This is a genomic window from Streptomyces apricus, assembly GCF_008369065.1.
GTDB lineage: Bacteria > Actinomycetota > Actinomycetes > Streptomycetales > Streptomycetaceae > Streptomyces > Streptomyces apricus.
This window is the reverse complement of the sequence record NZ_VDFC01000075.1, coordinates 2874-44468: the sequence shown is the minus strand read 5'-3', so window position 1 is coordinate 44468 and position 41595 is coordinate 2874. Positions and strand designations below refer to the sequence as shown.

Here is a 41595-nt window from a genome sequence, read left to right as displayed (position 1 = left end):
CGCCCAGGCGGCCCCGGCCGCCTTCGCGCACCCCGGGGTCACCGTCTCCCGCGGCCAGCTGGACTTCGCCCGGCAGCAGGTCAACGCCGGTGTCCAGCCCTGGAAGGGCGCGTACGACCAGATGCTGTCGAGCAAGTACGGCTCGCTCACCCGCACCGCCAAGCCACGCGCGGTCGTGGAGTGCGGCTCGTACTCGAACCCCAACAACGGCTGCACCGACGAGCGCGAGGACGCCATCGCCGCGTACACCCAGGCGCTCGCCTGGTACGTCACGCGCGACGCCCGGTACGCGAAGAAAGCGATCGAGCTGATGGACGCCTGGTCCGCGACCATCCGCGACCACACCAACAGCAACGCGCCGCTGCAGACCGGCTGGGCCGGCTCCTCCTGGCCCAAGGCCGCCGAGATCATCAAGTACACGTACGACGGCGGCTGGGCCAACTCCGGCCGCTTCGCGACGATGCTGCGCGACGTCTACCTGCCCGAGGTCATCAACGGCTCGAACTCCAACGGCAACTGGGAGCTGTCGATGATGGAGGCCGCCGTCGGCATCTCCGTCTTCCTGGAGGACAAGGCCTCCTACGACAAGGCGATGGCGAAGTTCCGCACCCGCACGGCCGCCTACGTCTACCTCTCCTCCGACGGCGCCCTGCCGAGGACCGTGCCGAGCCAGAACCTCGACACCACGCAGAAGATCGTCAACTACTGGCAGGGCCAGTCCACCTTCGTCAACGGACTCACCCAGGAGACCTGCCGCGACTTCACCCACACCGGGTACGGCATCTCGGCGATCTCGCACATCGCCGAGACCAGCCGCATCCAGGGCCAGGACCTGTACGGCACCGACGTCGGCGAGCGGCTGCGGCACGCGCTCGGCTTCCAGGCGAAGTACGAACTCGGCGAGGCGGCCCCGGGCTGGCTGTGCGGCGGCTCGCTGCACCTGGGGCTCGGGCCCGTCACCGAGGTCGGCCACAACGCCCTGCACAACCGGCTCGGGCACGCCATGACCAACACCGAGGCGCTGACGGCGCGCAACCGTCCGGCGGGGAGCAACAACCTCTTCGTCGCCTGGGAGACGCTCACGCACGGCGACAACCCGAGCTGACCGGCCGGGGGCGGACCGTTGCAGGCCCGGGCGCCGGACGGTGATACTGGCGCCCGGTCCACGGGGAGGGGCATGAGCACGCGGATCGGCACGGACACGGTCGGCACCGACCCCATGGTGCGGGTGGAGGACGTCCACCGCTCCTACGGCAGCGGCGCCACCGCCGTGCACGCCCTGCGCGGGGTGTCCTTCGCCGTCCCGCGCGGTGAACTCGTCGCCCTCAAGGGGCGGTCGGGGTCCGGCAAGACCACCCTGCTGAACCTCGTCGGCGGACTCGACGAGCCGGACGCCGGGCGCGTCACCGTCGACGGGGTCGACCTCTCCGGGCTCGGGGAGAACGGGCTGCTGGAACTGCGCCGGGACCGCATCGGCTTCGTCTTCCAGTCCTTCGGGCTCATCCCCGTCCTGACGGCCGCCGAGAACGTGGGCGTGCCCCTGCGGCTGCGCCGGACGGACCCGCGCGCCCGCGAGGAGCGCGTCGAGCTGCTGCTCTCCCTGGTCGGGCTCGCCGGCCACGCCGCCCAGCGCCCCGGCGAGCTCTCCGGCGGCCAGCAGCAGCGCGTCGCCATCGCCCGCGCCCTCGCCAACGAGCCGGCGCTCCTCATCGCCGACGAACCCACCGGGCAGCTCGACGCCGAGACCGGCCTCGGGGTCATGGAGCTGCTGCGGGCGGTCGTCCGCGGCCAGCGGGTCACCGCCCTCGTCGCCACCCACGACGCGGCCCTGCTGGACCTGGCCGACCGGGTCCTGGAACTCGGCGACGGCGAACTCGTCGAGAGCTGACGCCACCGCTCCCGTCCCGGCACCGGCCCCGACACCTGCCGCGGGCCGTGGGTCGCGGCGTCAGGGTTGCGTCAAGGACGTCCGCGCCCGGGCCTCCCGTCCCTTTCGCCCCGATCGCAGGCCGTAAGGTCGGATCGGCGTACGCGGGGTGTTCGGGAAGACAATGAGGCCATGGGACGCGGCAGACTTCGGATCTACCTCGGTGCGGCACCGGGCGTCGGCAAGACGTACGCGATGCTGGCCGAGGCGCACCGCCGCGTCGAGCGGGGCGCGGACTGCGTGGTGGCCTTCGTCGAGCACCACGGCCGGCCGCGCACGGAGGTGATGCTGCACGGCCTGGAGCAGGTCCCGCGCAAGGAGCTGGCCCACCGGGACGCCGTCTTCACCGAGATGGACGTCGACGCCGTCCTGGCCCGCGACCCGGCCGTCGCCCTGGTGGACGAACTGGCGCACAGCAATGTGCCCGGCTCGCGCAACGCCAAGCGCTGGCAGGACGTCGAGGAGCTGCTGGCGGCCGGCATCGACGTCGTCTCCACCGTCAACATCCAGCATCTCGAATCGCTCGGCGACGTCGTCGAGTCGATAACGGGCGTGCGCCAGCGCGAGACCGTCCCCGACGAGGTGGTGCGGCGGGCCGACCAGATAGAGCTGGTCGACATGTCGCCCCAGGCGCTGCGCCGCCGGATGGCGCACGGCAACATCTACCAGCCCGACAAGGTCGACGCGGCCCTGTCCAACTACTTCCGCCCCGGCAACCTCACCGCCCTGCGCGAGCTGGCCCTGCTGTGGGTCGCCGACCGCGTCGACGAGTACCTACGCCAGTACCGGGGCGAGCACGGCATCAGCTCCACCTGGCAGGCCCGCGAACGCATCGTCGTCGGCCTCACCGGCGGTCCCGAGGGCCGTACGCTGATCCGCCGCGCCGCCCGCCTCGCGGAGAAGGGCGCCGGCGGCGAGGTGCTCGCCGTCTACATCGCCCGCAGCGACGGGCTGACCTCCGCCTCGCCCAAGGAGCTGGCCGTCCAGCGGACCCTCGCCGAGGACCTCGGCGGCACCTTCCACCACGTCGTGGGCGACGACGTGCCGTCCGCGCTGCTGGAGTTCGCCCGCGGGGTCAACGCCACCCAGATCGTGCTCGGCTCCTCGCGCCGCAAGGCCTGGCAGTACGTGTTCGGCCCCGGCGTCGGCGCCACGGTCGCCCGCGAGTCGGGGCCCGACCTGGACGTGCACATCGTCACCCACGACGAGGCGGGCAAGGGGCGCGGCCTCCCCGTCGCGCGCGGCGCCCGCCTGGGCCGCTCCCGGATCGTCGCGGGCTGGCTGGTGGGCGTCGTCGGCCCGGCGCTCCTCGCGCTGCTGCTGATCAACGCCGACGCCGACCTCGGGCTCGCCAACGACATGCTGCTGTTCCTGACGCTCACCGTGGCGGCAGCCCTGCTCGGCGGACTGCTCCCGGCGCTCGCCTCGGCGGCCTTCGGCTCCCTGCTCCTCAACTGGTTCTTCKCCCCGCCGCTGCACCGGCTGACCATCGCCGACCCCAAGAACTTCGTCGCCATCGCCATCTTCATCGGCGTGGCCATCTCGGTCGCCTCCGTGGTGGACCTGGCGGCCCGCCGCACCCACCAGGCGGCCCGGCTGCGCGCCGAGTCCGAGATCCTCTCCTTCCTGGCGGGCAGCGTCCTGCGCGGCGAGACCAGCCTCGACGCCCTGCTGGAGCGGGTCCGCGAGACCTTCGGCATGGAGTCCGTGGCGCTCCTCGAACGGGCCGGCGACGTCGACCCGTGGACCTGCGCCGGCAGCGTCGGCCCGCACCCGCCGGCGCTCCCCGAGGCCGCCGACGTCGACATGCCGGTCGGCGACCACACCGCGCTCGCCCTCTCCGGCCGGGTGCTGCCCGCCGAGGACCGCCGGGTGCTCGCCGCCTTCGCCGCCCAGGCCGTCGTCGTCCTGGACCGCAAACGGCTGCAGAAGGAGGCCGAGCGGGCCCGTGCGCTCGCCGAGGGCAACCGCATCCGCACCGCACTGCTGGCCGCCGTCAGCCACGACCTGCGTACGCCGCTGGCCGCCATCAAGGCCGCCGTGTCCTCCCTCAGGTCGGACGACGTGGCCTGGTCCGAGGAGGACGAGGCGGAGCTCCTGGAGGGCATCGAGGCGGGCGCCGACCGGCTCGACCACCTGGTGGGGAACCTGCTCGACATGTCCCGCCTGCAGACCGGCACCGTCACCCCGCTGATCCGCGAGATCGACCTCGACGAGGTGGTCCCGATGGCGCTGGGCGGCGTACCGGAGCACAGCGTCGAGCTGGAGATCCCCGAGACGCTGCCCATGGTCGCGGTCGACCCGGGCCTGCTGGAGCGCTCGGTCGCCAACATCGTCGAGAACGCCGTCAAGTACAGCCCCGCGGGCGAACGCGTCCTCGTCGCCGCCAGCACGCTCGGCGACCGGGTGGAGGTACGGGTCGTGGACCGCGGCCGGGGCGTACCCGACGAGGCGAAGGACCGTATCTTCGCCCCCTTCCAGCGCTACGGCGACGCCCCGCGCGGCGCCGGGGTGGGCCTGGGCCTCGCGGTCGCCCGCGGCTTCGCCGAGGCCATGGGCGGCACCCTCAACGCCGAGGACACCCCGGGCGGCGGCCTCACCATGGTCCTCACCCTCGCGGCGCGCCCCTCCCGCCCCGAGGCCCTCGCGGCGGCGGAACCCGTACAACCGGAGGAACCCGCACAACCGGAAAGGCAGGCCTCATGACGCGCGTCCTCGTGGTCGACGACGAGCCGCAGATCACCCGAGCCCTCGTGATCAACCTCAAGGCACGCAAGTACGAGGTCGACGCGGCCCCCGACGGCGCCACCGCGCTGCAGCTCGCGGCCGCCCGCCACCCCGACGTGGTCGTGCTCGACCTCGGCCTGCCCGACATGGACGGCGTCGAGGTGATCAGGGGACTGCGCGGCTGGACGCGCGTACCGATCCTCGTCCTGTCCGCCCGGCACTCCTCCGACGAGAAGGTCGAGGCGCTCGACGCGGGCGCCGACGACTACGTCACCAAACCCTTCGGCATGGACGAGCTGCTCGCCCGGCTGCGGGCGGCCGTGCGCCGGGCCGAGCCCACCGGCGGCGGCGAGGACGACGTGATCGTCACGACCGAGGACTTCACCGTCGACCTGGCCGCCAAGAAGGTCAACCGGGACGGCCGCGACGTGCGCCTGACCCCGACCGAGTGGCACCTCCTGGAGGTGCTGGTGCGCAACACGGGCCGCCTGGTCGGCCAGAAACAGCTGCTCCAGGAGGTCTGGGGCCCCTCCTACGGCACCGAGACGAACTACCTGCGCGTCTACATGGCCCAGCTGCGCCGGAAACTGGAGGCGGACCCGTCGCATCCCCGGCACTTCGTCACCGAGCCGGGCATGGGGTACCGGTTCGAGCGCTAGTACGACGGGTACGTAGCTTGCAGCGCCCCCCGGTACGCTTTGGTACATGAGTGCTGTCCCTCGATCCGAAAAGCCGGCGGGCCGGTTCCGGCGCATGATCGACCGGCTCTCCTCCTCCCAGGAGGACCTGGAGTCGGAGGAGCTGCGGGAGGACGCCGAGACCGCGGGATGCACACGGATCGGTGACTGCCGCGACCGGCAGGTGGTGACGGTTACTGGTACCTTGCGCACGGTCACCCTGCGCCCGAGGGCCGGTGTCCCGGCCCTGGAGGCCGAGCTGTTCGACGGTTCGGCCGCCCTGGACGTGGTGTGGCTCGGCAGACGTTCCATCGTGGGCATAGAACCGGGGCGCAAGCTGATGGCGTCGGGCCGGATCTCGATGAGCCGGGGCCGCCGCGTGCTGTTCAATCCCAAATACGAACTCAGACCCCTCGGACGGGAGTAGCCGGTGACGTCGCTCGACAAGCCGACCGAAGACGCCCAGCGGGATGCGCAGGACGCGCAGGACTCGCGGGCGGTGACCGAGGCGGCCCTCTTCGAGGCGTTCGGCGGTCTGCGGGGCATGATCGAGACGGTCCTGCCCGGCCTGCTCTTCGTCACGATCTTCACGATCAACAAGGACCTGCACTCGGCGGCCATCGCGGCCCTCGGCGTGTCGATCCTGCTCGTCGTGGTCCGCCTGGTCATGAAGGACACCGTCAAGCACGCGTTCAGCGGGGTCTTCGGTGTCGCCTTCGGCGTCGTCTTCGCGATGATGACGGGCAACGCGAAGGACTTCTACCTGCCGGGCATGCTGTACACGCTCGGCCTCGCCCTCGCCTACATCGTCACCACGCTCGCCGGGGTCCCCCTGATCGGCCTGATCCTGGGCCCGGTCTTCAAGGAGAACCTCTCCTGGCGCACCCGCAACCCGGGCCGCAAGAAGGCGTACGCGAAGGCCAGTTACGCGTGGGGCCTGATCCTGCTCGCCAAGTGCGCGATCCTCTTCCCGCTGTACTGGTGGGCCGACACCACCCAGTTCGGCTGGGTCCTGATCGCCCTGAAGATCCCGCCCTTCCTGCTCGCGGTCTGGCTGACGTGGGTCTTCCTCGCGAAGGCTCCGCCGCCGATCGACGTCTTCGCCGAGATGGAGGCCGAGGAGAAGGCGGAGAAGGAGCGGCGCGCCGCCGCCCGGTCCGCCGACTAGGGCCGACCGCCGACCAGCAGGCCCGCACCACCGAGCAGGGGGCGCCCGGATTCTTCCGGGCGCCCCCTGCTCGTGTCTGCGCGTGCGTCAGCCCGTCGCGTCCTCGCGGCGTACCGACAGCAGGTCCTCCAGCTGCTCCTCACGGGCCTGGGCCGCCACGAACAGGAGCTCGTCGCCCGCCTCCAGCGAGTCCTCGCGGGTCGGGGTGAGCACCCGGGTGCCGCGGATGATGGTGACCAGGGAGGTGTCCTCGGGCCAGGCCACGTCCCCGACCTGGGTGCCCGCCAGGGCGGACTCCGGCGGCAGGGTCAGCTCGACGAGGTTGGCGTCGCCGTGGCTGAAGCGCAGCAGCCGGACCAGGTCGCCGACGCTCACCGCCTCCTCGACCAGGGCCGACATCAGACGGGGGGTCGAGACGGCGACGTCCACGCCCCACGACTCGTTGAACAGCCACTCGTTCTTCGGGTTGTTGACGCGGGCGACGACCCGCGGGACGCCGTACTCGGTCTTCGCGAGCAGCGAGACGACGAGGTTGACCTTGTCGTCGCCGGTGGCCGCGATGACCACGTTGCAGCGCTGGAGCGCCGCCTCGTCCAGGGACGTGATCTCGCAGGCGTCGGCCAGCAGCCACTCCGCCATCGGGACGCGCTCGACCGAGATGGCGGTCGGCGCCTTGTCGATCAGCAGGATCTCGTGCCCGTTCTCCAGGAGCTCGCCCGCGATCGAGCGGCCCACGGCGCCGGCACCGGCAATGGCGACCCTCATCAGTGACCGCTCTCCTCTTCGGGGCCCTCGGCGAACGACGCCTCGACCTTCTCGACGGCGTCCGTACGCATCATCACGTGCACCAGGTCGCCCTCCTGCAGCACCGTCTGCGAGCTGGGCAGCACCGCCTCGCCCAGCCGGGTGAGGAAGGCCACGCGCACCCCCGTCTCCTCCTGGAGCCGGCTGATCCGCTGGCCGACCCACGCCGTCGAGGCGTGCACCTCGGCGAGCTGCACCCCGCCGGTGGGGTCGCGCCACAGCGGCTCGGCGCCCGACGGCAGCAGCCGGCGCAGCATCTGGTCGGCCGTCCAGCGGACGGTGGCGACGGTGGGGATGCCCAGGCGCTGGTACACCTCGGCGCGGCGCGGGTCGTAGATGCGCGCCGCCACGTTCTCGATGCCGAACATCTCGCGGGCCACCCGGGCGGCGATGATGTTCGAGTTGTCGCCGCTGGAGACGGCGGCGAAGGCGCCGGCCTCCTCGATGCCCGCCTCGCGCAGGGTGTCCTGGTCGAAGCCGACGCCGGTCACACGACGGCCACCGAATCCGGAGCCCAGTCGTCGGAAGGCGGTGGGGTCACGGTCGATCACGGCGACCGTGTGCCCCTGTTGCTCCAGGGTCTGGGCGAGGGCGGAACCCACTCTGCCGCAGCCCATGATGACGATGTGCACGACCGTCCTTCCGGTGTGAAAAGTTACAGCTCAGGCTGAAACAGGGTCTCAGACCGACGCCCAAGCTACACACGCGCGGTCCGTCCGCGGCACCCCTGTGCACATCCGCCCGTGCCGCGACGGCGATCAGTGACGGCGATCACCGGCGGCGATCGGTGACGGCGATCAGCGGCGGCTGATGCTGCGCACGCTGACAAGGGTGAGGATGCCGAGTCCGACGAGTCCGGCCGCGGCACCGATGAGTTCAGCGGTGGCACCGATGAATTCGGCCGTGGCGTGCATGGAACCTCCATGAATCGGCAAAGCGAGGCAAAGTTTTGGCCTTTTTCATATAGGCACGGAGATTCACCCTGTCGGCGATTGCATCGGCGAGTGCGCAGGGGATTTCACTCGTAGGGCAGATCGCGGTCGCGGATCCCGCGGATCGGGCGCTCCGGCGGGGGGTGGGTGGGCGGCGGCCTGTTCGAGCGCTTACGATCCTCACCGTGTCCAAACTGACCGACGTGCCCAAACGGATCCTGATCGGGCGCGCACTGCGCAGTGACCGGCTCGGAGAGACACTCCTGCCGAAGCGCATCGCACTCCCCGTCTTCGCTTCCGACCCGCTCTCCTCCGTGGCGTACGCGCCGGGAGAAGTGCTGCTCGTCCTGTCCATCGCGGGCGTGTCGGCCTATCACTTCAGCCCCTGGATCGCCGTCGCGGTCGTCGTGCTGATGTTCACCGTCGTGGCCTCCTACCGGCAGAACGTGCACGCCTACCCCAGCGGGGGCGGCGACTACGAGGTCGCCAACACCAACCTCGGCCCCAAGGCCGGCCTCACCGTCGCCAGCGCGCTGCTCGTGGACTACGTCCTCACCGTGGCCGTGTCGATCGCCTCGGGCATCGAGAACCTCGGCTCGGCCGTCCCGTTCGTCGTCGAGCACAAGGTGCTGTGCGCGATCGCCGTGATCGTGCTGCTCACCCTCATGAACCTGCGCGGGGTCAAGGAGTCGGGCAAGCTCTTCGCCATCCCGACGTACGTGTTCGTGACGGGCGTCTTCCTGATGATCGCCTGGGGCGCGTTCCGCGGGATCGTCCTCGGCGACACCATGAAGGCGCCGACCGCCGACTACGAGATCAAGCCCGAGCACCAGGGGCTCGCGGGCTTCGCCCTGGTCTTCCTGTTGCTGCGCGCCTTCTCCTCCGGCTGTGCCGCGCTCACCGGCGTCGAGGCGATCAGCAACGGCGTCCCGGCCTTCCGCAAGCCCAAGTCGAAGAACGCGGCCACCACCCTCGCGATGATGGGCCTGCTCGCCGTCACCATGTTCTGCGGCATCATCGCCCTGGCCATGGAGACCAAGGTCCGCATGGCCGAGAACCCGGCGCACGACCTGTTCGAGAACGGTGTCGCGGTCGGCTCCGACTACGTCCAGAACCCGGTGATCTCCCAGGTCGCCGAAGCCGTGTTCGGCGACGGCAGCTTCCTGTTCATCGTGCTCGCCGCGGCCACCGCGCTCGTGCTCTTCCTGGCCGCGAACACGGCGTACAACGGCTTCCCGCTGCTCGGCTCGATCCTCGCCCAGGACCGCTACCTGCCGCGCCAGCTGCACACCCGGGGCGACCGGCTCGCCTTCTCCAACGGCATCGTGCTGCTCGCGGGAGCCGCCATCCTGCTGGTCTGGATCTACGGAGCCGACTCGACCCGCCTGATCCAGCTCTACATCGTCGGCGTGTTCGTGTCCTTCACGCTGAGCCAGACCGGCATGGTCCGGCACTGGAACCGCCACCTGGCCACCGAGAAGGACCCGGCCAAGCGCCGCCACATGGTCCGCTCCCGCGCCATCAACGCGTTCGGCGCCTTCTTCACCGGCCTGGTCCTGGTCGTCGTCCTCGGCACCAAATTCACCCACGGCGCCTGGGTCGCCCTGCTCGGCATGGTGATCTTCTACGCGACGATGTCCGCCATCCGCAAGCACTACGACCGGGTGGCCGAGGAGATCGCCGCGCCCGAGGGCCCGTCCGACGACAGCCTGCGCCCCTCCCGGGTCCACTCCGTCGTCCTGATCTCCAAGATCCACCGGCCGGCGCTGCGCGCCCTCGCCTACGCCAAGTTGATGCGCTCCGACACCCTGGAGGCGCTCAGCGTCAACGTCGACCCGGTCGAGACCAAGGCCCTGCGCGACGAGTGGGAGCGGCGCGGCTTCACCGTGCCGCTGAAGGTCCTGGACTCGCCGTACCGCGAGATCACCCGGCCGGTCATCGAGTACGTGAAGGGGCTGCGCCGCGAGTCCCCGCGCGACGTGGTGTCGGTGATCATCCCCGAGTACGTCGTCGGGCACTGGTACGAGCACCTGCTGCACAACCAGAGCGCGCTGCGGCTCAAGGGACGCCTGCTGTTCACGCCGGGCGTGATGGTGACCTCCGTGCCCTACCAGCTGGAGTCCTCCGAGGTGGCCAAGAAGCGGGCCCGCAGGCGCTCGGAGTGGAACGCCCCGGGCTCGGTACGGCGCGGCCCGGCGGAACACCGCCCGAAGGAGCCGTCGACACCGAAGCGGTGAGGACCGTCCGGGCTCCGGCCGGTCGGTCGGCCGGCCGGTGGACTGGCGGGCTGATGGGCTGGTGGTGAGCGGCCGGACAGTGTGGGGTGCGGGCGGTGCGGAGGGTGCCGGTGGGCTCGTGGTGAGCGGCCGGGCGGGGCCGACGTAGACTGGTGGGCTGTTGTCCGCCCGTACCGGTGTCCGGCCGCCCGGCGGTTCAGCCGTCCCGGCCGTCCGTCCCCTTTTCCCCTCTCTTTCCCTTCTCTCTTCCCCTTCCCTCCCCTTTCGCCTTTGGAGTCACCCCGTAATGCAGGCAGAACCGAAGAAAACGCCGGCGGGGTCGCTCGTGGGGCAGGAGTACGAGGTCGAGGTCGGCCCCGTGGCGCACGGCGGCCACTGCATCTCCCGCACCGACGCCGGCCAGGTCCTCTTCGTACGGCACGCGCTGCCCGGCGAGCGGGTCGTGGCGCGCGTGACCGAGGGCGAGGAGGGCGCGCGCTTCCTGCGCGCCGACGCGGTCGAGGTCCTGGAGGCGTCCAAGGACCGCATCGAGGCCCCGTGCCCCTACGCCCGTCCCGGGCGCTGCGGCGGCTGCGACTGGCAGCACGCCAAGCCGGGCGCGCAGCGGCGCCTCAAGGGCGAGGTCATCACCGAGCAGCTCAAGCGGCTCGCGGGCCTCACCCCGGAGGAGGCCGGCTGGGACGGCACGGTGATGCCGGCCGAGGGCGACAAGCTGCCCGCGGGCGAGGTGCCGTCCTGGCGCACGCGCGTGCAGTACGCGGTCGACGAGGACGGCAACGCCGGTCTGCGCCGCCACCGCTCGCACGAGGTCGAGCCGATCGAGCACTGCATGATCGCCGCGGACGGCATCTCGGAGCTGGGCATCGAGCAGCGCGACTGGTCCGGCATGGCCTCGGTCGAGGCGATCGCCGCGACGGGCTCGCAGGACCGCATGGTCATCCTCGAACCGAAGCCGGGTGCGCGGCTGCCGCTGGTCGAGCTCGACAAGCCGGTCTCCGTGATGCGCGTCGAGGAGCACGACGGCGGCATCCACCGGGTGCACGGGCGCGCCTTCGTCCGCGAGCGCGCCGACGGCCGGACGCACCGGGTCGGCAGCGGCGGCTTCTGGCAGGTCCACCCGATGGCGGCCGACACCCTGGTCAAGGCGGTCATGCAGGGCCTGCTGCCGCGCAAGGGCGACATGGCGCTCGACCTCTACTGCGGCGTGGGCCTCTTCGCGGGCGCGCTCGCCGACCGCCTGGGCGACAAGGGTGCGGTCCTGGGCATCGAGTCGGGCAAACGCGCGGTGGAGGACGCCCGGCACAACCTGGCGGCGTTCGACCGCGTCCGCATCGAGCAGGGCAAGGTCGAGACGGTCCTGCCGCGGACCGGCATCACCGAGGTCGACCTGATCGTCCTGGACCCGCCGCGCGCGGGCGCGGGAAAGAAGACGGTCCAGCACCTGTCGGGCCTGGGCGCCCGCAAGATCGCCTACGTGGCCTGCGACCCGGCGGCCCTGGCCCGCGACCTGGCGTACTTCAGGGAGGGCGGATACCGCGTACGGACGCTACGAGCGTTCGACCTGTTCCCGATGACGCACCATGTGGAGTGCGTGGCGATCCTCGAACCGGTCGCAAAGGGCACCTGACCTGCGGGTTTGCGCGTGCGCGTTATGTGCGGTGTGGGCGTTACGGGCGATATCTTGACGCCGAAATGACGCTCGTGACGCTCATTTGACGCTCGTTCTGATGGGGTGTCAGGTGGCTTGCTGGGCAGGTCAGGTCCTCGGAAGGGTGGCGTGTGCCGGTTGCCAAATGATGCATGGTCCTTGCCGCGATCGGTTGCCTGTCCATGAACTGAGGACACAGTCAGCGTCGGATAAGGGTGACAGGACCGTCCGTGGCAAAGCCCTTCACGGCTCCTTCTCACTCAGTAGGATCACCGACGGAGCGGGGTGGGAGAGGCGCGGGGGAGCGGCGGTATGGGAGCCGGAGGCCGTCGGTCGTCATCGGAGCGCGTGCATTCACGCAGGCGGGCTGCAGTGCGTAAGCGCGTCCGTGATCAGGCGCTCGTTGAGGTTCGGGGCTGTCTGCGGGACTGGGACGATGGCCGAGAAGCGGCTCGCGAGGCCAAGGCCGTGGCCGAGACGATCATCTCGCCCGAGTACGACGGCCGGGTGCTCATCGAGCTGCTGCAGAACGCGCACGACGCTCACCCAGCGCGCAGCGCTGACGGGCGCATCGAGATCCTTTTCGACGAGGACGAGGGAGAGCACGGCACTCTCTATGTGGCCAACGGCGGCAAACCGTTCGGCGGAAGGGACTTCAAGGCGCTCTGCAGCATCGCCCTGTCCAGCAAGCGCGCCGATTCCGGGATCGGTCACAAAGGCGTCGGCTTCAAGAGCGTGTTGCACCTGTCTGACGCCCCCGAGGTCTACAGCGTGGCACGGGAGGGGTCCCGGATCCTCGACGGCTTCACCTTCCGTTTCGCCCGGCTCGACGACTTTGACGCGCTCGCCCGGGAGGTGGCGCCCGAACGCACCGGTTTTGCGGCCCACTTGAGGGAGAACCTGCTCACGCTGAAGGTGCCGGTTTTCCTGGAGGACGCGCCGCCAGCCGCCCAGCGCCTCGCGCGCCGGGGCTTCGTCACCGTCGTACGCCTGCCGCTGAAGTCGGCTGACGCGTGCTCGGCCGCCAGGGGCCAACTGCGGGAACTCATGGATGACACGGCCCCGTTCGAACTGTTCCTTGACCGCCTAGAACGCGTGCGGCTGGAGTGGCGGGCGGCGGGGGAGACCCGGCGCAGGACGTACGACCGTCAGGTGGAGATGTTGTACCACTCCCGCGGCCTGAAGGTGCAGCAGGTCACGCTGCGCCGGCGGATTCGACTGATCGTCGTGTGCGGGAAGGCAGACGCGGACCTGGCCCGGGACGCGATCGCCGCGTCGATGGAGAAGAGCGGGATGCGGCGCGACTGGGCGGCCTGGGAGAAGAAGGCCGAGGTACGCGTGGCCGTCCCGGCCGGCGATCCCCTGGGGGCCGGGCGGCTCTACACCTTCCTGCCGATGGGCGAGCAGATGCTCGCGCCCGTCCGGGGGTACATCCATGCACCGTTCTTCGCGGAGATGAACCGCCGTTCGTTCAACGAGGCAGTGCCGTGGAACGACCTGCTGCTCGACACCGTGGCCGAGCTGTGCGCCCGCGCGGTGCTCGCTGCGGCGGACGGGCGGGCACCGATTCCGCCCGGCGCGCTCGTCGACCTGATGTGCTGGGAGCCCGAGAAGCTGGGGCGGCTGACCTCTGCCTTCCAACGACTGGACCAGGGCATCGCCCAGGTGCCGTTCGTCCCAGTGATCGGGACGTCACCCGGGGCGTTGACCTCCCTGCACCGTGCTTTCCTGTGGGAAGGGAAGCCCGGATCCACGGTCTTCACTCCGCAGGAGGTCGCCGCTGTCGGGGTCACGCATCTCGTCGACCCGAAGCTGCACCCCACCCGGCTGCGACGGCTTGCGCCCCTCGCCAGGGCCGTGGGCCGGGGCCTTGCTCCCCCCATCGAGCGGCTCGCGTCCTGGGCGGAACGGCTCGCCAAGACTGCCGTACGCGATCCGTTCGATCCTGACTGGTGGGCGGACTTCTATTACGACCTCTCCCAGGCATTCCCCGACGGGTCGGCCCTGGTCGGCAAGCGAATCGTCATCAGTTCCCGGTCGACGACGGAACCGGCTGGCGGGGAAGGCGTCTTCTTCGACCGCGATACCCCGCAGGCAGGCTCCCTGCCGCCCCTGCCCGACGGGGTGTCTGACCGCCTTCACTTCGTGCACGAGGGCATCGCCTGGTCCGGCAAGGGCCGCAAGCGCAGAGTCCAGGGCCGCAAGTGGCTCAGGACCACGAATCTCGTCCACGACTATGGGGCCGACCGGGTGCTTGAGGTCGTCGCCGCCGCATTGAGCGCCAACGGTGTGGATGACGGCGTACGCCTCGCATGTCTGCGCTATGCCTGCGCGGTATCCCACGCACTGGAGAGCGGTGGCCGCAGGGCACTCCGTCTGAAGAATCTCCGCGTGCCGACCCGGGCGGGCTGGTTCGACGCGGGACGGGCCATGTTCGGGCCGGGCTGGCCCGGAGAGCACTCCTCCGTCGACAACACACTGACTCGGTTCCTGCAAAGCGTCCGGGGATTGTCGTCCGTGCTCACCGAGACGGAAGGTCGGCTCCTCCTCCGCCCCGAGGAACTGTGCGGTGACACGGTCCCTGTGGCGGCGATGATGCGCTTCCTCGAAAGGCACCAGGTCGCGCATGGACTCCGTACCCGCTACGAGACCTTCAGTACCAAGATCAGGGGAGACGACCTCAATCGGCCCGCCCGGTTCTGGGCCCCGGGTCTGCGGAGCCGGCTGCCGCAGTGGAGGATTACCGCTGAGCGCTGGCCGAGCCGCCGTCAGGTCGGCTACATCAGCGTCGATTACCACGAACGCAACCTGTCCGCAGCCGTGCTGCCCGGTCAGGACGACTACGCGGCCTTCTCCGAGGAGGACCGCAGACTTTACGCGGAGCTGATCGTGCACGGCCTCGCCGTCGCCTGGCCCGACGCCGCGCTGGAGATGCAGTTCGTGCGCCACAGCGACCCCGCCGGAACGCCCTGGCCCACTCCGCTAGCCGCCTTCCTCGCCCACGCGCCGTGGATCCCGCAGACGGTCGCACTGGGTGCCACCTCCGAGGGGGGCACGTTCGCCACAGCCGACACGGCCTGGTGGTGGCATGGTGTTCAGCCCCCGCCCCAGTTCCTCGGCGTGGTGCCGGCGACCTTGCGCAGCAGACGGTCCGCCAAGCTCGCGGCACGGCTCGGCCTGCTCCGCGTCCGCTCTTGGGACGATTCCGAAACCGCGCTCGACCGGCTCTGTTACCTTCCCGATCTCGTGCAGGCCGACGCCCACCTCCGGGATGGCAGACTTGCCCACGAGATCGGGCAGGAGTACGAGAAGGCGTGGGCGCAGTTGCTTCCGGCGGGGGCAGGGACGCGCACCGCTGACGACGGGCGTCTCATGCCACCGCGCCAGCTGCTGATCACCCGGGCTGGTGTCCTCGAACCGCTGAACCCGGCGGAGGCGGACGAGACGGTTTTCGTCCCGGATCCGGATGGGGTCCAGAACGGGGCCCTCCTGGGCCGTGTCCCCGTGCCCGTGATCCCGATCCGGGACAAGGCACTGGGCGGTCGGGTCCACACCTTCCTCGACCGGAGGACGACGTTCGACGTCCAGCGGTGCAGCGACGCCGAGCACGACATCCAGGCCGACCGGCTGCCCGTCAGTGACGCACCGCGCCTCCCGTTGACGGAGTACGCGGGAGCTTGGCTGTGCACCCTGGTCGCGGCACTGGTGGAGTTCGATGAAGAACGCGCTTCCCGTCCGGCGCCCGTTGCAGTGGTTGACGTGGACAGCCTGCTGCGCCGCTGCGACGTGACTGTGGCCGACGAGGCGGTCGTCTGGATCGCCGGCCATCGCCTCACCGAGAACGGAGCGGACCGTGCCCTGCTGCACCCGCACCCCGACCGGCCCCGTGTCGTCGTGGTGCACAGTGGGCCGCGCTCCGGTTGGCGGGTTCTCCGCACCGCCGCCCCTGCCGTGGCCGCCCTCATTGGCGCGCCCTATCTCGCGGGCGGCCTGTGGACCGCGCTGACGAAACTCGAGGAGCGCGGCCTGAAGACCGACCGCGTCCCCGACGAAGACCTCTCGGTAGTCCTGGACCTGCGGCCGAACCAGCTGCGGGCCGTCCTCGCCGAGCGTGCCTCGCAGCGCTCCGGCAGCGTGCGGCTCGTCCCCCTCCTCGCCTGCCTCGATCTCGACCTTGCAGAGGAACTCCGGCAACGCGCCGAGGACTTCTCCGACCGCGCCGCCCTCCTGGATTGGCTCACCGGCCGGATCGGCTCACCGGACGCGGAACTGCTCATGCGGCTGCTGGAGGACGACGACCGGGAACGGCAACTGAGTGCCCTCTCCGTGCCCCTTGCCGATGCCAACCGAGCATGGCGTGAGCTGGGCCTCCCGGAGATCGACAACAAGGACCGGCACGAACGGCAGTTCGCAACCTGGCTCCAGCGGAACCGTCCCGCGCTCGCCGCACGGATACGGGACGCCTACGCGGACGTCCACCGGTCCGGACGCTCCCTGTCCGGGTACGTGAAGCTGCGCGACCTCTCCCCACTCGTGCCGGACCCGGCGTGGCACACGACACTGTGGAACCTCGCCGATGAACTCCTCCAGGCTCACGCGGACGCATGGTTGGCGAGACGGCTCCCCGCACCTTCGTCGACGTCCCGCCCGCTGCGGCCGCTCGCCGAGGTGCGCGAGGCATCCAATATGGCGGTCCACAAGCAGGTGCCACGACTGCGGCAACTGATCGAGGAGTGGCAGCGGCTCCACTCCGCAAGCCGCTCCGCAGTACTGCCGCCCGCCCAGGACGTCCTGCGGGAACTGGACGACGACGGACTGCTGGACTTCGAGGTCCTGTCTGTGAAGGCGTTGATCGCCTGGCTTCGGACCCGCGGTTACTGGCCCGAGGACATGCCGCTGTCAGACCGGCGCGCGGATCTCGGGCTGACCGCGACCCGTTCGTCGGAGCCCACCGGGGACGGCAAGGTCACGGGCAGAGGTCGGCCCGGAGGGTCTGCACCCGGCCCCCATGTCATGCTGAACGGCAAGCCCGTGTCGGCACGGCTCGACGATCTGGCGGCTCTCGCCCGCGATGTGGCCGCCGACCTCACGCCGGAGCAGCGGGCCACCTCGGCCACGACTGCTACGGCGCTCGCACCCCGGATTCCGCAGCCACGCAGCGCGTCCTCGTCCGGTGCGAGGTCGCACGGCGGTTCGTACCAGGCCCCCGTGACTGACCAGGACCGGACCCTGGCGGTGGGCCTCGCGGGCGAGGCGGCGGTGGCGGCGTGGCTGCACGAGCAGTTCGGGGTCGAACCACAGGACTCGTGGAAGTCCGGCCTGCGGGTCCATGGGCTCGCAGGCGGGCAGCCGGGGGACGACCGGCTTGGTTACGACTTCCTCATCCACGACGGCGACGCGACCTACCTCTACGAGGTCAAGGCATCCACCGGCAACAGCGGCGAAATCGTCCTCGGCGAGTCCGAGGTGCGACGCGCATCCCGTCTGAAGCCGGATGAGACGTACTTCATCGTGTACGTCTCCCATGTCCTCGATCGCGACCTCCGCGCGATCGCTGTCCTGCCCAACCCATTCGGCGCCCCGGACCTCGCCGGCTACGAACTGGTCAGCACCCAGCTGAGGCTCCGGTTCAACCGTGGCTAAACCACCTGTTCGTGCACGGTTGGCCGTGGGACGACGGAGGCGACTCGCCCCACTCGGCTTCCCAAGCCCTCGCCGTCCGCCATGACGAGTCGTTGGCTGGCCAGCGTTGGGACCGGCGGATCAGTGGTTGCCGGACCAGACGACCCGATTGGTGAAACTGCCCCGCTCCCGCGCTTTCGCCAGGCGGATTCCTTCCAGTCCTCCCGAGTCCACGCCTAGGTCCTCGGCAAGCGCGTACACAACCTCTAGCACGTCAGCGAGCTCATCCACTGCCGTCGCCTCATCCGCCGCAAGGAACTCAGCGACTTCCTCGCTCAGCTTGTCTCGCAGCCTGCTGCGGTATTCCTCAGGCCCGGCGATGTAAGTGATCGGCTTGGCTCCGGCAGCCCGAATAATCTCAGGGACCCGGTCCCTGACCAACTTGCTGTAACTGTCCAACTGCTCCCGCTCCTCGCCTCGCCCCACGGGTGCAACAGTGCTGCCCGCATGCTGCCGCAGCGTACGTTTCATCGAGAGGTTAAGACGATGTCTTGATTGGCGGTATCCGTAGGCTGTGCCCATGGAGGGCAGGGTTGAGACGGTGTGCCGGATCTGTGGGCTGGACGCCGGGGAGGTGCGGTTCGACGAGGACGGCTTGTCGTTGTTCGTGGTGTGCGCGTGCTGCGGCTGCGAGTCCGGGGTCGAAGACGGCACCGCGACTGCGGTCCGTCGGCATCGCGAATCTTGGATCGGCGACGGGGCCCCGTGGTTCGAGCCCAAGGCCAAGCAGGCTGACTGGGACCTGGAACGGCAGTTGGCCAGCATTCCCCCAGAGTGGCGATAATGTCTATCGGGGGTTGGATGGTTACCCGGTGATGCGGCGGTAGCAGATGAGGACTGCGGCGATGCCGGCAAAGGCGAGGAAGTACTCGGCCTTGCGTTCGTAGCGGCGATGCAGGCGTCGACATCCGTTCAGCCACGACATGGTCCGCTCCACGACCCAGCGGTGTCGCCCCAGACGGCTGGAGTTCTCGACGCCGCGGCGGGCGATTCGAAGCACGATCTGTCGGCGGCGTAGCCAGCTGCGCAGGTGGTCGAAGTCGTAGCCCTTGTCCGCGTGCAGCTTGGCCGGGCGGCGGCGCCTTGGCCCGTAGCGGGAGCGGATCGGCGGGATGCCGCGCATCAGCGGGATCAGGGCCTGACTGTCGTGCAGGTTGGCGCCGGAGATACCCACCGAGAGCGGAAGCCCGTTACGGTCGCAGATGACGTGGATCTTTGACCCGAGCTTGCCACGATCGGTCGGATTCGGTCCGGTCAAGGGCCCCCTTTGACGGCGCGGATGCTGACCGAGTCGATCGCGCACCGGGACCAGTCGAGCTCGCCGTTCGCGCCGAGCCGGTCGAGGACGACGCGGTGCAGCTTGGCCCACACCCGAGCCCTGGACCAGTCGGTGAAGCGTCGGTGCACGGTCTGCCAGGACGCGCCGAAGACCGGCGGTAGCTGTCGCCAGGMGCAGCCAGAGGTGGCAACGAAGACGATCGCTGCGAGCACCGCCCGGTCATCACATCGCCGCCGTCCCCCCGCCCTGCGCACGCACCGGCTGCTCCGGCGCCACCTGCTGAAAAATCTCCCACAATCCCTCAAGCACCAACCGCTCAACTATGGCCATGCCAGAACAACGAGCCACTGCCAATCAAGACATCGTCTAAGACGTGCGGACTCGCAATCAGTTGGCGGATTCGGGCACAGGCGGGGTACCTGCAGCGGCCGTGAGCTGTCGGAAGGCGCAGCGTCGATAAACGGATCTCGGAGTCGTCCCAGCGTAAGGTGCGGTGATGTCGCGTGCTGGCCGGTCCGTTGTATAAGGGGACACCGATGACACAGCAGCTCTGGAGCAGCCAGAGGCATCAGACCGCAATCGGCCGTGTCGGACTCTCACTCCCGGCTCGTCGTGCACTTGGCGACCTCCGGCTGGAGCCTGGGAGAAAAGTCCTTGACTACGGGTGTGGGCGCGGTGGCGATGTGCGTGTACTTCGACAACTCGGTCTCGACGTCGCGGGTTGGGACCCAGTTCACTTCCCCGAGGGATTGCTCAGGCCGGCCGACGTCGTCCTCCTCACCTATGTCCTGAACGTCATTGAAGACCCTGCCGAACGGCGTCAGACACTCCTGCGAGCGTGGGAACTCGCCAGCTCCGTGCTCGTGGTGTCTGCACGGCTGCGGTGGGAGCGCAACCAGATCAAAGGGACAGAGCACGGTGACGGCATCCTGACTCAGCGCCGCACCTTCCAGCATCTCTACGCTGCCGGAGAACTGCGCGACTACGTAGAGGAAGCAACGGGCGTCCGCTGCGTGTCGGCGGCGCCGGGCATCGTCTACGCCTTCAAAGACGACGAGGCCCGCCTCAGCTACATCGCCCGCCAGATCGTGCCCGATGGCGAATGGCTGGCGTCCGAGGACACCGCCTCGGCGATCGCTTCCGTCGTCGATCACCTCGAACAGCGCGGCCGGATGCCTCAGCTGGAGGAAATGCCGCAGCCGATCATCGGCCTCCTAGGTCACCTGCGCCCTGTCGAACTGAAGCGCCTGGCCGAGCAGGCGGCAGACCCCGTGAAGGTGGAACGCAGCGCGGAGCGCGGTGCCCTCGACACGCTGCAGTTCCTCGCCCTAGAGCTGTTTCATGGCCGAGGTTCTGTAACCAGTCTGCCGCTCCCCATTCAGCTGGATATTCGCGCCTTCTTCCCCTCGTACACCGAGGCGTGTCAGCGAGCAGATCGGCTGTTGTTCAAGCTGCGCGACGACGCATACATCCGCCGAGCGATGAGCGGATCGATCGCTGGCAAGTTCACCGCGACCGCCCTGTACGTTCACCGTCGGGCGCTTCACCGGGTGCCGACTGTGCTGCGACTGTATGAGCAGTGCGCGAGTATCGCTGCCGGCCGACCCGGTGAGTGGTCCGTCGTCAAGCTCCGGCACCAGGGGCGTGGCGTCAGCTGGCTCGACTACCCGGAGTTCGATACAGACCCCCACCCACGTCTCGCTGCTTCGTACGCCGTCGACCTGAAGAGCCTCAAGTCCTCCTTCACCTCGTACGCAGACTCGACCAACCGCCCCCTACTGCACCGCAAACACGAATTCCTCGCGGGGGACGATCCCGATGCGTCCAAGTACCGGCGGCTCACCGACGCCGAAGTACGCGCCGGCCTCTACGAGAGCCCACACCTGATCGGTACGGAAGACGGCTGGGAACGTGAACTCGTCCGCTGCGAACGAGAATTGCGAGGCCACCGGCTCGTGCGGCGAACCACCAACACATGAGCCTTCGACCAGCCTTCGATCCCGGTGTGATTGTCAGTGGTCCGTGAGACGCTCCCTCCATGACGACCACCCGAGCTGGCGGCTCCTGCCTGCCCTCTTACCGAGCGCAGTCAACCCTCGCGCTGTCCGACCCCGAGGACCACGTCCGCGAACTCACCGACTGGGTCGAGCACGCCTCCGAGGTCACCGGTGTGCCGGGGGCGCAGGAGGTCTGGGACAACGCCTACAAGTGGCTGCGCCTCGCCCAGGGGCTGCGCACGATGACCTTCGACATGTCCTACGACGACGGCGGCATGTGCTCGGTAGGCGGCGACTTCGACGCCGTCTGGACAGAGATGATGGAGGAATGGCAGCTGCACCAGGTCCGGCTCGGCTACCTGCGTGCAGCACTCGAAGGGTTCGTCCGGCTGCTGCACCCCGACGCTGCACAGCCCTGGCTCGCCATCGAGGCGGCTGAGCGGCAGCTGCAGCACCACGCCGAAGCACTGCCCGTGCACGCACGAGCGGTCGCCGAACATCTGGGGACACACTGCCCGGACCATGCGGGTAGCAGCGATGCACCGGTCGCGACAGGAGTGGCGCAGGCGGTTGCCCTGCACGAGAAGGCGGTACACGGCCGTGCGGGCATTCCCGAGCCGAGCAACGACGCGGATATGAAGATCTTCGCCGCTGGGCACGCTGAGGTCTGCACCGGCAGGGAAGCCTCCACGGTGCTTCTGCTGGGGCTCCAGGTGCTGATGACGGCAGCGGTGAAGGAGGACCGCGTCGCGGCCTTCGACGACAAGTACCTCCTCGATGGAATGTGGATTCCTGACGCCTCCGGTGACAGTCGGTGGGTGGACGAAGAGATGCCCTACGGCGAGTATCTGGCCGTTCTCCACCTTGCCCCCGGTGAGCCGCCCGAGCTCTGAGCCCACCACGCCGTCTGCACTCCGGCGGCGGGCTGCGGACCGGATCGCCGGCGAACATCGCTAGGTCCGCTGGGACTTCGATCCAGTGGGTGGCTACTCCTTTGCATCCTGCGTGGTAACGCGAGGGTGGGCCGGAAGCAACGGCTTCCGGCCTCCGCTCGGGGCATTTCAGGTCATGCACCAACCCGAATCGCAAACTCCCTCATCCTCGTCGACGCTGCCATCACTCGGGGACGCATCAGGGATGGCTTGGGTGAGCGGGATGCCGTACCTCGTGAGATACACGGCGTCCCGCCCGAGCGCGGCCCGGCGCCGATTGATTGTCTCCTCCAATCGGACCGACAAGGCGAACAGCTCCGGTTCGTGCCTACGCTGGTGGCGCCATGCGTCGACGGTACGGAAGGGACAGAAGAAGCACGAGCTCTTGGGCGGCACCGGTAGACCGGCTTCGGCGATGATGCGCTCGCAGTCGTCCCTGCGGAGCCCAAGGTCGAGCAGCGGGTATTCGATGACCTCGTGGGACTCGCTCCGTCGGCGGTTAGCTCGGTGGATTTCGTCGAGCGATATGCCAATGCCAACCGCCGCTGGATGCTCCGCGGTGGCGCCGTGCTCCCGGAGCCGCCGACCGACCACCTTGATCTTGAAGTCCGCCGTGCAGTTGCGTCGGCCCGGAGCGCCGTTGGCCATGCGCACCGGGATGGGGATCGACCGCGTGTCTGGCCGGTTTAGCCGCTGCATCAGCGTTTCGGTGGCCCCGCTGCGACGCCGGCGCTCGAGCTCGTGGATCTCCAGTCCGGCACCTGCGGCGTATGGGATGGCGATCTCGCGAACGTAGGCGAGGGTCGCCGGGTGCTCGCTGTCGTCGCCGACGTTGGCGAAGAGGAAGGTGCTGAAGTCGATCTCTTTGCGAGCGGCCAGTACGAGCAGGGCCGTGCTCTGGACGCCGCCGCCGTAGGAGATGACCTTTATGGGGCGCCGGTTGAGCCCGCTGGAAGTGGCTCGCGGAGTGGGGTCGGTTGGCTCGGCGTGGTGGGCTCCCGGGGTCTGCTGCAAGATCGACATACGAGAGACAGTATGGATGCGGGCCGCATAAATCAAGTGTTTCTCTCATGGCTGTCGGCGAACAGAGACAGCAGCGGCGTGCTGGTGTGGGGCGCTTGCGCGCGGAGGTTGCGCCCGGAGAGGTGAACTAGCGCTGAGGCGTGATGGTGACGGAGTAGCCGTCGGCCAGGACCGATGTGAGGAACTTGGCTGCGGCAGCCTGGTCGGCAGCAGTGAATGTCTTTGCGGCGGGCAGAGGCTTCTGCGGCGGGGATACGGCAGGGGTGCTTGTTCTGCGGCCGCGAGGTTTTTGGGAGCCGCGCTGCCCTGCACAGAGCTTGGTGACCTCGGCCTGGTCGATGGGCCGCTGGCGTTGTGGTGCGTCGGCCAGGATGGTCTCCAGGAGCCAGAGAGGGGAGCCGGAGAGGACTAGGTCGGCCTCGGCGATCCGCCTCCGGTTGCGCCAACGGGAGACTGCCTGCGCGTCCTGACCGAGGACGCGGCCTGTTTCCTGGATGCCGAGGATAACGGGCAGCTGCTCCTTGTCCTGCACGTCATAGCCGTGAGGGAAGCTGGCCCTGTAATCCGCCAGTTGTTGCTGATCGACCTGACGGACGCCGTCACCGTCGATGTGAAGCACCGTCGCCAGCAGCCAGTACGGGTTGCCGGATGCGAGCAGGTCGGGCTCCGGGAGCGTGCCTTCCGTACGCCATTTCTGTGACGTCTGGCGCTCGATGTTGAAGAGAGAGGCGATCTCGGCGTGCCCGAGCAAGTACGGAACCCGCGCTTGAGACATGCGTACCTTCCCTACACCAACGTTCCTGCCGAGTGACCGCCAGATGAATGCTCCTCACCAGGCGGTCCGCAGAGATCCTAGGCGTGCCGGCAGGCACCCAGCGCAGCACCCGAGATAGTAGCCGTGCAAAGGCCGGCCTCGGTGCCAAGGCCGGCCGCGATCGCCACGGTAGGAGTTCTTAGTGCAACTCCTGTCCGTGCCGGATTTCCCACGTCCCGACGTCGGTGTAGAAGCGGCCGAAGTGCCGAAGCCACGCCGCGATGGTCTCGGTGGTCCTTCTGGCCTGTTCGTCCGTCATGCCTGTCTGCTCCTGCAGCGCGTGCTGCAACTCCACGTTGCTCAGGCGGTTTCCAGCCACGAGCGCCTGAAGAGCAGGGATTTCCCGCAGGCGGCCTTCGATCACGTCCGAGAACTCCGTCTCGGACAAGCCTGCGGGCATGCCGATGAGCGCGAGGTCCCGGAGGATGGCCGCTTCGACAGACCGCCCGAACTGTGCTCTCCCGCAGTAATACGGGTAAATGGCCTCCGGGCGCCGTGTCACCGGGTACCAGCCCTGCAGGGTTTCCTCTCGGGGCTGGTCGGAGGCAGCCGGACGGTGTTCCTTCAGCAGGTCGGCCTGCCTTCTCACCAGGTCGGCCATGTGCGGCGTCGCTTCGACCGCGCGGGCCTCGATCTCGGTGAGCACCCGGACGACTTCCGGATGGGCCGCGGGTGCCTCCACCAGGATCTCGATGTTGGCGTTGGGGACGCGCCCGGTGGCCTTCCCCGTCAGGTTGGCGGACCCGATCAGACAGCGCTCGCCGGTGAGGTAGAGCTTGGCGTGCAAGCTCGGGCACAGTGCGATGCGCAGCCGCTTGTCCTCCTCGGCGAGCTCAATGATCTCGGGATCGGACACCCCTGCCGCCACCTCCTCAGGGACCCAGCGCGTGATGCACTCGATGTCCTCGACGGTGGCGGGGAGGGCGAACAAGGTGGCCGCCAGAACCTCTCGCTTGATGAAGGGCGCCACGAGGGTCACCTGCCCGTGGGCGCCCGCCATCAGTTCTTCGATCTGCCGCCAGATGTGGCCGGGCTCGGTCACGCGCCGCCGGCCTTTCCGTCTACGAAGTCGCGGGCGTAACGGCCCCATTCGCGGCGCGCGTCCGCGATCCGCTCGCGGAGGTTATCGGGGTAGGTCTCGTCCTCCATCCGGGCCCACGAGAAGAGCAGCAGCTTGAAGGTCTCCGCAGCACGGTTGAGCCGGTCGCGCAGGTCGTTTGCGTCGGCATCCTCGGGGATGTCTTCGAGGACGGCGATGAGCTGGGCGTGCAGCGGGTGCTTCTCGTTGAAGATCACCTGCAGCATGCCGGCCATAAGGTCGATGCTGAAGAAGGCGGAGGTGTCCTGGAAGCTGGAGATCCACCGCGCACGCAGATTCTTCTCCAGGGCCTCATCGACCATGGACTGGGCGGTGTCCTCGTCGAGGTGATGCCGCTGGGTGAGGGCCGCGACCTGTTCCTGCCGTTTGGCCTCGGTGGTCGTGCCCTCTTCCAGCTCGTCGGTCTTGCCGGTGTGACCCTCCTCGCTGCGGCGCTTGACGGCATCCGTGGCCCTGGAGGCGGCGTCCTCGTCGTGCCGCTTTTTGCTCTTGCGGGTCCCGATCGTCTGCTGCTTCAGCTGGCGCCGGATGGCCGGCAGGAGCTTCTCTTCCAGGTAGAGCACAAGGTCGATGAGAGGAAGACGCGGGTCGCCGAGGTCGGAAAGGCGTTCCTTGAACCCCTTGAAGGATTCGCCGGCCTCCGCGTGGGCCTTCCAATCGAAGTGGGCCAGGGACGAGAAGACCGTGGCGCTCTGCTTGTTGTTCGTCACGCCGAAGATGGGGTCAAGGTCCGGCGGGAATTCCACCTCGATGCCCCACCACCGCTCCGTCGGGTCGTATCCGATGGCCCAGGATGCGTCGAGGTCCAGCTCCCTGCCCTGCCGTACGAGCGAGATGCCGACGTTGCGCCTGGCGTGCTTGCCCCACGGAAGGATGCCAGAGTCCGTCGTGCGGCTGATTCCATCCGGCCACGGGTGGCCTTCGACGTCGGCGCGGCGGGCCTCCGGGCGGGCGATGGAGGCCCGGACGGTGATGTTGTGCTTCTTGCCTTCATGGACCACGGGGAACTGCGTCACACCGGGCTCGGACTCACTGCCCATGGAGAAAGGCATGAACATCGGCTTGTCCGAGAACGGCTTGTCGGTGGAGGTCGGCGCCATCAGGTACAGAGGGTCGTTGGGCACGGCGTGGTACTCGCCGTCAACGACCTTGCCCTCCCGGACGGGGGCCATCCGGATGTCGACACGTCCGGCATGCAGGTAGTGCCGGTAGACCCGGCCAATCAGGTCGGCGGTGTTCTTCAGCGTGGCTGCGGCTCCGTACCAGTTGACCTTGTCCAGGTTGGTCCAGACGACGAGCGTGCCGGTGTCCCCGAGGCCCTCGCTCAGGTCGCGCCAGTAGTCCGGCAGCGGGGAGTGTTCAGGCTCGGGGACGTCGTCGATCTCTCCCTTCTCGATCTCTTCGAGGCTGAGGTACGTCCACATGGCGTTTCCCGCGCCGTTGGTCCAGGACCAGACGTCGAGCCGGGTGCACTGGGACATGCTGGAGTTGGGCAGGCCCATGCCGAAGCGGCCGATGCGATCCGGGTCTGCCCCATCCCCGTCGCCGTACTTCAGGGCGCGCCGCAGCTGCGGTACCTCCATGCCATGGCCGTTGTCCATGACCGCGATGGTCTCCACGCGGTGGCTGGTCCGGGAGCCGACCTGCACGGGGTTCTCGCAGGCGAAAACCTCCACGAGGGCGGCCTTGGCATCGATGCTGTTGTCGATCAGTTCGGCGAGGGCGTAGGCGGTGTTCTTGTAGCCGCTGTCCCGCATGGCCTTGACGGTCAGCTTAGGACTGACGATCCGGTAGTTGCTGCCGTCGTTGGTCACGCTGTCTCCCATACGTCTTCCCAGTTGGTGAATGCTTCTGCCACGTCGCCGAACCCGGGAAGCTCCGGGTTCACGACGGTGACGATTTCGCAGGTGTCAGTGCCGCCGGCCTTCGGGCCGCGGATGACGCGGCCGACCATCTGGCTGTACAGCACGAGGGACTTGGTCGGACGGGCGATCACTGCCGCGCTGGCCGCCGGTGCGTCGAAGCCGGTCGTCAGGACGCCGAAGTTGCACAGAACCATGGGGCGCCGGCCGGACCCCTTGAACCGCGAGATGACCTGGCTGCGATGCCGAGGGGAGGACTCGCCCGTTACGAACTCGGCGTCGAAGCCGGCAGCGGACAGCACGGCCGCGATGAGTCGGCAGTGGTCCACGGAAGCGGCGAACACCAGGATGCGCTGGTGCTGCTGCTGAAGCAGCTCCGTGATCGTCTGGATGATCTTGAGGTTCCACTGCTCGTCGCCCGCGAGCTCGGCCATCATGTCGGCCGGGATGTCGAACGACCGCGCAAGGAGCTGCTGGTCCCGGGTAGACAGGTGCATGCCCGCCTCGGAGGCCACCGTCCGCATCAGCGGCCTAGCCAGGTAGCCCTGCTCGATCAGGGCCGTCACCGGGTTGGTGTAGCCCTCGATCTCCAGCATGACCTTCTGCCGGGAGAAGTAGTCGGAAAGTTCTTCGTCCTTGGAGATGTCTGCCCACGTACGTCCCGGAGTGGCGGTCAGCCCGAGTAGACTCGCATCGTGACGGATCGTCAGCTCGTCGACGACCCTCTGAAAGGTGGGCGCGATGATCTGATGAGCCTCGTCGAAGACCGTCAGCGTGCTGCGTGCCGCGAGGGTGGCCAGGAACTGCGGGTCTGACTTGGCTGCCGAGACGGCCTTTTCCAGCCCGAGAACGACCAACCCGTCGGTCATCTCCGCAAGGTTTGCGGGAGTGTTGCCCCATACCCGCAGCACCGGGAGCGGGCGGTCGCCGACCTTCGTCCAGGCGCGCTCGAACTCGGCGGCGGCCTGCTCCAGCAGCTCCTGCCCGTGGGCCAGCCACACCACCACGGTGGGCTCGTGCTGCCGCAGATGATCGCAGATCAGGCTCATGCCCGTGCGGGTCTTGCCCACGCCTGTCGGAAGATGCAGCACCGTCCGCCGCGGCCCGTCATACAGCAGTTCCTTGACCCGAGCCGCCGCGTGACGCTGATGCGGGAACAAGCCGTACTCGGGAGCCGACTCCTGCTTGAACGCCGGAGGAAGGGACGGTACCCGGTCGATAGTGAAGCCGAAAAACTCCAGCAGTTCGCGCCGCTCGTCCGCCGTCCACTTCAGGCTCTGCAAGTAGTCCAGAGGCGGCTGCTCGTCGCCCACCGAGCCCAGGCGCTGCGCCAGCTCCGCCCGCTTGGGCCCCGGAACCAGGGCGATCAGGGCGGAACGCTCAGCCTCGTCGGCCACCAGACGCTCGACGTCGATGGCGATCGGGGCAACGGCCCGAAGACGATCGTCTCCCGCTGCACCTCCCTCGATCAGATCGAGCAGAGCGCACAGCCGCTCACCGACATGCCTCCGGATGTACGCCATCGGTGCATCCGCGAGGAGCGCCTTGAAGGACATCCCCGGTGACCACGTTGTCACTGCCTCACCTGCCCTGCAGGCTCCAGCCCGCAGGCATGCATGCCCGGAACAGCTGTCGTCATGAACTTCCACCCCCAGTTCGGGCGCGCCAAGCCCCGCCCCAATGTGCGTAGTTGCTGCCGCGCTACAGCGTGCGGACCACCTTAAACGGAGCCACTGACAACAGATGCAGATTAGGCGAAAAGCCCAGCCAGGACGGGCATTTGACTCCGCAGGCCGGCTCGTCGGGCCACGCGTGGATCTTGACGCGCACAGCTTGCGCGTACAACGTTCCGCCTAGAACCTTTGTTCGGTAAGCGGTGTGTGACACCCCGCGATCGGGTGATTCAGAGAGTGGATCTCGGCTCACCGCTAGGCTCGCGGCGAGCTCCTGGTGGAACCCCGGATGCGAGGGAAGATTTCCACCAGCAGTACATTGGTGCGTGACACGAGAGAGGTGGGGTGACAGATGGTGAACGGGCCAGATGGGCCAGATATGTCCTATCTTGACTACAATGCCACTGCCCCGATTCGGCCCGAGGCCCTCACGGCCGTTTTTGAAGCCATGCAGACGGTCGGAAACGCCTCAAGCATGCACCAACCGGGGCGGCAGGCGGCTCATCGGGTCGACGTAGCCCGTCGGCAGCTAGCTGACCTCCTTGGTTGCTCGCCCGGCGAGATCATCTTCACTTCCGGGGCGACCGAGGCGAACAACTTGGCTCTCCGAGCTGCATTCACCGCCGGAAACCCCCTGGTCACCAGCCCTGTCGAGCATCCGGCTGTCCTAGAGACCGCCCGTGCGGTCACTGCCGAGAACCCCGAGGATCTTGTGCTGCTCCCGGTCGGCGCTGACGGCCTGGTGAATCTCGACGCCCTGGAGCAAGTCTTCTCGGCACGCCGTGGGGGTGTGGTCTCCTTGATGGCGGCGAACAACGAGACCGGGGTCCTCACCGATCTCCGCGTCGCGGCCAAGGCGGCCCGCGAAGCCGGCGCACTCGTCCATACGGACGCCACACAGATCATCGGCCGTCTCCCCGTGGACGTTGCTGAACTCGACGTCGATCTCTTGTCGTTGTCTGCCCACAAGTTCGGCGGCCCGCAGGGAGCCGGCGCCCTGTATGTACGGCGTGGCTCCCCACTCCCGCACCGACCACTCCTCGTGGGTGGCGGACAGGAGCGGGGCTGGCGGGCAGGCACGCTGAACGTGGCGGGAATCATCGGCATGGGGGCAGCAGCCGCCGCCGCGCACCACGGCCTCAACGAGGAGGCCGAACGGATTGCCGCCCTGCGCGACCGTCTCGAAGACCTCGTGGCTCATGCCCTGCCAGGTAGTCGCATCAACGGACGCCGCGATCAGCGCCTGCCAGGCGTGACGAGCATCACCTTCCCGGGCTTGCCGGCGGATGCAGTCCTGGCTGCCATGCCCGACGTTGCTGCCTCGGAGGGCAGCGCCTGCGCGTCCGGCGCTCCGACGCCGAGCCACGTGCTCCTGGCGATGGGCCTGTCCCGGGACGACGCCGACAGCACTATCCGCTTCTCGCTGGGCTACGCCACCACGAGTGCCGAAATCGAGCACGCCGCGCGCGCCATCAAACGCGCCGCGTTGCAGGTTCGTGCCGCACTGGCCGAAGCCCATGGCCCCAGCTGACCGTTATCCCGTTTACCACCTCGTTAGAGCAATTGCACTGGACACAGAGAGGTCCCGAATGTCAGACAGCCGGCTCGGGGAAGCCGCCCATTTTGCCTTCGCGCGACACGAAACGTTCGCGCCCCGCTTCGGCTGGCTGCACAAGGCGTACATGCAGGTCAAACGCGACCAGGGTGCGTTTCTCGCGGACGATGCGCCGGTGTTGTTCGGTGTGGGCAAGAACATGGTCAACGCCATGCGCTACTGGTCGCGTGCGTTCAAGCTGACCCGCGAGCACTCGCCCAAGCAGGGCACCCAGGCCAAGTTCTCCTATCCCACCTGGGAGGCCCGCTGGCTCCTGGACGAGGACGGAGCGGACCCGTACCTGGAGGAGAACGGCAGCCTGTGGCTGCTGCACTGGTGGCTGGTCTCTTCCCGCCCCGGGGCCAAGAGCCACGCGCCGGCCTGGTACACGGCGTTCCATCTGGCGCCGTTCTCCCGGTTCACGACCGCAGACATGACGCAGGTCGTCACCCGTCATGTGAATTTCTCCTACGACAAGAGCCCGGAAGAGGCGTCGATCGTCCGGGACATCGACTGCATCACCAAGATGTATGCGCGCAGCGCCCCGGAGAAGGCCGGCTCGCCGGGCAGCTACGAGGACCTGCTCGCCTGTCCCTTCCGTGACCTTGACCTGCTCACCTTTGTCGGTACGCGCGGCAAGCCCGAGTGGCAGTTCACCAGCGGGCACCGCACCTCGCTGCCCGCCCGGATCCTGGCCTACGCCTGCCTGGACTACGCTGCCAAGTTCTCCCGCCAGGCCAACTCGATCTCCGTGGCCCGCCTCGCCAACGAGCCGGGCTCCCCTGGGCGCGCCTTCCGAGTCCGGGAGAACGAGATTGTCATGGCGATCCAGAAAGTCGCCGTGGACCACCCGCAGCTCAACCTCACCGAAGCCGTGGGACAACGCAGCCTCGCCTTCACAGCTGACCCCTTCGAACTGGCTTGGGAAGTCCTGGACGAGCAGTACGACTTCGTCACCCGCCGTTCCGGCTTCCCCACCCGCGAGGAGTGGGCTGCCAAGTTCCCCAAGCTCGCCGAGGCCGAGCAGAAGGAACTTGAGAAGAAGTCCACGGATGCCACCGAGACGGCCAACACTGACCAGACGCTCTTCCCCAAGGAGACCGCCGCGTGACCACCGCAACCCCCACGCGGGCCCCAAGTAGCTCCGCCAGCGCCACTCCGCAGTTCCCTGCCGGCATCAAACTTGTCGGCTCCCAAATGCGCTCGACCAACCTTGAGCGCGATGTCGAGGACACCCTGCACGACCCCTACGTCGGGGCCCGGGCCGTCGACGTTCTGGAGCGCATCGCGAGCGCCCTGGCCGATCAACGTCGCACCCGCGCCTGGTCCTTCACCGGCCCCTACGGTTCTGGCAAATCCACACTGTCCAACGTCATCGACGCTCTGCTGGGGCGCGATGCCAAGCGGCGCAGCGAGGCCGAGCACATCCTCGAAGAGGCCAGCCCCGCCCTCGCCCAGCGCCTTGCTGCAGCACGCGACGCCATCGCTCCCGAAGGATTCCTCGGCGGCGTGGCCACTGCGCGCCGCGAATCCGTCGTTGCCACGCTCTCACGTGCCCTACACACCGCGGCGGCGCGACGCTGGGGCAAGCGTGTCCCGAAAACCATCGCCGCCGCCCTGCAGGCGTGCGCCGACCCGGAACAGGCCGGGGCCAAGGAGATTCTCGGCGCCGTCACGGCTCTGACCGTAGACGGCCAGCAGCCTCTGCTTCTCGTCATCGACGAGTTCGGCAAGACACTGGAACACCTTGCTGGTCACGACGAGTTCGCCGACGCCCAGCACGATCTTTTCCTGCTGCAGGAACTGGCTGAGAAGGCGGCTGGCCCCAACGGGCTGCCCGTCTACTTGATGACCTTGCAGCACCTGTCGTTCATGGACTACGCCTCACGGTCCAGTGAACTGAAGACTCGCGAATGGGCCAAGATTCAAGGGCGCTTCGAAGACGTCACCTTCGTTCCCCACCACGGCGATTCTCTGCAGCTGCTGCGTCGCCGCCTCGACCACTCGGCTGTCAACTCGGCAGGGCAGGCCCTGATCTCCGCGTCGGCCGAAGCGTCTGCGGACATCTGGACCCAACACGGGCTCGGCGTTCTGGCCGAACTCAGCCCCGACCACTTCGCGGACCTTTACCCGCTGCACCCGATCACCGCCCTGGCCGCGCCGACCCTTGCTGCTCAGATCGGCCAGCACGACCGCAGCCTTTCGGGCTTCCTTAACAGCGGCGAACCCAACACCATCCACCACTCGCTGGCACGGCACAGCAACCAGAAGGCGGAACACGCCAGCACGGTGCGACTGCCGCAGCTCTACGACTATTTCCTCAACTCCGGGCGCACCACCCTGCTCGCCTCCGCAAATGCGAGCAAGTGGATCGAGATCGACTCGCGCATCCGGGACGCCAACGGTCTCCCAGAGGCCGACCAGAACGTGCTGAAGACCATCGGCGTCCTCAACCTGATCGACTCCGACGGGGCGCTGAGCGCCACTGCGCCGATGATCCACTTCGCGCTTCACGACCCCACCGACGTCGCCGACCCCGACGCTTTCACGGCGCTCGAAGAACGGCTGGCCGATCTGGTCAGCCGGGGCTTTGTGGTCCACCGTGAGTTCAGCGGTGAATACCGGGTCTGGCAGGGCACGGACGTCGACATCGACGGCCGACTCAAGGAGATCATCAGCCGCTTCGATGACGCCTCGGTCATCGACCGGCTCGGCAGCCTTGTCCCGCAGGCATTCGTGGCCGGCCGCCACAGCCAGGTCACTGGCATGATGCGCGTGTTCTATACGGCGGTGAGTGGCCCGGATACCGAGTTCGTCGCCGCCCCGGACGAGCTGAAGGAACCCGCTGACGGCCTTGTCGTCTTCCACCTCGGCACCCATGCCGACCGGCCCAACGTCGACTCGCCCCTGCCGGTACTCGTCGGCACCACCCCCAACCCCGACGTGGTCCTCAGCACGGCCACCTACCTTGTCGCGCTGAAGGAACTCAGTAACCAGCAGGACATCGACCACGTCGCCCGGCGGGAAGTCATCGAGCGGCTCGTGCAGGCCGAGGCCGAACTGCTGGAGCTTCTGCAGGACGCGTTCTATCCGCCGTCCTCCGAAGCGTCCTGGAGCCTCTGGCACACCGGAATCGGCGAGGACGAAGAACCCGCCGATTCCGGCCTGAAGGCGCGCAGCCTCAGTGGCCTGGTTTCCCTCGCCTGCGAGTCGGTGTACCCACACACTCCGCACATCCGCAACGAGATGCTCGGCCGCCACGTCCTGACCAGCCAGGCTGCCCAGGCCCGCGGCATACTGCTCACGGCCATGCTCCGAGCGTCGGGCAAAGAGAACCTCGGCCTCATCGGGTACAAGGCAGAACGGGCCATCTACAGTGGTGTTCTGGCCTACCTCGGCCTGCACCGCGAGAACGGGGTAGCCCAGGCCGAGAGCCAGCAAGAAAGCCTGCTTCCGTACGGCTTCTCGCCGCCAGGCGTGGGCCACGAGCACGCCCAGCCCGCCTGGAACGCCCTCAACGAGGTTCTGACCAACGCTACTGAACGGGTCAGCCTCGAGGAGGTCATCCGTGTCCTGATGAGCCCGCCTTTTGGACTCAAGGCCGGCGTAATTCCAGTCTTCCTGCTCCCCGCTCTGGTCATCCGCCGCCACGACGTTGCCCTGTTCGAGGAAGGCACTTATCTACCCCGGCTGACCATTGATGTGGTCGAGCGACTCGTCAAGGGCCCTGGCCGCTTCTCGGTGAAGTACACGCCAGCCGGAGACGGCCAGCGGGGCAGCATCATCAAGAAGTTGATGGTCTCGCTAGGCGTGGAGGCACCGCGCTCAAAGGCCCTGCGTAACCCCGACCTCCTCTCCGTAGCAAGCGCCTTGATCGTGCGTGTGGCCGACCTGCACAAGTACGCCCGCACCACCAAGAACATCTCCGCCGACGCCCGCACTGTGCGCACCACGATCGCCCGGTCCCTGGATCCCGACGACCTGATCTTCCATGCCCTGCCAGGGGCGCTCGGCTTGCCCGAGGTTCCGGCCCGTGCCCGGGTGAACGCGGAAGCGGCGAACACTTACGTCGACCGGCTCACCGCGGCGGCCGACGAACTTGCGTCCATCGACAGCCAGTTGCGGGCCGAAGTGGTCAACGTCCTCGCACGGGAGTTCCGCCTGCCGGCCGAACTGCCTGAGCTGCGCACGCAACTCGCTGCCCGTCTGCGGGGCTTTGCTGGCGCGGTGCTGACTCCTGAACTGCGTGGCTTTGTCGACTTCGTCCTTAGCGACAGCCTTGAGGACGAAGACTGGCTTGAGCCCATCGTTGTACGTCTGACTAACTCTGCGCTCGGTGACTGGGACGACCACGAAGCCAAGGTCTTTCCGCAGAAAGCCCGGTCGATGGCTTCGGCCCTTGACCGAGTCGGGCACCTGCACCACGCCGGGAACGAGGGCCGCGGACGGGAAGAGAAACTCGACGCCCAGTTGTTGACCTTGACTGACAGCGCTGGCGTGGAACAACGCACCCTGATTTACGTACCGGAACAGGCCCGTACCGAGGCCAACAGTCTCGCGGCCGACGTCTTGCAGCAAGCAGAAAAAGCCCTCGGTCCGGATGGAGCGAGGATCTTGCTCGCGGCCCTAGCCCAGCGCGTAACCGAGGCCGCGACAGCGGCGAGTGAAAGGAAGGCACAGGGATGACCGACGGAGCCACCCAGAAGGTCCGGCACGTTCTCGGAATCTCCGGCGGCAAGGATTCCTCAGCGCTCGCCGTCTACATGCGCAACCGAGTCCCGGAGATGGAGTACTTCTTCTGCGACACCGGCGCCGAACTCCCGGAAACATACGAGTACCTGAACCGGCTTGAGGCCGCCCTTGGCAAGTCCATCGTGCGACTGAACGCCGACCGCGACTTCGACCACTGGATGGAGGTCTACCAGGGCACCCTGCCCAGCCCTCAGATGCGCTGGTGCACCAAAAACCTCAAGATCAAGCCCCTGGAAGACTGGGTCGGCGACGACAAGGTCATCTCCTACGTCGCCATCCGGGCTGACGAGAACCGCCTCGGCTACGTCAGCACTAAGCCGAACATCGATGCCGTCTTTCCCTTCCGAGAGGACGGCATCGACAAAGAAGGCGTCATGCGCATCCTCGACGAGGCTGGCATCGGCCTGCCCGACTACTACGAGTGGCGTACCCGCTCCGGCTGCTACTTCTGCTTCTTCCAGCGCAAGCACGAGTGGGTCGGCCTCAAGGAACGCCACCCCGACCTGTATGCCAAGGCCGTCGAGTACGAGGACAAGGTCCGCTACCGGCATACCGCCATGCAGGGCCGCAACTACACCTGGTCGCAGGGGGAGTCACTCCCGGAGTTGATCGAGCGTAAGGAGGAGATCGAGGCCAAGCACCAGGCGGCCCTTGAGCGAGCGGCCAAGCGCATCAAGCCCAACCGCCCCTTGCTGGAAGTTCTCTCGGACGCTCTCGACTCTGATGACGACGAGGCTGGCTGTTCCGTCTGCCACCTGTAATTCGCAAGCGCACACAGCGGCCCCAGCAGTTCCTGCTGGGGCCGCTGGTGCTTTGCTGGCTCTTAATGGCGCTGAATCTGAACGGGGTTGTGACCTGCGTCACGTGTGAGGCATGATGGATGTATGACGCTCCCGTCGCCTTGATCAACCGCGTACGTTTGACCGAGCGTAACGGATTGCTTGCAGGTGCAGAACGCTGCTGAATAAAGAGGGGTTTGTATGCCTACGCAGGCCAAGGAAATATTCGAGGCGCAAAGTAAAAGTGTCCGCGAGTTGTTCTCCGACAATGGGCTGGGTCTTTATCTGCCGCCTTATCAGCGTCCGTATGGCTGGGGTAAGGACAAAGTCGAAAAATTGCTCGACGATACGCTCCATGGCCTCAAAAATCTGAGTAAGGCGCCGGATAGTTTTACTTTCTTGGGGACTGTAATCACCATCCATGACGTGAACCACGTCACGGTTAAGCCCATTGTGAAATCCGAAGTCCCAGCCAAGGTTCTCACTGTTATCGATGGACAACAGCGTTTGTCGAGCCTTCTTATTCTGCTGGTCTGTCTGCACAACCTCATTCGCCAGCGCGCATGGCAGGTGTTCAAAGGGGAGACTCCGGACCCGACCGACAGCATTCGGACGCACCTTAACTCGGAAACAAGCGACATACTGCAGATGCTTGCGGCGGCATTTTACGAGCGAAAGAACTACGGAATTAAACCGCCGATTTATCCGCGCCTCATCAGGGCCTTCGTGGATCAATGGGCCAAAGATGAAAAGTTGAAGCAATATGATTCACCGATTGCCAACCTCATCTACAAGTACTCATTGCTAGTCGAGGGCGAGTCAGTAAGTTCTAAGCCGACAGATTTCAAGCCAGCGGCTCGACAGGATGCAGGTGAAGGTGAAGGCGACCTCATTAAGAGGTTTAGCGAGATCCGTACCGGTTTGATTAAACTGTCGCAGCGTAAGTCCATTGAGGAGTTGGAGGCTCTTCCGCCTCTAGCAACCCTTGCCACCAGCATCGACTTTCAGCGTGCGCTCTTCAACCACGAACTCGCCCCCGAACTCTGTGGTTGGTTGGAGGATTTGGAAGACGGGCCCGAGGCTGAGCTGATGCGACTCATCATGTTTGCCGCCTATGCCCTGAACCGCATTGCTCTGACGGTTGTTCAAGGCAAGGACGAGGATTACGCTTTCACGATCTTCGAGTCGCTGAATACAACGGGTGAGCCTCTGACTGCCTTCGAGACCTTCCTCCCTCGGGTGGTGATGGCGGAGGAGATTCAGGACTATCAGGACTCGGACGCATACGTTTATATGAAAGAGGTTCAGGGCTACCTGGACCGCTTTGACGTCGGAGACAAGCTTCAGAACGCAACTCGAGACCTGCTGGTAACTTTCGCGCTGGCAGAGACCGGGGAGAAGCTCTCAAAGCGCCTACCGGATCAGCGAGTTTACATGCGCGATACCTTTGAGCGTCACAAGGAATCTGCTGACGATCGAAACGCGTATCTACGTCATTTGCGCGACACTGCGGCCTTCATAGGAAATGCCTGGGAGCCCGCGCGTAACTCGCCCCGCGCGCTTCCCGGGCTAGAAGCGGCCGCCATGACGGACACCGTAAAGCTGTGCTTGGCCTTCCTCAGTTCACTCAATCACACCATTGCCATCGCGCCGCTCGTGCGTTTCTACTCCGAGGCTGTCTACGCGGACGAAGGGGAGGCTAGGGCTGAGTGCATCGCCGAGTTTGAGAAGGCGATCAAAGCAATTACTGCCTTTACGGTCTTCTGGCGGGCAACCCGCCGCGGCACAGGCAACATTGACAGTAGGTACCGTGCGGTCATGGCGGGGGTGGATTCCCTTACGGGCGTTGGACCGCTAGCTCGCCACCGGGCGGTGCCGGATCCATCGAAGCCTGACCCCACCGTCGATGCCGACGCGCTCCAAAAGGAACTTGCGGCGCGCTTGTCGCACCCTGAGCACGGGGCCATCCCCAACCTGGCCTCATTCTTGGCCGATGCTTCCGCGTTGCCGATCTACAAAATCAGCCGACCACTGGCGCGTTTCCTACTTCTCGCTGCATATCACGACACAATTGAAGATCCGAAAAATCCGGGCCTGATCATTCAAGGTAAGACGGGGGTCGCCTCGTGCTTCACCGCGGATGGTTGGGCGGACGAGACACATCTTACGGTCGAGCACATCGCACCGCAGCAGTTCACAGGCGGGTGGGATGCGGAGTTCTACAACGACAAGGAAACCGTCCACAAATTGGGCAATTTGGTCCTGGCGCCGGGTGCTGCCAACGCGTCCCTGAGTTCGCGTCCTTGGACTGAGAAGAAGGTCCTGTACGCGGCACTTGGCGCCCCGACGGCCGATGATGCCAGGTCGATCCTCAATGGTTCCGGGTTGTCTTTCGCACAGACAACCGAAGACCTGGCGTCTATGTCGCGCTTTCTGCCACATCTGCGGGCACTGGGGCAGAGCGAAAATAAGTGGGATCCTACGCTCATGGACCAGCGCGCAGACGTCCTCCTACGTCTGGCGTACACACGACTCAAGGGATGGCTGGGGTTGGAGTTGTCTGACTCCAGCACTGATCCGGTACTCAAGGTCGAGAACGATGAGCTCGAAGTGAGTGACGATGCCACGGGAGCCGTCGAAACGTCGTAATTTGGCAAGTCAGTTGTTCGCGTTGCGGCCGGTCCCTCCAGCATCTACCGGCGGATATCTGGACCAGTGTCGCGCAAGGGCCGGCCTTGCATCGAGCGATGGTTGGTGCGACGCTTCCGGCACGGACTATTGATCGCGGTCGACGAAGGACTGAGACATGCCCTATTGCTCTCCGAGCGATAGGGCATGTGCTTAGAAGACGCTTGCTCTATCCACAGTGTTCAAGGCCCTTACGTTGATCTAAGTAGATAGCTATAGAGTCGCTGTCCAGCCTCCGCGGGTCAGCGTCGTTTCCCCTTCCGGTGTGATCGCCACCCGGGCGCCGTAGACAGGGAGTACGCCCTCGCGGTTGAGGCGGTTGCGAATCTTCTCCAGCTCCGTCCACAGCCGTCGGGGGCCGCCCTCGTGCACGATTGGCGAGGCGAGGAAGTCGGCGACGTCGGCGCGGGCCCATGACCCGTCGGGGTGCAGCAGCCACACCGTTCGGAGACCCCCTTTATCCTCGTGACGGTGATACTCGATGCCAGGGATCTTTAGTTCGAGCATCGACATGACGTCCCAGGCGTCCGGGGGGTACAGCAGCGGGTACCGGCTGGTGTAGGACTGCCCTCCTTCGGTCTCGGTGGCCTGCTTCCAGACGTCGGCGGGAGGCGACTCGTAGTCGGCGCCGTGGCGGGCGGGCATGAATCCGGCCCGGTCCCACTCGATGCGGCCTGTGGCGCCGCCGTCTGGTGTCTTGTCGGCGGTGAGGATCAGACCCGTGCCGGCGATCGTCGTCACGAGGCGGCCGCGAGGCCGCAGCGCCTGGAGCCAGGAGGCGGGCACGGAGCGCACGGACACCGTGGACATGATCCGGTCGTACCTGCCCGGCAGCGGGCCCGTGATGTCGCAAACCTTGAGCTGCGGGCGCAGGCCGAGCACACCGAGCCGGTCCTGGGCGGTGCGCACCAGGTGCTCGTCGACGTCGACGCTCGTGACGTAGTTGTCGCCGAGCCGTACGCATGCCAGGGCGGTGCTGTAGCCGCTGCCTGTCGTGACCAGGATCTGGTCGTTGTCGCCGATCATCGCGTGCCGGTACATCCGCACGAGGAGGCTGGGCAGCGTCGACGACGAGGTCGGCATGCCGTCGGGCAGGACGTCGCCGACGCGGGCCCTGTCTGCGTGGGATGTGCCGACCCGGGTCACGAGTGTCTGGTCGCTGTAGGCCGTCGCCATCCAGGCCGGCGGGTCGGCGGGACCGCTGCGCAGAGCCCAGGTCTCGCCTTCCCGCTCCCACCAGTTGACGACGAACTGATGCCGCGGCACCTCGGTCAGGGCCGAGTGCCAGCGTGATTCCGGGCGGATGATCTCCCGTGCCAGGGTCCGGGCGTGTGCCACCCACGTCATCGTCGGCTCCTCCTCTTCCTCAGTACGCCGGGTCACAGGCGTCGGTGTTCGCCGGGTCGCAGTCCCCGGAATCGTCCGGCGGGCAGGCGTCCGTGCGCGCCGGGATGCGTGCTGCCGTGTCCGCCCAGGCCCGTCCACTGAACACGGCGGCGAGCCCGTCGGTCTTCGCGTTCCCCGTGGGCAGGAACCGTCCGAGGACGCACGGGGTGACGGTGCCGTCGGTCATCACGGCCGCCCGGCCCTTCGCGCACCTGCCGCACAGGTCGTCGGTACTCGGGATGTGGACCTCGCCGCGGCCCACACTGCGTACCCGGTCGGTGACCACCGTACGGACGCCGAGAGCGAGCAGCTCCTCGCGTGCCTGCGCGGTGCGCTGTCCTTCGAAGACCTCGACGATGCCGACCTGCAGCGGGATACGGTGGCGCAGGGCCTCGACGATGTTCGCGCGGGTTGCGGCGTGCGAGCCCCTGCGGTTGGTGACGCGCTCATGCTCTGCAGGATCGTCGCTGTAGTACGACGTCGCCACCGTCACCCGCGGACGCATGAACAGCTCCCAGTGCTCAAGCTTGACGCGGTAGAGGTTGCTGTAGACCTGCAGGGTGAGGCCGAGCACCAGGGCGCGGTTCACCAGGGCTTCGAAGTCGGGGTGCAGGGTGGGTTCCCCGCCGATGAACTGGACTTTCTTCACGCCGACCTCGGCGGCGTCGCTGATGAGCCGCTTCCAGTCGTCGGTGGACATCTCGCCGTGCCCGTTGGAGGGGCCCGACTTCGCGTAGCAGAGCTCCGGGCAGGTGAGCTGACACCGTCCGGTGATCTCAAGTTCCAGGAACTCCGGGATGGCGGACGGGACTTCGGTCTGTGCGGAGGTGAGCGTCATGGACGGTTCCCTTGCGGTTTTGCTGAGCGGTGTGGTGCCGGGGTGGCAGGCGCCGTGTGGGCCTGCCACCCCGGTGTTTCAGAGACGGTGGACCCACGCATCGGGGTTGGCGAGCTCGTCCGTCGTGCTCACAAGCACGTCTCCTGCATGCGATCGCGATCATGGGTAGGGGTGAGCGACAGCAGCCCCGCCAGCTGCCGCAGCACACGGCGCGCTGCTGTATCGGTTGCGGAGAACGCCAAGGTGGAGACTTCAGGCACGGTCGAATCCCCGCAGCAGCTCGATGTCGGTGACCTGGCCGGCGAGTGCGCCGACTTCGAGCTCACCGGCGTGGACGTAGTGATCCATCGCGTCGGAGCCGAATGCCGCCGATGGGATGGAGCTGTCGACGAAGTCGGTGAGTGCTTCGTCCAGGGTGCGCGGCACTTCGCAGGCTTCAACATCCTCGTAGCCGTCGCCCGTGCAGGGGTCGGGGAGTTTCGGCTGGTTGCGGATGCCGTGGATGATCGCGGCGAGGGTTGCGGCCAGGGCCAGATAGGGGTTCGCGTCGGCGCCCGGCAGACGGTTCTCCAGGTGCGGATTCGACTCCTCGCCGGTGACACGGATGGCGCACGTGCGGTTGTCGATTCCCCAGGTGAAGCGGGTCGGTGCGAACGAGTGCGGGCGGTAGCGCTTGTAGGAGTTGCCGGTGGGCGCGTACAGCGGCACCAGGTGCGGCAGAGCGGTGAGCAGTCCGGCGACAGAGTGCTGCAACGGTTCGGGCAGTACCCCGGACTGCGGTGCCCAGAACGCCGAGTCCTCTTCGTCGCGCCACAGGGACACGTGCAGGTGCAGGCCGCTGCCGACCCCGGTCTGCGGGGCGGCCATGAAGGTGGGCGCCATCTTGTGCTGTGCGGCGAGGTGGCGCACCGCGTGCTGGTGGACGGTGTAGATGTCGCAGGCCGTCATCGGGTCCCCGTAGGGCCAGGTCACCTCGATCTGGCCGGGTGCTCCTTCCGTCTTGATCGCCTCGGGCGGGCAGCCGGCCGCGTGCAGTGCTTCGCGGAGGTCGTGGAAGAAGGCGCTCAGGGCGGGCGG

At 67.4% G+C, this 41595-nt stretch carries 27 protein-coding genes and 2 pseudogenes; 17 read left to right on the top strand and 12 right to left on the bottom strand.

Translation table 11 applies throughout. The annotated features are described in order from the left end of the window. The 6 genes from FGF04_RS33865 to FGF04_RS33840 all read left to right on the top strand — a co-directional run. A partial coding sequence (locus FGF04_RS33865; RefSeq protein ID WP_149515443.1) for an alginate lyase family protein occupies positions 1-1105 on the top strand: 1105 nt, incomplete at its 5' end. Positions 1106-1177: 72 nt separating this feature from the next. After that, positions 1178-1888 (top strand): ABC transporter ATP-binding protein, encoded by a 711-nt coding sequence (locus tag FGF04_RS33860; RefSeq protein WP_149515222.1) that lies wholly within the window; start codon positions 1178-1180, stop codon positions 1886-1888. Positions 1889-2059: 171 nt separating this feature from the next. After that, positions 2060-4633, top strand: a complete 2574-nt coding sequence (locus tag FGF04_RS33855; RefSeq protein WP_149515221.1) for a sensor histidine kinase — start codon at positions 2060-2062, stop codon at positions 4631-4633. Continuing rightward, on the top strand, positions 4630-5313 hold the full coding sequence (locus FGF04_RS33850; protein ID WP_149515220.1) for a response regulator: 684 nt from the start codon (positions 4630-4632) through the stop codon (positions 5311-5313). Before FGF04_RS33855 ends, FGF04_RS33850 begins: the two co-directional genes overlap by 4 nt. 46 nt (positions 5314-5359) lie before the next feature. Then, positions 5360-5758 (top strand): OB-fold nucleic acid binding domain-containing protein, encoded by a 399-nt coding sequence (locus FGF04_RS33845; RefSeq protein WP_107021532.1) that lies wholly within the window; start codon positions 5360-5362, stop codon positions 5756-5758. Positions 5759-5761: 3 nt separating this feature from the next. Then, complete coding sequence (locus FGF04_RS33840; protein ID WP_149515219.1) at positions 5762-6499, top strand: DUF3159 domain-containing protein; 738 nt, start codon at positions 5762-5764, stop codon at positions 6497-6499. Between the two features lie 87 nt (positions 6500-6586). Here the strand turns inward: FGF04_RS33840 and FGF04_RS33835 are convergent, their stop codons facing one another. Further along, positions 6587-7264: a potassium channel family protein gene (locus FGF04_RS33835; RefSeq protein ID WP_149515218.1), complete on the bottom strand. Its 678-nt coding sequence runs from the start codon at positions 7262-7264 to the stop codon at positions 6587-6589. After that, positions 7264-7935 (bottom strand): potassium channel family protein, encoded by a 672-nt coding sequence (locus FGF04_RS33830; RefSeq protein ID WP_149515217.1) that lies wholly within the window; start codon positions 7933-7935, stop codon positions 7264-7266. Before FGF04_RS33830 ends, FGF04_RS33835 begins: the two co-directional genes overlap by 1 nt. A gap of 485 nt (positions 7936-8420) precedes the next feature. Between FGF04_RS33830 and FGF04_RS33825 the strand changes: the two genes are divergently transcribed. The 3 genes from FGF04_RS33825 to FGF04_RS33815 all read left to right on the top strand — a co-directional run bounded on the left by FGF04_RS33825 (position 8421) and on the right by FGF04_RS33815 (position 17763). Next, entirely contained in the window at positions 8421-10472 is a 2052-nt protein-coding gene (locus FGF04_RS33825; protein ID WP_149515216.1) for an APC family permease, read from the top strand. A gap of 286 nt (positions 10473-10758) precedes the next feature. After that, positions 10759-12099, top strand: coding sequence for a class I SAM-dependent RNA methyltransferase (locus FGF04_RS33820; RefSeq protein ID WP_149515215.1), 1341 nt, complete (start codon positions 10759-10761; stop codon positions 12097-12099). Positions 12100-12588: 489 nt separating this feature from the next. Then, positions 12589-17763: a sacsin N-terminal ATP-binding-like domain-containing protein gene (locus tag FGF04_RS33815; protein WP_149515214.1), complete on the top strand. Its 5175-nt coding sequence runs from the start codon at positions 12589-12591 to the stop codon at positions 17761-17763. A 120-nt stretch (positions 17764-17883) separates the two neighbouring features. On the opposite strand, the gene FGF04_RS33810 is transcribed toward FGF04_RS33815, so the two are convergent. After that, entirely contained in the window at positions 17884-18273 is a 390-nt protein-coding gene (locus FGF04_RS33810) for a nucleoside triphosphate pyrophosphohydrolase (RefSeq protein ID WP_149515213.1), read from the bottom strand. Between the two features lie 49 nt (positions 18274-18322). Here FGF04_RS33810 and FGF04_RS33805 point away from each other — a divergent pair, with 49 nt between their 5' ends. After that, on the top strand, positions 18323-18586 hold the full coding sequence (locus FGF04_RS33805; protein WP_149515212.1) for a hypothetical protein: 264 nt from the start codon (positions 18323-18325) through the stop codon (positions 18584-18586). A 21-nt stretch (positions 18587-18607) separates the two neighbouring features. On the opposite strand, the pseudogene FGF04_RS33800 reads toward FGF04_RS33805, so the two are convergent. Next, a pseudogene (locus FGF04_RS33800) lies at positions 18608-19411 on the bottom strand (IS5 family transposase). A gap of 206 nt (positions 19412-19617) precedes the next feature. Between FGF04_RS33800 and FGF04_RS33795 the strand changes: the two are divergent. Beyond that, positions 19618-21060, top strand: coding sequence for a DNA phosphorothioation-associated putative methyltransferase (locus FGF04_RS33795; RefSeq protein WP_149515211.1), 1443 nt, complete (start codon positions 19618-19620; stop codon positions 21058-21060). 59 nt (positions 21061-21119) lie between these two features. After that, positions 21120-21971 (top strand): hypothetical protein, encoded by an 852-nt coding sequence (locus FGF04_RS33790; protein ID WP_149515210.1) that lies wholly within the window; start codon positions 21120-21122, stop codon positions 21969-21971. 168 nt (positions 21972-22139) lie between these two features. Here FGF04_RS33790 and FGF04_RS33785 read toward each other — a convergent pair whose 3' ends face one another. The 5 genes from FGF04_RS33785 to FGF04_RS33765 all read right to left on the bottom strand — a co-directional run bounded on the left by FGF04_RS33785 (position 22140) and on the right by FGF04_RS33765 (position 28364). Continuing rightward, entirely contained in the window at positions 22140-22940 is an 801-nt protein-coding gene (locus tag FGF04_RS33785) for an adenine nucleotide alpha hydrolase family protein (RefSeq protein WP_149515442.1), read from the bottom strand. A gap of 220 nt (positions 22941-23160) precedes the next feature. Beyond that, entirely contained in the window at positions 23161-23808 is a 648-nt protein-coding gene (locus FGF04_RS33780; RefSeq protein WP_149515209.1) for a hypothetical protein, read from the bottom strand. A 178-nt stretch (positions 23809-23986) separates the two neighbouring features. Then, positions 23987-24889, bottom strand: coding sequence for a phospholipase D family protein (locus FGF04_RS33775; protein WP_149515208.1), 903 nt, complete (start codon positions 24887-24889; stop codon positions 23987-23989). Continuing rightward, a complete protein-coding gene (locus FGF04_RS33770; protein WP_149515207.1) occupies positions 24886-26772 on the bottom strand; it encodes an ATP-binding protein in 1887 nt (628 codons plus the stop codon). The genes FGF04_RS33775 and FGF04_RS33770 overlap by 4 nt, the downstream gene beginning before the upstream one ends. Then, a complete protein-coding gene (locus tag FGF04_RS33765) occupies positions 26757-28364 on the bottom strand; it encodes a DEAD/DEAH box helicase (RefSeq protein WP_149515206.1) in 1608 nt (535 codons plus the stop codon). The genes FGF04_RS33770 and FGF04_RS33765 overlap by 16 nt, the downstream gene beginning before the upstream one ends. 496 nt (positions 28365-28860) lie before the next feature. Between FGF04_RS33765 and FGF04_RS33760 the strand changes: the two genes are divergently transcribed. The 5 genes from FGF04_RS33760 (at position 28861) to FGF04_RS33740 (ending at position 38255) form a co-directional block, all read left to right on the top strand. After that, positions 28861-30012 (top strand): cysteine desulfurase family protein, encoded by a 1152-nt coding sequence (locus tag FGF04_RS33760; RefSeq protein WP_188114349.1) that lies wholly within the window; start codon positions 28861-28863, stop codon positions 30010-30012. 58 nt (positions 30013-30070) lie between these two features. Further along, positions 30071-31186 carry a DUF4007 family protein gene (locus FGF04_RS33755; RefSeq protein ID WP_149515204.1) on the top strand — a complete coding sequence of 372 codons (1116 nt, stop codon included), beginning with the start codon at positions 30071-30073 and terminating at the stop codon, positions 31184-31186. Next, entirely contained in the window at positions 31183-34761 is a 3579-nt protein-coding gene (locus FGF04_RS33750) for an ATP-binding protein (protein WP_149515203.1), read from the top strand. The genes FGF04_RS33755 and FGF04_RS33750 overlap by 4 nt, the downstream gene beginning before the upstream one ends. Further along, positions 34758-35588, top strand: coding sequence for a phosphoadenosine phosphosulfate reductase family protein (locus tag FGF04_RS33745; protein ID WP_149515202.1), 831 nt, complete (start codon positions 34758-34760; stop codon positions 35586-35588). Before FGF04_RS33750 ends, FGF04_RS33745 begins: the two co-directional genes overlap by 4 nt. Before the next feature lie 219 nt (positions 35589-35807). Then, complete coding sequence (locus tag FGF04_RS33740) at positions 35808-38255, top strand: DUF262 domain-containing protein (protein ID WP_149515201.1); 2448 nt, start codon at positions 35808-35810, stop codon at positions 38253-38255. 252 nt (positions 38256-38507) lie between these two features. Here the strand turns inward: FGF04_RS33740 and FGF04_RS33735 are convergent, their stop codons facing one another. The 3 genes and pseudogenes from FGF04_RS33735 to FGF04_RS33725 all read right to left on the bottom strand — a co-directional run. Then, on the bottom strand, positions 38508-39641 hold the full coding sequence (locus FGF04_RS33735; RefSeq protein WP_149515200.1) for a methyltransferase domain-containing protein: 1134 nt from the start codon (positions 39639-39641) through the stop codon (positions 38508-38510). A gap of 19 nt (positions 39642-39660) precedes the next feature. After that, positions 39661-40518, bottom strand: a complete 858-nt coding sequence (locus FGF04_RS33730) for a radical SAM protein (RefSeq protein ID WP_149515199.1) — start codon at positions 40516-40518, stop codon at positions 39661-39663. 252 nt (positions 40519-40770) lie between these two features. Beyond that, positions 40771-41595, bottom strand: a pseudogene (locus FGF04_RS33725) (glutamine synthetase family protein); the annotation flags it as partial.

Coding starts and splice junctions, on each gene's coding strand:
- FGF04_RS33860 (WP_149515222.1), top strand. CDS start 1,178: ATGAGCACGCGGATCGGCACGGACACGGTCGGCACCGACCCCATGGTG.
- FGF04_RS33850 (WP_149515220.1), top strand. CDS start 4,630: ATGACGCGCGTCCTCGTGGTCGACGACGAGCCGCAGATCACCCGAGCC.
- FGF04_RS33845 (WP_107021532.1), top strand. CDS start 5,360: ATGAGTGCTGTCCCTCGATCCGAAAAGCCGGCGGGCCGGTTCCGGCGC.
- FGF04_RS33835 (WP_149515218.1), bottom strand. CDS start 7,264: ATGAGGGTCGCCATTGCCGGTGCCGGCGCCGTGGGCCGCTCGATCGCG.
- FGF04_RS33820 (WP_149515215.1), top strand. CDS start 10,759: ATGCAGGCAGAACCGAAGAAAACGCCGGCGGGGTCGCTCGTGGGGCAG.
- FGF04_RS33810 (WP_149515213.1), bottom strand. CDS start 18,273: ATGAAACGTACGCTGCGGCAGCATGCGGGCAGCACTGTTGCACCCGTG.
- FGF04_RS33805 (WP_149515212.1), top strand. CDS start 18,323: ATGGAGGGCAGGGTTGAGACGGTGTGCCGGATCTGTGGGCTGGACGCC.
- FGF04_RS33795 (WP_149515211.1), top strand. CDS start 19,618: ATGACACAGCAGCTCTGGAGCAGCCAGAGGCATCAGACCGCAATCGGC.
- FGF04_RS33790 (WP_149515210.1), top strand. CDS start 21,120: ATGACGACCACCCGAGCTGGCGGCTCCTGCCTGCCCTCTTACCGAGCG.
- FGF04_RS33780 (WP_149515209.1), bottom strand. CDS start 23,808: ATGTCTCAAGCGCGGGTTCCGTACTTGCTCGGGCACGCCGAGATCGCC.
- FGF04_RS33770 (WP_149515207.1), bottom strand. CDS start 26,772: ATGGGAGACAGCGTGACCAACGACGGCAGCAACTACCGGATCGTCAGT.
- FGF04_RS33765 (WP_149515206.1), bottom strand. CDS start 28,364: ATGTCCTTCAAGGCGCTCCTCGCGGATGCACCGATGGCGTACATCCGG.
- FGF04_RS33760 (WP_188114349.1), top strand. CDS start 28,861: ATGTCCTATCTTGACTACAATGCCACTGCCCCGATTCGGCCCGAGGCC.
- FGF04_RS33755 (WP_149515204.1), top strand. CDS start 30,071: ATGTCAGACAGCCGGCTCGGGGAAGCCGCCCATTTTGCCTTCGCGCGA.
- FGF04_RS33745 (WP_149515202.1), top strand. CDS start 34,758: ATGACCGACGGAGCCACCCAGAAGGTCCGGCACGTTCTCGGAATCTCC.
- FGF04_RS33740 (WP_149515201.1), top strand. CDS start 35,808: ATGCCTACGCAGGCCAAGGAAATATTCGAGGCGCAAAGTAAAAGTGTC.
- FGF04_RS33735 (WP_149515200.1), bottom strand. CDS start 39,641: ATGACGTGGGTGGCACACGCCCGGACCCTGGCACGGGAGATCATCCGC.
- FGF04_RS33730 (WP_149515199.1), bottom strand. CDS start 40,518: ATGACGCTCACCTCCGCACAGACCGAAGTCCCGTCCGCCATCCCGGAG.